General features: G+C 58.8%; 36 protein-coding genes, 1 pseudogene and 1 riboswitch (2 of these 38 running past the window's edge). Of the genes and pseudogenes, 15 read left to right on the top strand and 22 right to left on the bottom strand.

Annotated features, from left to right (window positions below):
* The 6 genes from IPK32_12160 to IPK32_12135 all read right to left on the bottom strand — a co-directional run.
* On the bottom strand, positions 1–95 hold the 5' end (the start) of the coding sequence (locus IPK32_12160; GenBank protein MBK8092704.1) for a DegT/DnrJ/EryC1/StrS family aminotransferase. The gene continues 1036 nt to the left of window position 1, outside the view; 95 of the gene's 1131 nt are visible here — the first part of the coding sequence; it begins with the start codon at positions 93–95; its stop codon lies beyond the left edge, outside the window.
* 89 nt (positions 96–184) lie between these two features.
* Entirely contained in the window at positions 185–718 is a 534-nt protein-coding gene (gene rfbC / locus IPK32_12155) for a dTDP-4-dehydrorhamnose 3,5-epimerase (GenBank protein ID MBK8092703.1), read from the bottom strand.
* A complete protein-coding gene (locus IPK32_12150) occupies positions 715–1944 on the bottom strand; it encodes a methyltransferase domain-containing protein (GenBank protein MBK8092702.1) in 1230 nt (409 codons plus the stop codon). Before IPK32_12150 ends, rfbC begins: the two co-directional genes overlap by 4 nt.
* Before the next feature lie 8 nt (positions 1945–1952).
* Positions 1953–3047, bottom strand: a complete 1095-nt coding sequence (gene rfbG, locus IPK32_12145) for a CDP-glucose 4,6-dehydratase (protein ID MBK8092701.1) — start codon at positions 3045–3047, stop codon at positions 1953–1955.
* Positions 3047–3844 (bottom strand): glucose-1-phosphate cytidylyltransferase, encoded by a 798-nt coding sequence (gene rfbF / locus IPK32_12140; protein ID MBK8092700.1) that lies wholly within the window; start codon positions 3842–3844, stop codon positions 3047–3049. Before rfbF ends, rfbG begins: the two co-directional genes overlap by 1 nt.
* Positions 3845–3853: 9 nt before the next feature.
* Positions 3854–4108: a hypothetical protein gene (locus tag IPK32_12135; GenBank protein ID MBK8092699.1), complete on the bottom strand. Its 255-nt coding sequence runs from the start codon at positions 4106–4108 to the stop codon at positions 3854–3856.
* A gap of 461 nt (positions 4109–4569) precedes the next feature.
* Here IPK32_12135 and IPK32_12130 point away from each other — a divergent pair, with 461 nt between their 5' ends.
* A complete protein-coding gene (locus IPK32_12130) occupies positions 4570–5220 on the top strand; it encodes a hypothetical protein (protein ID MBK8092698.1) in 651 nt (216 codons plus the stop codon).
* A 149-nt stretch (positions 5221–5369) separates the two neighbouring features.
* On the opposite strand, the gene IPK32_12125 is transcribed toward IPK32_12130, so the two are convergent.
* From IPK32_12125 to IPK32_12115, 3 genes are read right to left on the bottom strand one after another with little or no spacing between them, the layout of a single operon-like run.
* Positions 5370–6854, bottom strand: a complete 1485-nt coding sequence (locus IPK32_12125) for an SMP-30/gluconolactonase/LRE family protein (GenBank protein ID MBK8092697.1) — start codon at positions 6852–6854, stop codon at positions 5370–5372.
* Positions 6855–6880: 26 nt separating this feature from the next.
* Positions 6881–7672 (bottom strand): M48 family metallopeptidase, encoded by a 792-nt coding sequence (locus IPK32_12120; GenBank protein MBK8092696.1) that lies wholly within the window; start codon positions 7670–7672, stop codon positions 6881–6883.
* Between the two features lie 49 nt (positions 7673–7721).
* Positions 7722–8387, bottom strand: coding sequence for an AAA family ATPase (locus IPK32_12115; GenBank protein ID MBK8092695.1), 666 nt, complete (start codon positions 8385–8387; stop codon positions 7722–7724).
* Between the two features lie 101 nt (positions 8388–8488).
* Between IPK32_12115 and IPK32_12110 the strand changes: the two genes are divergently transcribed.
* Entirely contained in the window at positions 8489–8908 is a 420-nt protein-coding gene (locus IPK32_12110; GenBank protein MBK8092694.1) for a hypothetical protein, read from the top strand.
* Between the two features lie 74 nt (positions 8909–8982).
* On the top strand, positions 8983–10497 hold the full coding sequence (gene trpE / locus IPK32_12105) for an anthranilate synthase component I (protein MBK8092693.1): 1515 nt from the start codon (positions 8983–8985) through the stop codon (positions 10495–10497).
* 535 nt (positions 10498–11032) lie between these two features.
* Here trpE and IPK32_12100 read toward each other — a convergent pair.
* The 3 genes from IPK32_12100 to IPK32_12090 all read right to left on the bottom strand — a co-directional run bounded on the left by IPK32_12100 (position 11033) and on the right by IPK32_12090 (position 13644).
* Complete coding sequence (locus IPK32_12100) at positions 11033–11926, bottom strand: DUF58 domain-containing protein (protein MBK8092692.1); 894 nt, start codon at positions 11924–11926, stop codon at positions 11033–11035.
* Positions 11927–12045: 119 nt separating this feature from the next.
* Entirely contained in the window at positions 12046–12552 is a 507-nt protein-coding gene (locus IPK32_12095) for a four helix bundle protein (GenBank protein ID MBK8092691.1), read from the bottom strand.
* Positions 12553–12642: 90 nt separating this feature from the next.
* A complete protein-coding gene (locus tag IPK32_12090) occupies positions 12643–13644 on the bottom strand; it encodes a MoxR family ATPase (GenBank protein MBK8092690.1) in 1002 nt (333 codons plus the stop codon).
* Between the two features lie 319 nt (positions 13645–13963).
* On the opposite strand from IPK32_12090, the gene IPK32_12085 reads away from it, so the two are divergent.
* Both IPK32_12085 and IPK32_12080 read left to right on the top strand, forming a co-directional pair.
* On the top strand, positions 13964–27907 hold the full coding sequence (locus IPK32_12085) for a DUF11 domain-containing protein (GenBank protein ID MBK8092689.1): 13944 nt from the start codon (positions 13964–13966) through the stop codon (positions 27905–27907).
* A 53-nt stretch (positions 27908–27960) separates the two neighbouring features.
* The gene (locus tag IPK32_12080; GenBank protein MBK8092688.1) at positions 27961–28653 is read left to right on the top strand and encodes a hypothetical protein; all 693 of its coding nucleotides are present in this window, start codon (positions 27961–27963) and stop codon (positions 28651–28653) included.
* Between the two features lie 15 nt (positions 28654–28668).
* On the opposite strand, the gene mdoH is transcribed toward IPK32_12080, so the two are convergent.
* A complete protein-coding gene (gene mdoH, locus IPK32_12075) occupies positions 28669–30849 on the bottom strand; it encodes a glucans biosynthesis glucosyltransferase MdoH (protein ID MBK8092687.1) in 2181 nt (726 codons plus the stop codon).
* Positions 30846–31445, bottom strand: coding sequence for a hypothetical protein (locus IPK32_12070; protein MBK8092686.1), 600 nt, complete (start codon positions 31443–31445; stop codon positions 30846–30848). Before IPK32_12070 ends, mdoH begins: the two co-directional genes overlap by 4 nt.
* A 153-nt stretch (positions 31446–31598) precedes the next feature.
* Here IPK32_12070 and IPK32_12065 point away from each other — a divergent pair, with 153 nt between their 5' ends.
* Positions 31599–32813, top strand: coding sequence for a M20/M25/M40 family metallo-hydrolase (locus IPK32_12065; protein ID MBK8092685.1), 1215 nt, complete (start codon positions 31599–31601; stop codon positions 32811–32813).
* A 53-nt stretch (positions 32814–32866) separates the two neighbouring features.
* Positions 32867–34255, top strand: coding sequence for a ribosome biogenesis GTPase Der (der, locus tag IPK32_12060; GenBank protein ID MBK8092684.1), 1389 nt, complete (start codon positions 32867–32869; stop codon positions 34253–34255).
* Positions 34256–34421: 166 nt separating this feature from the next.
* On the opposite strand, the gene IPK32_12055 is transcribed toward der, so the two are convergent.
* Entirely contained in the window at positions 34422–36962 is a 2541-nt protein-coding gene (locus tag IPK32_12055) for a tetratricopeptide repeat protein (protein MBK8092683.1), read from the bottom strand.
* A 400-nt stretch (positions 36963–37362) separates the two neighbouring features.
* A pseudogene (locus IPK32_12050) lies at positions 37363–38231 on the bottom strand (M48 family metalloprotease).
* Between the two features lie 113 nt (positions 38232–38344).
* On the opposite strand from IPK32_12050, the gene IPK32_12045 reads away from it, so the two are divergent.
* Entirely contained in the window at positions 38345–41155 is a 2811-nt protein-coding gene (locus IPK32_12045; GenBank protein MBK8092682.1) for a PSD1 domain-containing protein, read from the top strand.
* A 10-nt stretch (positions 41156–41165) separates the two neighbouring features.
* Here IPK32_12045 and IPK32_12040 read toward each other — a convergent pair whose 3' ends face one another.
* From IPK32_12040 to IPK32_12015, 6 genes are all read right to left on the bottom strand, one after another.
* Positions 41166–42215 (bottom strand): VWA domain-containing protein, encoded by a 1050-nt coding sequence (locus tag IPK32_12040; protein ID MBK8092681.1) that lies wholly within the window; start codon positions 42213–42215, stop codon positions 41166–41168.
* Entirely contained in the window at positions 42215–42781 is a 567-nt protein-coding gene (locus tag IPK32_12035; GenBank protein MBK8092680.1) for a hypothetical protein, read from the bottom strand. The genes IPK32_12040 and IPK32_12035 overlap by 1 nt, the downstream gene beginning before the upstream one ends.
* 5 nt (positions 42782–42786) lie before the next feature.
* On the bottom strand, positions 42787–43704 hold the full coding sequence (locus tag IPK32_12030) for a DUF58 domain-containing protein (GenBank protein ID MBK8092679.1): 918 nt from the start codon (positions 43702–43704) through the stop codon (positions 42787–42789).
* An 82-nt stretch (positions 43705–43786) separates the two neighbouring features.
* Positions 43787–44815, bottom strand: coding sequence for a MoxR family ATPase (locus IPK32_12025; protein ID MBK8092678.1), 1029 nt, complete (start codon positions 44813–44815; stop codon positions 43787–43789).
* A 94-nt stretch (positions 44816–44909) separates the two neighbouring features.
* A complete protein-coding gene (locus IPK32_12020) occupies positions 44910–46100 on the bottom strand; it encodes a trans-2-enoyl-CoA reductase family protein (GenBank protein MBK8092677.1) in 1191 nt (396 codons plus the stop codon).
* A gap of 214 nt (positions 46101–46314) precedes the next feature.
* Entirely contained in the window at positions 46315–47301 is a 987-nt protein-coding gene (locus tag IPK32_12015; protein ID MBK8092676.1) for a PhoH family protein, read from the bottom strand.
* 150 nt (positions 47302–47451) lie between these two features.
* Here IPK32_12015 and IPK32_12010 point away from each other — a divergent pair, with 150 nt between their 5' ends.
* From IPK32_12010 to IPK32_11980, 7 genes are all read left to right on the top strand, one after another.
* Complete coding sequence (locus IPK32_12010) at positions 47452–49644, top strand: spermidine synthase (GenBank protein MBK8092675.1); 2193 nt, start codon at positions 47452–47454, stop codon at positions 49642–49644.
* Between the two features lie 83 nt (positions 49645–49727).
* The gene (locus tag IPK32_12005) at positions 49728–50063 is read left to right on the top strand and encodes a hypothetical protein (protein MBK8092674.1); all 336 of its coding nucleotides are present in this window, start codon (positions 49728–49730) and stop codon (positions 50061–50063) included.
* Positions 50060–50905 carry a ferredoxin family protein gene (locus tag IPK32_12000; GenBank protein MBK8092673.1) on the top strand — a complete coding sequence of 282 codons (846 nt, stop codon included), beginning with the start codon at positions 50060–50062 and terminating at the stop codon, positions 50903–50905. The genes IPK32_12005 and IPK32_12000 overlap by 4 nt, the downstream gene beginning before the upstream one ends.
* Before the next feature lie 12 nt (positions 50906–50917).
* Positions 50918–54142, top strand: coding sequence for a multidrug efflux RND transporter permease subunit (locus IPK32_11995; GenBank protein MBK8092672.1), 3225 nt, complete (start codon positions 50918–50920; stop codon positions 54140–54142).
* Positions 54139–55389 carry an MFS transporter gene (locus IPK32_11990; GenBank protein ID MBK8092671.1) on the top strand — a complete coding sequence of 417 codons (1251 nt, stop codon included), beginning with the start codon at positions 54139–54141 and terminating at the stop codon, positions 55387–55389. Before IPK32_11995 ends, IPK32_11990 begins: the two co-directional genes overlap by 4 nt.
* A gap of 48 nt (positions 55390–55437) precedes the next feature.
* Positions 55438–55550: riboswitch (TPP riboswitch) on the top strand.
* A gap of 66 nt (positions 55551–55616) precedes the next feature.
* Entirely contained in the window at positions 55617–57593 is a 1977-nt protein-coding gene (thiC, locus tag IPK32_11985; GenBank protein MBK8092670.1) for a phosphomethylpyrimidine synthase ThiC, read from the top strand.
* A gap of 42 nt (positions 57594–57635) precedes the next feature.
* Positions 57636–57671, top strand: the start of a protein-coding gene (locus tag IPK32_11980) for a four helix bundle protein (protein ID MBK8092669.1). Its footprint extends 522 nt past the window's final position; only the first 36 of its 558 coding nucleotides appear in the window; the start codon lies at positions 57636–57638; its stop codon lies off the right edge, out of view.

The raw sequence follows: 57671 nt of genomic DNA, 5'->3' as shown, positions 1-57671 counted from the left end.
GCTCCCATTCCCAGCCAGCCGAGCCGGAGAGCATCCGTTGCGGCCTCAATCTCTTGCTCTTCGATTAGTGGTTTAAATACGGGAATTCGGTTCATGTTTGTGGCGGCCTTAGTAGCAGAAGATGTTTTGGATTTCAAAGCTGCAATTCTAAAAGTCTAGATTGGATCAACCGATTGCAAAACGTTTATAGGGTGAAGTACGGATAGGATGCGTCCCGTCGTGACAGGATTGCTTGATCTGGCATTGGCCATAGGATGCCGAATGTTGGGTCATCCCAACGCAAACCACGTCCACTTTCAGGGATGTAGCGATTAGAAATAATGTAGTGCAATTCGGTATCAGGCATCAAGGTTTGGTAGCCGTGTGCACAGCCTTTGGGGATGTAGATCGCGCGGCCATTGTCTGCACTGAGTTCCACACTGTGCCAATGTTTGAAGCTCTGGGAGTCTGGGCGTAGGTCTAACACTACATCAAACACAGCACCACGTGTGCAGCGAACCAATTTTACTTCTTCATTTGGCGCTGCTTGGTAATGCATGCCTCGCAGGGTGCCGCGCTTGTGATTGAAAGAGCTGCTGCACTGAGCCAGGGCTGGGTCGAGGCCGTGGGCCTTTAACTCATCTTTACACCATGTGCGTGCGAACCAGCCGCGCTCGTCCTGACGGCGCTCCATTTCGACAATCCATACTCCTTCGATCTGGGTGGGAAGAAAGTTCATGCTACGATGAGTTTTGGCAGCGGAATGACAAACTTGCCGTTAATAGCCCGGAAGTCCTGCTGCTGCAGCATGACTTCTTCGGCGAAATTCCACACGAGGAGCACGGCGTAGTCGGGTGAGCGGGCAGCGAGCTCCTCAGCAGCAACGATGGGGATGTGCAAACCAGGGCTGAGCCGGCCCTGCTTGTAGGTGCTGCGATCTGCGATAAATTCGAGAGTCTGGGCTGCAATACCGATGTAGTTGAGCAGGGTGCTGCCTTTGGCTGAGGCTCCGTAGGCGGCGATGCGTTTACCGCCTCGCTTTTGCTCTTCTAAAAACTGAACCAAATCAGCTTTCACTTGGGCGGCTTGGTCGCTAAAACGTTGATAATAAGAAGCACTGCTGACACCGAGGCGGGTTTCACTGGCGAGTGTTTCTGTGACGCTTGAGCGGATACTTTCTGCTCCGCTCCGGCAAGCGTAAAGCCTTAGCGAGCCACCATGGATGGGTAGGCACTCGGTGTGAAAAACGTCCATTCCGTGACGTTTGAAGAGCGGAATGAGCGGCGTGAGGGTGAAGTAATAGACGTGTTCGTGGTAAATGGTGTCGAACTCGGCTTTTTCGATCATTTCCACGCCATAGGGGAACTCAAACACGCACCAACCGTCTGGCTGAAGTAGTTCGGCCACGCCAGCGACGAAGTCATTGGTGTCTGGGGCGTGGGCGAAGACGTTGTTGCCTAAAATGAGGTCAGCACGGCCTTTTTGCTCACGCACGGCGGAGGCGGTTGATTGGCCAAAAAACTCGCAGTGCGTTTCGACTCCGTTTTCGCGAGCGACTTCGGCGATGTTGGCCGCCGGCTCGAATCCCAGACAGGGGATACCGGCCCCAACGAGGTTTTTCAGTAGGTAGCCGTCGTTGCTGGCGATCTCGACGACGAAACTTTCTTTGCCGAGGTTTTTTTCCTCCCTGTGCTTTTGTACGGCGGCCTTCGAGTGGCGCAACATGGCGTCAGAGAAGGAGGAGAAGTAGATGTAATCGCTGAAGAGATCGACTGGGGGCACTGTTTCCGTGATCTGCATCAGCCAGCAATCGGCACAAACAAAGACGGCGAGCGGAAAGCGCGGCTCTGGTTTGCCGAGGTCCTCCGTGTGCAAGAGGTTGTTCGCCAGCGGCTGAAGGCCGAGGTCGATCACTGGAAAGGAACGGGTGGAGCCACAGGAGCGGCAGCTATGGGCTTGGGGCATGGTTTAAACTAATGGGTCCACGGCAGCCCGGCGGAGCGGGCCTGAGCGGCGTATTTGGTGATTTGATGGCGAGTAAAAGTCAACATGTCAGCGTCTTTTTGCGTGTGGCGCACACGATACCACTCAGCGGTGGCCTGGGTGGCCTGGCTGAAGCCCCAAACGGGACGCCAGCCCAGTAAGCTGGAGGCCTTTGCATGACTCAAGGTCAGCCGATTGGCTTCTGGCACGGCGTTGGGGTCAGGTCTGGCCTCCCAGTGTCCGGGCCAGATATCAAAGAATGCCTTCACGACCTCGCCCACGCTGTGCTCGGAGCCGGGATTTGGGCCAAAATTCAGATTGAGAAGCTCTTTCGACGCTGGCTCGGAAAACAGGAGCTGCCCCGCGTTCAAGTAGCCACTGAGGCACTCCAAAACATGCTGCCAGGGCCTTGTCGCGGCGGGATTTCGCAGGATTACCGGCTGTCCGGCCACCTGCGCACGCACGCAGTCTGGCAGGATGCGGTCCACGGCATAATCCCCGCCACCAATGACATTGCCGGCGCGGACGGTGGCAAGGCGTCCCCTGCCCAGTTCACGCGAAAAAAACGAGGCATGCCAAGCCGCCACGACCATTTCAGTGGCAGCTTTGCTCATCGAATACACGTCATGACCTCCGAGTGGATCATCCTCGGAAAAGGGACGACCGTGGTTCTTGTTCAGATAGCATTTGTCACTCGTGACGATTATGACATGGGCACGGGAGTTTGTGGCCCGCACGGTCTCCAAGAGCGTCGCTGTTCCCCAGGCGTTCACGGAGAAGGTTTCCAAAGGTTCCGCATAGGACAGGCGCACCAGCGGCTGAGCTGCCAAGTGCATGATGAGGTCTGGCTTGGCCGTCTCGATGGCCTTTGTCAGAGTGGTGCGATCCCGCAGATCGGCGATCCATTCGTGTGCTAGTACATCACACGGGATGAAATGCCTCAAATCCTCCTGATGCAGCGGCGCCAGTGCATATCCACTGATCTTTGCTCCCAGGGCGTACAGCCAAAGCGTGAGCCACGAGCCTTTAAAACCGGTGTGCCCGGTCACGAGGACGCGTTTACCTTGATAGACGGAGCTAAACATCACCAGACCTTCCAGGGCGCGTTGCCGCCGTCCCACATTTTGTTGAGGATTTCAAACTCGCGGTAAGTGTCCATGCACTGCCAAAAACCGTCATGGCAGAAGGCTTTTAGCCCACCTGCCTCAGCGATCTTTTGCAGCGGATCACGTTCAAAAACGCAGTCGTCTCCGGCGAGGAATTGACGAACAGATTGATCAAGCACCATGTAACCACCATTGATAAAACCTGCTTCTTGCTCCGGCTTCTCTTGAAAGGACTTCACCGTAAATCCATCAAGTCCTAGTTCTCCAAAGCGGCCCACGGGTCTCACTGCGGTCATGGTAACGAGGGCCTTCTGTGCGTAGTGAAATTGGACAGAGGTGCCGATGTCTGAGTCCGTCACCCCGTCTCCATACGTGAGCAGCAGATCTGGATCTCCGAGATGCTGCATGGCGCGAAGTAAACGTCCACCAGTCATCGTGTGCATGCCAGTCTCCAGCAGGGTGACGGTCCAGTCCTCCTCGTCGTGGGCATTGTGGTAGGTGATCTGCGGGTTGCGCCCCAGTTTGAGCGTCACGTCGCTGCGGTTCCAGAGGTAGTTGCGGAAGTAGTCTTTGATGACTTCACCTTTGTAGCCGAGGCACAGCACGAAGTCTTTGAAGCCGTGGTGAGCATACGTCTTCATGATGTGCCACACGATGGGCTGCCCGCCGATGGGGACCATGGGCTTGGGGCGATATTCCGTCTCCTCGCGAAGGCGGGTTCCGAGTCCTCCACAGAGGATTACGACTTTGAGGTTGTTTGGTATGGAGTCGGTCATAAGTCTTAACTACGAATCTCGTGCTCCGGGGACATGCTCGCGGTACCATTGATACGCCGCCGCGGAAGGGGCTTTGGCTTTCCAGCCAATGCTGTACAGGCGCTGCACGTCGAGGAGGCGCACCGGGACAGAAGGCTGCGGCCATTGAAGATTAAAGAAATGGAAGAAGAACGGCCACAGGTCACTGTAGGAATCACAGGAAGAAACCAGCACAGAAAAAGTGGGCTTAGCAGATGGGCTGGGGGCGGCATTTTCAGACGGCATGATGTTTTGATGTGTCACCACGCCGCCAGCTGGGCAACAAAAAAATCTAGATCCTCATCCAATGCGAAAGTCAATCACTAGCTAGAAACCGGCTTGATGCTGACACCTCCAGCTCCATTACTCAAGATTTTCAATGGCAGTTCTCATCGTAACCTCCAAACCTTACCTGACGCTATCGCCCCCCCCCCCATGCAACTGTCCCACCGTTACCGTAAATTTCGGCCCTCCAGCGGACACTGACCTTTTCCTCCTCCCTTTCCCCATGCGATCCAGCACTGCCAAAAACATCATCCTGGCTTCACCACCATCCAGGTGCGAACGGGGCGCTCCAAGCTCAAAAAGCTGCTTCAACTGCCTCATTTCCGACCGGAAGGTCGAAGCGACCCTGGAGCCAGGGCTCAAGCGAGGCCTCGACCTCAACAAAGGCCTGCAAAACTTCTTTTTATGGTTCCCAGAGGAGTATGAACCCGCTCTCCAGTGGTCCATCCGCAACCTGCTCCTATTTTGAAAACCTGCGCCTACCGGAGGACCAAACCCATGCGCAGGGCGGATGGCAGCCCGGGTGCGAGGTGAGCACCACCAGAGAGCAAAACTGCGGGCGCTACGAGAAGCGCGAAGTCGTCGTCATCCGCGACATGAGCTGGTGGCCCAAGTCATGGAAGTGGACGGGGCTGCAAAGCGTCATCTGTGTGCGGCGCGAGACCATGCGCCAGCGCCACAGCGCGGAGAAACCAACTGTCGAAATGCATTACTATCTCAGCAACTCGAAGGCCGATGCGGCGGATTTGGGAAGGCTCATCCGCAACCATTGGTCGGTGGAACCGGATCGCAGCGGAGATACACTGCCGCAGGCAGCCCGCAGGGCGAGTGTAGCGAGTCAAAATCAGTGCCATCATCTGCTGGACGTGACCTACAACGAGGATCACTGCCAGGTGCGGGACAAAACCGCCGCGCACAGCCTCACTTTGCTGCGCGAAATATCAGCCAAGGTGCTGAAGGCCAGCCCACTAAAAGGTTCCATGAGCAGCAAGCGCAAGCGCAAGCGATGCGCCCTTGACCCAACCTTCCGCTCCGAAGTCACACGTCCCATTTTCCATGGTTTTGGTGCGTAAGCCTTGGGCGAAGAGGTAGAGTTGACGGCGAGCGTGCTCTTGCTTCTTTTTGCTCGATTCGCTGCCTCTGGAGAACAATGCAGACTCCCCAATCGGTCTGAGGGAGTTTACCAACAAGCAAAGGGTGGGGCGGAGCGTTAGGGCGGGACTTAGAGTTTCGGGGCGGTGGGCTTGAGGGGCTTTTGTTGGCCGCTGATCACGCCTTTGGCCTTGGTGGGGCGTTTGTAGATGGTGTCGCCGCAGGCGATGAATAGTTCGCTGAGGTCTTTGCCGCCGAAGCAGACGTCTAGGGGCTGTTTGGGCGTGGGGAGGATGTAGTTGACGCGGCCAGCCTGATCACAGACTTGCACGCCGAGTGCGGTGGCGACGTAGAGGCGGCCTTCGGTGTCCACGCTCATGCCGGAGGCTTCGCAGGTGCCGTCATCTCGGGTTTCGAGCATGTAATAGGGCTGGGCATGCTGGAGGGTGCCGCTGGGGCTGATTTGGGCAGAGTGGATGAAGTGGGCGTTTTTTTGCGAGATGTAGGCGAGTGTTTGATCGGGTGATAAGCAGAGGGATTGACCATTGCCTCCTTCTGGGAGGGCGATTTTGCGTCCGGTGTGGTCCACGGCTCTAGGATGTGGATTGGCTGTGGGAGTGATTTGGCCGCTGAGATCGACTTGGAGGTGATGTGCGGGCTGTTTGAGTGAATTCTCCACTTTTTCCCAGGCGGAGCCGGTGGGGATGATTTCGTAGCCTTTCCACTTCGAATCGTCTTTCGGGTTGGCCTTCACTTCGATGTTCGTCTGCCAGTCGCGCCAGAGCCAGCGCATCACGTCGGGGAAGATTTGGGTGGCGTGTTTGGCGTTGTGGCCGCCTTCGCCCCAGGCGTGGTTCACGTCGTAACCGGCCCAGGTGAGGCTGCGTTCCATCATCTGGTTGGCCATCCACCAGTCGCCGCAGTAGAGGTTGTTGTCGCCGGTGCCGCTTTGGAGGAAGACGCGGAGGGGCTTGGGCTCGACTTTGCGGACGAGGACGGGCAGTTGATCGGCCCCGTGAATGCCGACGTAGGTGCCCACGCCTGTAAAGACGCGACGAAAGCGGTCCGGGCGATGCCACGCGGCCATGAAGGCACAGATGCCGCCGCTGCTGTTGCCGGAGATGGCGGCGTGATTGGGATCGGTGCTCAGTTTGAGGCCGTGCTTGGCCTCGATGGCGGGCAGGAACTCGTCGATGAGGAACTGCGAGTAGGAGGGGTTGACGCTGTCGTATTCGTAGCTGCGATTGAAGCGGGGGAGGGCATTGTCGTTCGCTGCGGGGACGACGCCGGGGCGGATGAAGACGCCGACGAGGGGTGGGATTTCTTTTTTGGCGATGAGATTGTCGAAGACGGTGGGGGCCTGGTAGATGACGCCGTCCTGGAAGACCATGTAGGGCGTGGGCTTTGCCGGATCGAATGCGGCGGGGAGGTAGAGGGTGTATTCACGCTCGGTGCCGGGGAAGACGCTGTCGCTGGCGGCGCGGTAGGTGTCTTTGATGAGGGTGCCTTTGGCGATGCCGGGTTGGGGCTTGGAGTCTGGCCCTGGTGGGTATTCATCTGCCGCTATTAAGGGCTGAGCCAGGGCGAGACTGAGTGCGAGGAGTGGGCGGAGCATGAGCGTGCAAGGGGGGGGGAAGGGGATCAATGATACTCCTGCATGGCGCGGGGCATGAAGGCGCGGAGGCTTTCGATGCGGGTGGAGTCGAGCGGGTGGGTGCTGAGGAAGGCGGGGAGCTGGGCTCCGCTCTTGCTGCGGCTGTGTGCAGCGAAGTTTTGCCAAAGCTGGATGCTCTGCTGCGGGTCGTAGCCGCCACGGGCCATGTAGATGGCTCCCATTTTATCGGCTTCGAGCTCCTGTCCACGGCCGAAGCGCAGGACGCCGAGTCCGACGGCGGCACCTGCGGCGGTGGTGGCGATGTTGGCATCGGGGCCGCCTTCTTGGCCTAGCATGGCTCCGAGGACGGCGACGCCTGCGGCTCCGAGGATGCTGGTGCTCATGCGCTCGCCGCTGTGTCCGGCGACGACGTGGGCTAGCTCATGGCCGAGCACGGCGGCGAGCTGGGCATCATTGTGAGCGACTTTGAAGATGCCGCTGTTGACGCCGACTTTGCCGCCGGGGAGGGCGAAGGCGTTTGGCTGACTGTCATCAAAGAGGACGAATTCCCAGTTGGCATTGCGGAGGGGGACGACACGCTTGAGCCGGGTGGCCACACGATTGACGGCGGCGAGTTGGGTGCTGTTGTAGGAGCGGCGCTTGTCCTTTTTCATCTTTTCGAACTCGGTCAGCCCCATTTGGCTGAGGTGCGTGTTGGGGATGAAATTGAAGGAGCTGCGGCCCATCTCCGGCACGGTGGTGCAGGCGATGAGGATGGTGCTGAGTGCGAGCACCATGGGCAAGGCGAGTGAGCAGAGGCGGGGTGAGACTTTTTTCATGGCGCGGCATCATTGGGAGTATGTGCCGAGGCCTCAACCACAAAAAAAATCAGACTCCGGACCGCCGCGAGGGTGGGGCGGTGCGTCTGGGCTGCGGAGGTGGTTTGCAGTCGAGCTCGCGTACGATGCTGTCGAGCACGGCGAGGCCGTGGGAGATCTTTTTGAAGAAGGATGGATTATGCGGCACGAGAATGAAGCGCGGGTGCTGCGACCAGAGGGCGCGGAGCCGGTGATCGAGCTGCACGGCCTGCTCCAGGGTTTCATTGCGGATGGGATTGCCACTCTGGATGTCCATGCCGCCAGCGGCGGCGCTTTCAAAGAAGATGACGGCGTCATAGCGTGCCAGCTCGGCCGCGAGTGTGCTGCCCATCTCTGCGAAAAAGTCTGCGCTGTCTCCGGGCCAGTAGGCGGCGCCATCGACGGTGCCACGGTCACAGAGGAGCACTTTTTCGGGATAGAGCGCGGCCTGTACGTCCTCGAGATTCCGCTGAACATGGTAGATGGCACGCTGTGCGGCATGCACGGCCATGGGCAGGGTGGAGCGGGGGAAGCCGCCGCTGAAGACCATGGTGGCGGCCTCTGGCACCATGACGACGCGGTCGCCGATCTCGCGGCGGAAGAGGTCTGCGGCAGTCGTTTTGCCGCCACCGGGGCCGCCGGTGAGCACGATGCGGCAGTGAGCCTGTGCGGGTGATTTAGCAGCTTGGCGTTTCATGCTGATAGCATCGCTCGCTGGCGAGGTAGGCGTCAAGCGGTGGCGTCATTTTGCACAAAAGCGGAATAGCTTCACAGTGCGGTATCGCTATGCTCAGGTGCATGAACCGACTCCTGCCCTTTGTTCTTCTTTTGCCCGCCTGCGCTGTCATTCCTGGTGCTGCGGATGCAGAACGCGAAACGTTCTTTCTCAGTGAGGTGAAGCCGATTTTGCAGCAGAACTGCCTGAGCTGCCACAATGGTGCACTGCGTCCGCCTGCGATGAATCTATCGAGCAAGGCTACCGCCTTTGCTCGCAGTGCGAGTGGCCGTGACTACATCCAGCCGGATGATCCTGATTGCAGTCTGCTGATCAGTGCGGTGCAGCGTGGAGGCAGCCATCCGAAAATGATGCCACGGAGAGAAATGAGCCTGACGGAGGACCAGATCGGCACGCTGCGTGAGTGGATCGAGGATGGTGCGTATTGGCCTGAGGGGCCAAAGGGCATGCTCACGCCCCAAGTGGGCGCGGAGAGCCGATAAGTGGCACGGAGCCGCATTCTGCTGCGGCTTCTGCTTTGATCTTCAGGCATTTCGCATCCAGAATCGGCCCGCTCATGCCCCAGCTCCATCTTCAGCCCGATTTTCCCACCTTCCAGTCACTCGCGGAAAAGGGATCGCTCGTACCAGTGGTGGCAGAGTTGACGGCGGATTATGAAACGCCGCTCTCCGCCTTCCAAAAGATCCATGATGGCCGCTGCGGCTTCCTGCTGGAGTCTGCGGAGCTGACGCAGCACTCTGGGCGCTATTCGCTGCTGGGTAGCTCACCGCGCATCATCTTCACCGCGAGGGGTAAGGAGATCGAGATCGAGGAGCGTGGCCAGAAGCGCACATTCACGACGGAGGGTGATCCGCTGACCGAGCTGGAGATGCTGATGAAGGCCTTCCGTCCGCATGATGCGCTGCCGCTGCCGGTTTTCCACGGTGGAGCAGTAGGCTACCTGGCCTACGACATGGTGCGTTTTTTTGAGCCGACGCTGCCTGCGCCGAAAAAGGATGAGCTAGGCCTGCCGGACATGGTTTTCATGATCACGGATACGGTGCTGGTCTTTGACCACCGCACGCGGCGGCTCTCGATCATCGCCAATGTGCATACGGATGAGCACGCGACGCTGGAGGCTGCCTACGAATGGGCGAAGGAGCAGATTTCGGAGGTGATGACCCGCTTGGAAAAGCCCCTGGCGGCCAAACCGCTCCAGGCCTTTGCGCCAGTGTCCAATGAGCAACTGCCTGCGCCTGCGGGGAACACCACCCGTGAGGAATACGAGGCGATGGTGCTCAAAATGAAGGAGTACATCGCTGCGGGCGATATTTTCCAGGGAGTGCCCTCACAGCGCTTCGAGACGGCGTATCACGGCAGCACGATCGACCTCTTCCGGGCTCTGCGGCATGTGAATCCTAGCCCGTACATGTTCTGCATGGACTTCCCGCAGGGCTTTGCGCTCGTCGGTAGCTCGCCGGAGGTGCACGTGAAGTGCATGGATGGCCGGATCGACATCCACCCCATCGCTGGCACACGCTGGCGTGGCAAAACCAAGGCCGAAGACGATGCGCTGGCCGATGAACTGCTCCATGACCCGAAAGAACGTGCAGAGCACATCATGCTGGTCGATCTGGCCCGCAACGATGTGGGCCGCGTGGCAGACTATGGCAGCGTGAGAGTCAGCGACCTAATGGTGATCGAGCGTTACTCGCATGTCATGCACATCGTCTCCAATGTGGATGGCCGCCTGCGCCCCGAGAAGTCCGCATACGATGTGATGCGTGCCACTTTCCCGGCAGGGACGGTCAGCGGATCGCCGAAGGTGCGAGCTATGGAAATCATCAATGAGTGCGAAAAGAGCAAACGCTGTGCCTACGCAGGTGCGGTGGGCTACTTCGGCTTTGATGGGAATCTGGACTCCTGCATCGCGCTGCGCACCTGTGTGGTGAAGGATGGGAAAGCCTACGTGCAGGCTGGTGCCGGTGTGGTGGCAGATTCTGATCCTGCCTATGAGTACCGTGAGACGGTGAACAAGGCTACGGGAATGCTGCGAGCCATCGAGTGGGCAAAGCAACTGGGTGAAAAGTAAGCGCGAAAAGTTTCCGGCAGATTTGAACAACCTATTCGCAGACTTTTCACAGAGTCATGCACAATGAGTTCGGTCTTGGTTAGGCTGTCGTTGGTTTTTGCTGGCTTGGTTGGCCAAAAAAAGAACCCTCCGGTGTTACCACCGGAGGGTTCCATAGCGATCCAGCAACCAACAACGAATGAGGACCGTTGGCACAAAATTTGTAGCTGAGGAGAGCTGCAAACCGTGGTCCCGAGGTTACCCTCAAGGACGCCGGGAGATTAAAAGTTTTGGCCGATCAGTCAACCTGCTGCCCCTTCTTTTGCAAAAAGAACTGTTTGAGTCTCATTTTTGATAGCTAAATGGTGGCATTTTTCTCAATCTTTTAGCAAAAGGAGTCTTGACATGGTTTTGGGACTCCGGGCGGGGCTGACATGTTGGGTCTATAATTACTAGATAAGTCGAAAAAGGGCCCCAAATGGCAAAAAGTGCCTATTTTTGCCAATTTTCGGCCTACCGGAATCGGGGGGCAGCATGCGCCTAGTCGGGCGCTGACTCAGCGCATGCGCAGGGCGAGGTAGTTCCGCAGTGCCATGGAGTGCGATTCGTCCGTGGGGAGGCTGAGGTAGTCGATCTGGTGTTTGCTAAAGCCTTCTTTGAGATCGGTTGCGAAGCGTTTCTGCACCTCGATGTAGCGCTGTCGGACCGTGGCGGGATCGAGGAGGAGGAAGTCCTCGTCGTTTTCCAGGTTCTCAAAGCGTGCCCAGTTGCCAAAGGGGAAGTCGATCTCGTCGCGGTCCCAGAGCTGGAGGGCGATGACTTCGTGGCCTTTTTTGCGCAGGATGCCGACAGACTTCAAAATGGCGGCGGGATCGTCAAAGAAGTCGCTGATGAGGATGACGAGGCCGCGGCGCTTCAGGCGCTGGGCGAGGGATTCGATGACAGGAGCGAGGCTGGTGTCCTTGCCGGGCTCCGTTTTGATCATCGTTTCCAAAAGGACATGGAGATGGGTGATCTTGGTGTGGCAGGGGATGAGATCACGCACTTTGCTATCAAAGGTGATGAGTCCGACGGCATCCTGCTGACTCATGAGCAGGTAGGCGAGCGAGGCGGCGAGCTTGCGTGCGTAGTCGAACTTTAGGACGCCTTTGCTACCACGGTAATTCATGCTGCCGCTGGCATCGAGAACGATGGTGGCGCGGAGATTGGTCTCTTCATCGTATTCACGGATGTAAAAGCGGTCGCTACGGCCAAAGACCTTCCAGTCGAGCCGGCGAATCTCATCCCCCTGGACGTAGGGCCGATGCTGGCGGAACTCGACACTGAATCCTTTGTGCGGCGAGGCGTGGTGGCCCGTGGTGAAGCCCTCGACGACGGTGCGTGCGAAGAGCTGCAGGTGTTGCAGACTCGTGATGTCTTCGGCGTGGAGGATGTCGGAGAGGGTGGCCACGGGGTGGGGAGGGGGCGGTAAGGGAAGGCGGAGCGGGAGGTGTTGGCGGAGGGAAGTGCTTAGTGCTTAGTTTTGTGGCGGGAGGCGGACTGAGCACTTTGGCGCTGTGAAAGGTGAAGTCATAACGAATCGACTCCCTCGGAGAGAAGATCTTCAAAGACATCGGGGACCTCGTTAGGGAGAAGGCAGAACTCGACGGAGGGTTCACAGACTTTGGAGGAGAGGGGATCGGGGCAGAATTCGGCGGCGCGTTCGGTCATGGCGGCGAGCATGCGTCCGATTTCGAGGGAGAGTCGGAAAAGCGGACGTGCCGTGGAGGAATCGAGATAGCCATCATCGACGGAACAGATGATCCAGTGTTGGGTTTCGTTGTTCTCGCTTTCGGCGTCGCTGAGTTTGCTTTGGAAATGCTTGATGTAGTCGCGTTTGCCCCATGCTTCGGCGATTTGGGCACCTATGGATCTCGCGGCACGACGGAACTGATCTGTTAGAGAGTATTTTTCTTCCGCCGGAAAGCATTTGGACGCCTTGAAGACGCGTCCCTGTAAATCCCGTGCTTTTTGATAAACACGAAGCTCCCAGAACGCCTTCGCAAACGTCAGCTTGATGTCGTGGGGCGGGCTCATCATCGATTTCAGCGCATGAGATTCAACTGAGCACTAAGAACTGAGCACTGAGCCACTCATGCTCACGCTCGCTCCCAGGCTCTCCGTGGGTCACAAAACCCGCGCCTCCGACTTCTTCGTCGTCTTGATGATTTCGGCGATGATCTGATCGACGGTGATGCCTTCGGCCTCGGCGTGGAAGGTGGGGACGAGGCGGTGGCGGAGGGCAGGGGCGGCCAGGGCCTCGATGTCGTCGATGGTGACATGGGTGCGGCCTTGGAGGAGAGCGCGGACTTTGCCTGCGAGGACGAGCATCTGGCTGGCGCGGGGGCCAGCGCCCCAGCCGAGCATGGATTTGACGTACTCGGAGGCTCCGGGCTCGTTCGGACGGGTGGCACGGACGAGGTCGAGGACGAAGTCGATGACGTGATCCGGCACGGGCACTTTGCGGGCGAGCTGCTGGGCGGCCTGGAGGTCCTCTGCGGTGATGACGGCGTCGATTTCTTGGCTCTCGGTGCCGGTGGTGCGGGCGATGATGTTGCGCTCGTCGTCACGGGTGGGGTAATCGACTTTGATGAGGAAGAGGAAGCGGTCTTTCTGGGCTTCTGGGAGCGGATAGGTGCCTTCTTGTTCGATGGGATTCTGCGTAGCGAGGACGAAGAAGGGCTTTGGTAGCTCGAAGGTCTCCTGGCCTACAGTGACATGCTTTTCCTGCATGGCTTCGAGGAGGGCAGCCTGCGTCTTGGGAGGGGTGCGGTTGATCTCATCCGCGAGGACGATCTGGCTGAAAATGGGGCCGCGCTGGAATACGAGCTTTCTGCGGCCCGTCTCCGCATCTTCCTGGATGATCTCGGTGCCGGTGATGTCTGCGGGCATCAAATCAGGCGTGAACTGGATGCGGCGGAAGCTCAGGTGCATGGCGTCAGCAAGCGATTTGACCAGCAAAGTCTTCGCTAGGCCGGGCACGCCTTCGAGGAGACTGTGACCACCAGCGGCGATGGCGATGAAGACCTGCTCGATGACGGCCTCCTGCCCGACGATGCGCCTTGAGAGAGCGGTTTTTAGCTTTTTGAAGTTTTCGACGAGGGCGGAGGCGTTGGCGGTATCGGACATAAAGAGGATGGAATGCAGCAGATTCCGAAAAGTGGACAATTTACGATCCATGAAGACGAAGTCGCTGAACCGAGTCTTTCGACAGAGCTAAAGCTCAAAATGGGGAGGTCATGGAATGGAAAGGCCACATTCTCACGCAAACCAAAATTATTTAGAGTTCAAAAATATTTTTAAATAATAAAAAATATAAAATTTGCAAAGAATGTAAAATATATATGATGGAATCGTGATGAACAGCATGAAAAACAATACCGACCATAAACAAATGAGAGCTCTGGATATTATAAATACTTGTTTTTATTGGCCAAAAAGAGCTCGAATGGCTGTAAGGTCGTCCGCCACACTGTTTATGATGGCGGTAGCACTACTGGCCAATAATCTGCTTTTCGCTGCCCCCAATATCAATAATAACGCCGGTACTTGGACGGACTTGTACAATGACAACCTGGGCGTTTCCGCCGTCCAGCAGACGGTCGTGGATGGTGCTTCTGGTATTGTAAAGCTGGTGTCGGGACAGACAGCGGGCGATTTCACGACAGTTCGGGTGAAACCAACGAGTTTTGATGCCTGGGGCTCGCTGACGTTGGATGGCACTTGGGCTGCCGCATCGGATGTGACGGTGACGCTGCTGGATGCCACCGATACGGTGATCCCTGGGTTTAATGCACTTCCTTATACAGGGCCGATCAGTCTCTCGAGTTTGAGCGCAACGACTTATCCTGAGATCAAAGTGAAGGTGGGGCTGACGAAGAGCACGCTCGCTCCGGTGGTGACGAGCCTCCAGGCGACCTGGAATCCGATATCATTGCTTCTTTTGGACAAAAAGGCACCTGCGACGGTGCAGGCTGGCCAAGTGGTCAGTTATCGCATCCGTTACTCGACGAGCTTTGTAGAGGCTCGTGACCTCGTGGTGTGGGACACGCTGCCGAATACTGCGTCCAACACGATCACCTATCCAGCGAGCTATGGGCAAAATGATAACGTGACCTTTGTCTCGGCGACAGGTGGCGGGGTTTATACCGCGACAGCCTTGACGGTGAAGGGGGTGTCGATCCCTGCGAATTCGGTGTACTGGGACTTGGGGACTAAAAAGGAGGGGACGACCGACACACTGACTTTTTCGGTGAAAACGCGGAATGGCACACTCAATGGCACGACCGTGAGTAATCAGGCGCTGGCCGATGCGGCGAATGCGGCCGCAGTGACGAGCCAGGTGGTCGTGACGACCGTGACAGCGCTGCCAGCACCCCTTTTGGAAAAACGGGCAGGTGCAGGGATTTACACGGTCCGTGGTGAGACGCTCACTCGGGTCAATAGCGAGAACTACTTCAGCATCCGCGCAGAGAACTCATACACAGGTGAGGGGCGTGAAACGATGTACGATACCGTGATTTATGACAAGCTGACGGACCTGGTTGGTAAAATCGATCCAGATCTGGGTGGTGCAGGTGTGCCAGTGAAGAACATCTCCAATGGCGGCACTTACGTGGCCAGTTACACGCCTCCCGCAGGTGGTGCGGCCTTCCCTGCGGTGGTGTGGAATGTGGGCACGATGGAGCCTGGGGCAGTTTTTACGGCCAGTTTCGGTGTGCGGCTGCTCGATTCGCCTCCGCTGGCGTCCACAGGACAGTATATCAACTCAGCCTATATCGACTCGGTCCGCACACGTGCGCCCGTGCGCACACTGACACCTTTGCAAAAGGATCTGTTGGTGAAATGGCCGCTGCATGAGACCCCAACCGGTTCTTTTGCGAAGGGGGATAATCTGCGTGGTACTTTCCAAATCAAGGCGGCCCGCGATGACGATCAGTTCCTCAATGACCTTGTTCCCTGGAGCCCAACGAATCCGTATCTCTATGTCAAACCGGGCGGTGTGCTGCCCTTTGGCCTCCTTGTGAGTAATAATGGCCTTTCGGCGATGAATGATCTTGTTTTCCTCGATAAGATTCCTGCTGGCACCACCTTTAAAAGTGCTTGGTTCACCGATCCATGGTTCCAGGCGAACGCGAAAGTCTTTTACTCCACCACGGACACGGCCAATGCGGATACGCCACCCGCGTATGATTATACGGCAGCTCCTGCGGATTTGGATGCATCCGGCAACACGTATTGGGAAAACTACGCGACAAATCCACCCTCGAACGTGGCAGATGTGCGCTGGGTCGCCTTTTACATCCCAGCAGTGAATTCGGTCTTCTTTGACAGTAGTTCTCCAGGCTGGGTCAGCGGAGCACCGCAGACCGGGGTGGCCTATTATGATGTGACCGTTTCCTCCGCTTTCCTGGACCCAGATCCATGCACGGATGGCTTCATCAGCAATCGGGCGCTTTTCCGGGCATATCGCTACACTCCACTCAATGGCGGCACTCCGTTGACCACCACACTTTCTGGACAGGATGACGAAACCACTCGGGTGAGTATCGATAAGGCTATCTTGGCCGTGGATGGCCGTGGCACCGTGTCCACTCCTGTCATGACTGATCCTGGCAATCTCACATACACCGTGAAAGTAAAGAATACGGGTGAGGCTATCGCTGGTGGCGTGCAGGTGGAGCTGCGCTGGCCGCAGACGGATGTGAATGGCGTGCTGCAATACCTGCCCTTCGTGAGTGTGACACCCTCTGCTGTGACGACGTTTGATCCCGCGAACGGACGTGTCGTGGTGAATATGGGCAATCTCGCTCCAGGGGCGATCTCGACGGCAGCCATCACCGTTTTGGTGCCAGAGGGCGTGTCCTACGGTGAGCAGTTGACCTTTAATTCCACCATCTCAGCCGCGCCTGCTGCATGCCCGATCGCTCCCGTGATCGATCAGGCCAGTGCTGTGGCCGAGATGCTCCCACTGCTGCGTGTGGTGAAGGATGATGTGCTCGACCTCATTCCAGGTGCTTCAGAGCTCGATTACACACTGACAGTTTATAATGAGGGTGATTCACCTTCTCATGGCACCTATGTGGTCGATCGTGTCCCTGCGGAGATGGTCTTTGTGCGTGCTTATGGACCCCAGGGCGAGCAGTTGCTCTTCTCTGCGGATGACAATCTGCCGCCGGGCTACCTCACGCCATCCGCGCCTGTGAGTGCGGCCACCATCGCCACAAAATTCACGCCAGGCATCCTGAACAACAATGGCACGCCTTCTGATCCCTCGGATGATGTTTGGACCAGCCCCTTTGGTGAGCAGACCCGCTGGGTGGCTTGGCAGATGGATGATGCATCGCTTACTCCTCCTGCCTTTATCACAGGCACGGCCCGTTCTGTCAGCTTCCGCGTGCGCAATGATTTGGACGGACCTGGTAGTGGCACTGCTGGCTCTGCAGTGGGCACTGTGATCTTCAATTCTGGTGCGGTTTTCTCTGAGGAGTTGCTCCAGGCCATCGGCAACGAAGTCGTCACGACCATCAATGACTCACCAGCCATCCTGGTCCAAAAAACGGGGCCGTCTGCGGTCAATACCGGTGTTTCCTTTGCCTGGACGATCCAATATTACAACAACTCCGGCACGACGGATGATGTCGTGAGCATCGTGGACACTCTGCCTGCGGGAGTGACCTTCCAAAGTGCCACACACACTTGGAATGCCGCCGCACTGGCCAATGGAGCACCTCCAGCCAATAACGGCCTCGCGGTGCCATCCAGTGTCGTCTCGAATCCAGACGGCACCACGACGGTGACCTTTGATATCGCAGGCACCACAGGGTATCGCGGAAATGGAGATGACCTCGCACCTTCAGAAGGCGGCACGCTCGTCATTCAGGCGCAGGTGAATGCCGGCATCACGAGCGGGGCGAACCTGCTCAATCACGTGTCCGCCACAGCCACCACGGGCACGGACACCAGCACCTCCTCCGATGACCATCTCGTCATCGTGCGTAATGCAGAGCTGCGTATGGTGAAGACCAGCAGTCAGCCAAATCCTATCGCAGGAGATGAGGTGACCTACAATCTCGTCATTAGCAATGTCTCCGCCATCCCGGCAGAGGGTGTCGTGCTCACCGACGTGCTTTCCCCAGACATGACCTACGTCACTGGCTCCTTCCTGGTGCTCACACCTGGATACACAGCGGGGGCACCAGTTCTCTCTTCTGGCTCGCTCTCCTGGAGCATCGCCAATGGCAATGCCATCACCAAATCCCCCCTTGCCGCAGGCACGCTGCCAGCGAACTCGGGCAACATCGTCCTACAGTATCGTGCCACTGTGAATGCTGGAGTGCCTGCAGGCACTGCGCTGCCGAATACGGCCACCGTAACCACCACCACACCCGAAGACGGTACCTATCCGAATACCGACACCGAAACGATCACCACACCGCATCCTGATCCTGCTATCCTGAAGTCCGGCGTGGCCTTCACTTCCCCTGGTGACCGCTTTAATTGGGAAATCCGTTATTGGAACAATCTGCGTCAATCCGCCAACAACGTGTACGTCATCGACACCCTGCCGGACTACAATGCCAATGGCGAAGCGGATCTGACCTACGTCACCAGCAATGCTCCAGCTGGAGTCACGGCCTACTTCCATGCAGCCGCTAGCGGCAGTGTTCCCGCCTTCAATCCGCTCAGTCCTACCACTGGCGGCTGGAGTGCCGCTCCTACCACGCCGGTCAATCACATCGCTTGGTTGGTTGGCACCTTGGCTGGTGAGGCAGGTCCGTTCACGATCACCGTCACTACCGATGCCATCGCTCCGAATGGGGGTGCCCCGGCGCTGCTCCCGGCAGGCGTGAACTTGCAGAATCTGGCCAGCATCCACACGACTGACACCGATCAGGTGCCAGAAAACAGTAGCGATGACCATGTGACTCGCACACCCGGCAATGACGTGTCTTTGACCAAGACCGCCTCCGCTGAGGGAAGCACGCCAGGCATCGCTCCAGGCAAGCCGCTCACCTACACCCTGCGGGTGGAAAATTCGGGCACGCAGACCGCTTATGGCATCGAAATCCTCGATACACTACCTACCGGTGTCACCTTGGGCTCACCGGAGGATAATTTCCTCGAGCTCGCACTCGATGAAAATGGCACCAGCACAGCCCCGCTCGATGCCTTGGGAAATCCGATCACAGGTAGTGTCCCAGTGACTCGTGTCGTCAGTGGAAATACCGTGCGCTGGTATCTCGGCACCAACAATGCCTCTGACACACTCTATTTCCGCAAAGTGGGTCTTCCTTCCGGCGCTGGCCAGACCTTTGAGGTGTATGTCACCATCAATGCAAACGTCGCAGACAGCACCACTTTGGTGAACAGCGCCACTGTCACCCTGCGCAATCAGAGCGACACTGATCCTGCGGAGGCGGTGACCACCAATAATACCGATGACTCCCGCGTCACCGTCTTCCTACCCGACCTCACAGTGTCCAAGAGCGTGAAAAACGTCTCTGATGCGAGCGAGCAATGGACGGAGGCAGGTCGTGTGCTGGAATACACCCTCGAGTACGACAATGCGGGCAACATGACCGCACAGGATGTGACTCTTTCCGAAATCATCCCTGCTGGCACCACCTTTGTGCCAGGTAGCATCGTTGGAGCTGAGGACGCGAGTAATGTGGTGCTCCAGGACTTTGACCAAGATGGCCGCATCGACGCTTTTGACATCCAGTGGGCTTCTCTGCCTGCTCCAGCCTTCTTCGCGGGTGAGGATTTGAAATGCTATGGCCTCAGCGCAGCCAGTGCGGTGAAGATCAGCTCCACCGTGGGTGGTTTTAGCGGCACACTGCCAAATTTAGGCCGCTTCGGCAATGACGTGGCAGTCATCGGCGACGTCGATGCGGATGGTGTCACCGACCTCGCGGTTGGAAGTTACCTCTACGATGGCGGTGCCGGTGCCATGGGGGCGGTTTGGATCGTTTTCCGCAATGCAGACGGTACCGTGAAAGGCCAATCTCTCATCACGGACAATGTAGGCGGCATGCCCGCGAGCGTGATCCTGCCTGGTAGCCAGTTCGGCTCCGGCGTGACCGCCTTGGGTGACTTTAATGGTGACGGCACGCCCGACATCGCTGTCGGCTCGTCCGGTTTCAACACCGAAGGTGCCTTGTACGTGCTCTTCCTGAAACCCGATGGCACCGTGGATAGCTACGAACGCATTAGTAACAACTCCGGCGGCATCAACGCCACCTGGATCAGCACGAATGACGGCCTGGGCACCTCCCTGGAGCTCGTTGGTGACGTCAATAACGACGGAGCACCGGATCTCATCGTGGGCTCACCGGGCTATGATGGTGCATTGGGCAATGAGGGCAATGCCTTCCTCCTTTTCATGAATCCTGATCGTAGCGGCAAGGCCTTGGAATATGCCAAAATCAATGGGGAAAGTATGGGTGTGCCAAGTATGGCTAATGACGCTCTTGCGACCTCGGTGACGGGTATCGGCGATATCAATGCCGACGGTGTGCCAGACGTGGCGATCGGCGCCGTGCGTGATACCACGCGTGGTAGTGCTGTTTACATCGTGACTCTGAAAAATACGGGCGAACCGCTCGCCACGACCGTCATCGACGGCACGGCATCCGTATTTGAGGGGAAAGTAGCCCGTGCCTCCCGTTTCGGTATCGGATTGAGTGGCGGCGTTGATTTTAATACCGATGGCATCGCAGACCTCGTCGTCGGTGCCTACGGGGATGACGGTGCGCCTACGGGCACGCGTCCCTTCGCTGGTGCTGCCTATATCCTGTTTATGAACCGTGACTCCAGTGTCGCAGGCATGAACAAATTCAGCGCAGCCACGCAGACGGCACTCTCGGGCCTCGATTCTTCGGACAACTTCGGTATCGGGCTCGCCGCAGCGCAGGACCTCAGTGGGGATGGCGTGCCTGACATCATCGGTGGTGCTCCCCAGGATGATGATGGTGGATCGAATCGCGGTGCCATCTGGCAGCTGAATCTCCAGACAGGCAGCCTGCCATGCACGCTGAATGGTACCTATGTGCAGGCCGGTCAGCTTTACTCGCCGCCCGCCAATGCAGAGGCGCTGGATACACCTGTGAAGCTCGCTGCCTCACACGCAGCCTTCGCGGGTCTCCTTGAGGATAATGAAGAATTCGGCAGCTCTGTCTCTGGCATCGGTGACATTAATAACGATGGCTTTCAGGACATCGCCATCGGCTCATGGAAACGTGCTGTGGCAGGTGTCCAGGTCGGTGCAGTCTATATCGTGCGCATGGGTGCTGGTCGCAGCGTGATCGGCGTCAATCGCATCACGACAGGCGAAAGTGGTTTTACTCCAACTTTGTTGCTCAACGACCGATTTGGCAGCGCTGTGGCGGGATTGGGCGACATCAGTGGCGACGGCACGCATGCCATCGCAGTCGGTTCTTACAATGATGATGACGGTGGAGCGAACTCGAACCGTGGAGCAGTCTGGATCGTCTATCTCAATGCCAACGGCACCGTCAATCGCACCCAGAAGATCAGTAGCACAGCGGGTGGCTTCAGTGGCCCATTGGTGAATTCTGATAACTTCGGTTGGGCTCTCGCGGCAGTGCCTGATGTGGATGGCGACAGCGTGCCAGAGCTTCTGAGCACCGCATATGGTGATGATACTGGTGGTGCAGATCGTGGCGCGGTCTATCTGCTGCGCCTGAATTCCAACGGCACCGTGAAGAGCCATCAAAAGATCGCTCACGGCGTCGGTGGCTTCCCCATCGGCCAAATCGATAACGGAGATCGCCTGGGCAGCGGTGTGGCAGTGGTCGGTGACCTCGATGGTGATGATGTGAATGATTTCGTCCTCGGTGCGGAGCAAGACGACGATGGCGCTAGCAACCGTGGCGCTGTCTATGTGTGCTTCATGAACTCTGATGGGACCGTGCGTGCTATCCAGAAAATCAGCTCAACCGTCGGTGGATTCACAGGAGTGCTCGATGCGAGTGATTTCTTCGGCACAGCCGTCACGGCGGCAGGTGATGTGAATGGAGACGGTGTGCCAGATCTCGTAGTCGGTGCCAAAAACGACGACGACGTGCCTGAAGGTGGCTCTGGTAGCAATCGCGGTGCCGTGTGGCTGCTCACGCTCAATGCCAATGGCACCACACAGGCTTGGAGAAAGACCAGCGCTGCCACGAGCAGCATGTCTGCGGAACTCGCCGTGGGTGATCTCTATGGTCAGGCAGTGGGTAGCCTCGGTGATCTCGATGGCGATGGCTTCATCGACATCGGCGCTGCTGCTAGCCTCAATGACACGGGTGGTGTGAATCGTGGTGCCGTCTGGATCGCCTCGCTCACGCCCGTTGGCCATTATTTGACCGGTACGTATGAGAAGCTCGTCAATGTGGACTGCCTCGTCGGCTGGCGTGACCTCATCGTCGATCAGACGGTGCCAGATGGCACCGCCATCGAGTGGTCCATCCTCACAGCGGATGGCTCACACGTTCTTTTTGGCCCCAATAACATGTCTTCTGGTCTCATTTCTGTGGGCTCTATCGACCCCAAGAATACGGAAGTGCTCGTTCGCGCGGTGCTTACTTCAGAGAGCCGCCTGCTCTCGCCGCAGATCCATGGCTGGAAGCTCACCTACTACGCGTGTGAGAAAAAACAGATCAAATTCCGCGTCACAGTCGATGATCCTGCTCCTGCGGGCCAGACCGCTGTCGATAACACCGTCTCCATCAGCACCTCCACGCCTGAGTCGAGCTATACGAATAACGTCGCAGATGATAGCATCCTGCTGCGCCTCACTGACGTGGAGGTGACCAAGACTGCCTCCCGCGTGTCCGCACGTCCTGGCGACACCGTCTTCTTCACGCTCCAATGGACGGTGAATGGGCCGCAGGAGGCGCTTGGAGTCACTGTGAAGGATACCTTGCCCGCTGGATTTACTTTCATCAACTCCACACCTGCTCAGACCAGCAGTGATGGCCAAGTTTTCACCTGGGAACTCGGCAATCAGGGGGCTAGCCAGACCGGCACCATCATCGTGGAGACCACGGTGGATTCTGGCACGCTGCCAGATACCTACACCAACGTCGTCCGCGTCACTAATGACCGCCAGGAGACCGATACGACCAATAATGAAGACAGCGTGCCTGTTGTTGTTGTTGCCCTCACAGATCCGCTCTTTGCCAATGTGTGGACCAGCAAGTCTGGCCCCGCTACGGCACCTCTAGGTGGCCTGCTAAACTACACCATCACCTACGGCAGTAATGGCGGTGGTGACGCAGACAACGTGGTCATCACCGACCTCCTACCTGCTGGTCTCACATTCGCCAGCGCCGTGCCTACGCCTACCAGTGTCTCTGGTCAGACCGTGACGTGGAATATGGGCACTCTAGCCGATGGTGCCACTGGCTCCATCACGCTCACTGCCCAGGTCGGTACGAACTACCTCACGCTGCATAACCAATCAGTGATCAATTACGCAGCTATCAGCACCACTAGCACGGAGGTCAGTCTCGCTGATAACGCGGATGACCACCCCGTCACTCTGCTCGGTGCTCCTGCTGCCATCGGTGGACGTGTCTGGTTCGATGCAGATGCAGATCAGACTCTCGATAGCACGGAGTCCGGCCTAGCGAATGTGCTCCTCACGCTGACCGGCACGGATGTCTTTGGCAATCCAGTCACCGCCACTCAGTACACCGGCTCTGACGGCACCTACACCTTCACCGGCCTCACGCCTGGCACCTACCAGATCGTCGAAACACAGCCCGCAGGTCATAAATCCACTGTGGACCTGCTCGGCACGGTCGCCAGCGTCGCTCGCGGCACCAATAGTGATCCGCTTGATGACCAATTCACTTCGATCACGCTCAACTCTGGTGATCGCGGTGAGAACTACAACTTTGGCGAAGTCACTCCAGCCTCTGTCGGCGATAAAGTATGGATCGATCACAATGGCGATGGTGTGCAGGACGCTACGGAGCCCGGAATTGGCGGAGTCCTCGTTTTCATCGACTCGGATAATGATGGCATTTACGATGTCGGCGAGCCCAGCGCCACTACGACGGCGGATGGACTCTATCACATCGAAAATCTGCTTCCGAGCACCTACACGGTCATGGTGGATGCCAGCACACTCCCCGCTGGTGTCACACAGACTGGCGATCCAGACACCACCATCAATCACAAGACAACGGTGACACTGTCACACGGCCAAGACTTGCTCACTGCCGACTTCGGCTACCAGGGCAATGCAAGCCTCGGCGACTACGTCTGGAACGATCTCGACGCTGATGGCGTGCAGGATGCTACTGAGCTGCCTATCAGCGGCGTGGTCGTCTTCCTTGATTTGGACAACGATGGCATCAAAGACGCCAACGAGCCGGCGGATACGACCGATAGCGCTGGCCTTTACGGCTTCACGGGCCTCATCCCAGGCACCTACACCGTCATGGTGGACTCCAGCACACTACCCGCGGGTGTGACCCAAACGGGTGACCCTGACGCAACTGCGGATCACAAAACCAGCATCACGCTGGCTGCTGGTGACAACACGCTCACGGCTGACTTCGGCTACAAAGGAGACGCAAGTCTCGGTGACTACGTCTGGAATGATGCGGATGGTGATGGTGTGCAAGACGCCACCGAGCTGCCTATCAGCGGCGTGGTTGTCTTCCTCGATCTGGACAATGATGGCATCAAAGACGCCAACGAACCTGCGGACACGACCGATAGTGCTGGCCTGTACGGCTTCACGGGCCTCATTCCTGGCACCTACACCGTCATGGTTGACGCCAGCACACTCCCCGCTGGTGTGACTCAAACTGGTGACCCCGATGCTTCCGTGGATCACAAGGCCAGCATCACACTCGCTGCTGGTGACAACACGCTCACCGCTGACTTCGGCTACCAGGGCAATGCAAGCCTCGGTGATTACGTCTGGAACGACTTCGACGCTGATGGCGTGCAGGATGCTACTGAGCTGCCAATCAGCGGCGTGGTTGTCTTCCTTGATCTGGACAATGATGGCATCAAAGACGCCAATGAGCCTGCGGACACGACCGATAGCGCTGGCCTTTACAGCTTCACGAACCTCATCCCTGGCACCTACACGGTCATGGTGGACTCCAGCACCCTTCCAGCTGGCGTGACGCAAACGGGTGATCCTGATGCTACTGTCGATCATAAGACCAGCATCACACTGGCTGCTGGTGACAACACGCTCACCGCTGACTTTGGCTACCAGGGCAATGCAAGCCTCGGCGACTACGTCTGGAGCGATGCGGATGCCGACGGCGTGCAGGATGCCGCCGAGCTGGCCCTTCCGAATGTGCGTCTTTTCCTCGATCTCGATGGAGATGGCTCACTTGATTCCAATGAGCCCACGCAGGTCACAGACAGTATGGGCCATTATAGCTTCACGGGCCTCATTCCTGGAAGTTACACCGTCAAAGTGGATGCCTCTACGCTGCCTTTGGGCGCTGCCCAGAGCGCAGATCCAGATGCGACTCTCGATAACATGACCACGTTGGCTCTTGCTGCGGGTGATGATGTGCTTACTGCGGATTTTGGCTATCAGTCTCCTCCGTATCGACTCAGTGGTCAGGTGCGCCTCGATTCCGATGGTGACGGAGACCTCGGAGATAGTGATGGTGGCATCGCAGGTGTCGTGATCCGACTCTACAATGACCCCAATGGCGATGGCGATCCTGCTGATGGCACGCTGTTGGCCATCGCCGTCACCGATGCTAGTGGTCACTACGACTTCAGTGGTCTGCCAGCGGGCTCCTATGTCGTCACCGAGAGCAATCCGGCCAATGCCGTCAGCTCGGCGGATGTGACGGGTGCCAATGATGATCGCGTCAGTGCCACGATCACTAACGCCGACATCACGGGGCGCGATTTCCTCGATAAATCCATCGTGCTGCATGCCATTCGCGGGACCGTCTTGGATGACGGCACTCCAGATGATGGTGCCTTCGGGGCAGGGGACACACCCATCGCTGGGGCCGTAATTCAGCTCTTCAAAGACCTGAATACAGACGGTATCGCACAGTCTGGTGAACTCATCGCCACCACCGCTACTCTGCTGGATGGCAGCTACGCCTTTATCAATCTGCCAGATGCGTCCGACTACCTCATCATCGAGACAAATCCCGCTGGATTCATCTCTGAAAATGATGTGGCAGGTTCCGCCACCGATGACCTCATCACGACCAGCATCGCTGGCGCGGATAGCACCGGGAATGACTTCCTCGATGACACAGGTGTCGTCCATAGCATTAGCGGCACCGTGCGTGATGACTACGATCTCGATGGAAGCTTCTCGGACAATGATCAGCCCGTTTCCGGCGTCACGGTCACTCTCTATGCCGACATCAATGGCAACGGTGTTTATGATCCGCAGACTGATACACGCGTCGGATCGACGGTGACGAACAGCCTGGGTCAGTATCTCTTCACAGGCTTGGGCGATGGCTCATACCTGGTCGTCGAAACGGATCCCGTGGCCTCTACCAGCACAGCAGACGTCCAATCTGCCAATGATAACTTGATCCCAGTGACCCTCGCAGGCGTGGATAGCTCACAAAATGACTTCCTTGATGCGGTCGATCCGGCTGGATATATTTACTCCTCCGTCACAGGTCAGATTATCGGCGGTGGAACCATTACCGTCACTGGACCTGGGGGCGTCACCATCACGCAGGATGGTTCCAGTGGCCAGTATAGCTGGATCACAGATGGCACTCCAGGCACCTACACCATGACATATGCGCCGCCTCTCGGTTACATCATTGACCCCACACGCCCAGTGACCGGTGCCAGCCTCGATCCTACCGGTCAGCCAGATCCATATGCGCTCGGTTCTTCGGAAAACGCACTCAATCCAGGTTACCTCACCACCTCTACGGCTGTCGGAAATCCCTATTACTTCACCTTCGATCTAGCCAGTGGCGATCCCTTCGTCATCAATAACAACATCCCGCTCGTCGAGGTGAAGCCTAGCAGCTTTGCAGCCTGGCAGTATGCCAATCCGCTCGGTGGCCAAAATGGCCCCAATGACGATCCTGATGGTGATGGTGTGCCGAACCTCGCTGAATTCGCCTTCTGCTACAATCCGTCCAGTGGAATCCACCGGGGCTGCCCATTTGAGCTCGAAGTGCAGTCGGGCGGCAGCGTCAATGCGCTCCTGCGTCGTCTCCAGACCTCCAGTGGGCTCACTTACACACTGCAATCGCTCACAGACCTCTCCCTCAGCCCTGGAGGCTGGACGGATGTCACGACGCTGGTGCCGACGCTCGTCAGCAATGGCGACGGTACACAGACGGCCACTTACACCGCTGTGGATGCGCTACCTGCCCTCAGCAGTGGCCAGGGCTTCCTACGTGTGAAAATCACCGATACCGCCAGTGGCGCGAGCGTCGTCACAGACGTCAGCGGCTTCACGAAGCAATTGCTCGGTCTCGGCTGTGTCTCCAGCTCGATGCCATATCTGCCATGCCCGCATGCCACAGGCAGCATCGACAGTGTGGCAGGCAGCACGCTCGTCTGCTCCACGTCCGCAGGCACTGGAAGCTACATCACTGCGCTAGCCGCAGGTAAGCAGCACTACATCGAAATCACCAGCGGTGAGAATGAAGGACACCGCTATGAGATCGACGAGGCCGCTACCACCGCCACCTCACTTGCTATCGACCTAGCTAGCGCACTCAATACACAGGCTACACTGCCTGCGACGCTCGCCACAGATACCTGGGAGCTGCGCACACATCACACCATCAATGAGCTCTATCCGCCCGCTGCCTTTACCAGCACGAATAATCCCAACACGGCAGATCGCATCCTCATCCCCAATGGCGCAGCCTTCACCACCTACTGGCTCTATACCAATAGTGGATCACCCAAATGGGTACTCACCTCCGATGCCACACGCGTCGATCAGGGTGGTGTCATCCTGCCGCCATGCGCTGGCTACTTTGTGCATCCGAAGACGGTGCAAGTCAGCCGCACCTACGCAGGCCGCGTGCGTGCCAATGACTTCATTTGCCCGCTGCCCATTGGTTCTTCCATGATTGCAAGTGGATGGCCGCTCGACCAGGGACCCAACAGCCGCGCCATGACCACAATCGCGAACGCCTTTGTCAGCTCCAGTAGCCCCACCAACGCAGATAAAATCCTGACTTGGCAAGGTGACTCTGTCAGTGACGCCACCGCCTACGACACTTATGCTTACCTCACAACCAGCAGCGGAGGCCGCTGGGTCAAGACGCAAAATGCCGGCCTCACTGACCAAGGCAACACGCCCTTCCTCAAGTCCCTCCGTGCCGTCTTCGTGAAGGTCACCACAGCGCATCCGACCTGGATCATGCCGCTGCCCTGGACACCGTGACATATCTCTATCCAATAGCCAAAAACAACACCCCAACACACCACTCTACAGTTATGAAACGCACCCTCCGACATCTGCTCCTGCTGCTCGGTCTAGCCACACTCCTACCCCATGCCGCATCGGCGCGGACGATCATCTGGGGCTCCGCCGTCGGTGATACCCTCATCGACAGCACGGGCGCTCCCCTTGATGGTGGCTTCACCTTTGAGCTCGGCACCTTCGGCTCCGGCTTTGTGCCCACTCAGTTTAATACCACGGACTGGTATACAAACTGGAAGGTCTTTGATCGCTCCGTCACGGGTGTCACCTGGGATCCCGCCCTGCCAGATCAGTTCCTCGCGTCCGAGGCCACACTGAATACGGACTATACCAGCAGCTCGCCTTTTTCCACGGCCACCTTCGCCACCGGGGAACGCGCCTACATCTGGGTCTATGATAGCCAACTCAGCGCTAGCACCTCCGAATGGGCACTCATCAGCGGCTCTGCGACTGGACCCGCCACCGACACCGCATGGTTCATACCTACGCCTACGACGTCGCATGATCCTGACACACTGGACTGGCGCTTCGACACCTCCTCATCCCTCATCTATGGCGGGCTCAATAACGCCCAGGGCCCAGGTGAATATACATTCGCTCCTGGCGCCTTCGTCATTCAGACACACGCCGCCCCAGAGCCAGGTGCAGCCCTTCTTTGCGGACTCGCATTCATGCTTCATCTCACGCGGACTCGTCAGCGCCGGTGAGCTTTTGGCTGGGTGTCATTCCTTTCTCGTGGAGAATGCCGTGCTCGTGGGAGTCACGGCATTTCTCGCTAAAAGATGCGTGAAGGGATGCGTTGCGGCGAGATTGTACTGCTTGATCGCTAGCGACCAGAAGGGAGCTAGATCATGCTCCGTGGCGGACCAGAGGCGGTAGTGCAGATTGGTGACGCTCTCCGTGTCATTGATCAGAGCGCTGCTCTCACGGGGAGTGAGAGCCTGCGGCCCTTGCTGGAGCAGCTTGTCAGCGATCTCACTGAGGTACTCGCGTGAGTCATGCGTATTTTTGCGGCGGCGCAGCAGGGAGATGTGCAGACCATTGACATAGGGATCTAGGCAGACCTGCATGAGGCCGTAGTTACGCTCGATCTCCGGCGGGAGCTTGAGGCGGCCTTTGACCTCTGCGAGGTTGGTTTCCAGCTCACGCAGCACTGCTGGCGGCTCGATCTCCTCCGCACTGGTGAATAGGCCGATGGAGCGGCCGCTCTTCCCACTACTGAGCCAGATGGCGAGTGGGATGGCGAGCACTAGCGAAAAGCAAATCGGACTGAACCACAGGAAAAACTGCCAACCGATGTTCCACGCGATCACACCCCACACCACTCCGAGCAGCGTCACCCCGCCGAAGGTGAGGATGATCTCCCGCCAGTCCACACCATCGAGTTTTCGCTTCTGCGCCACCCATTTGACTCCCTGGCCTGTGATGATCTTGAAAACAAATACCGAGTGAAACCACATCATCACAGGTGCCAGCATGGTGAAGATCACCGTGTCCGTCATGCTGCTGACAAAGGCCATGAAGCGCTGCTGCGCTGTCTTATACACACGGGCACTGACCATCTCATCGAGCACGATCAGCAGCTTCGGTAGGAAAATAAGCGTGATCGTGAGCCCGAGAAGCAGGATGCCTGCTCGCTCCGTGGGGCCGCTCTGCTCCATATTACCCGGCATCGCAGCCAAGATGGTCGAGAAGATCAGAAAAAGCAGCCAAAGCGGTGAGCTCACATAACTGAGCACCCCATGTGCGAAATTCAGCCGACTCATGAAATGCCAACCACGGGCAAACAGCAGCCAGAAGTGCTGCATGTTCCCCTGGCACCAGCGGCGGTCGCGCTTCAGCGTGTCGATCAGGGTGGGCGGGCCTTCCTCATAGCTGCCGCGCACGGTATTGAGCATGCGCACGGCATAGCCCGCTTTTCGCATCAGGGCCGCCTCCACAAAGTCATGGGACAGAATGTGTCCGCCGAAGGGCACCGTCGCTGGTAGCGGAGGCAGAGCACAATGCTGGATAAAGGGCTCCAGTCGGATAATGGCGTTATGACCCCAGAAGTTCGCCTCGCCATTTTGCCAGTAATTGATGCCTGCCATGAAGGCCGGGCCGTACAGCGATTGGCTGAACTGCATCAGTCGCCCCAGCAGCGTCTCGCTGGCGATCTGCTTCGGGAAAGTCTGGAGAATGCCGATACCGGGATTCTTCTCCATGATACGGGTCATGGCCACCATCAGCGCCCCCGACATCAGGCTATCCGCATCGAAGACGATCATGTAGCGATAGCGCTTCCCCCAGCGGCGGCAGAAGTCGGAAACATTGCCCGATTTGCGATTGATCGGCTTGCGGCGGCGGCGGTAAAAGATCTTCCCGAAGGCCCCCAGTTGGCGACTGAGCTCCAGCCATGCGGTCTGCTCCTCGATCCACTTATTCGTCTGGTCACTGTCACTTAGGACGAAGAAATCGAAGTTCTCGATGTGCCCCGTCTTTTGCAGCGATTCATAAGTCACTCGCAGGCCCTCCCAGACACGAGAAACATCCTCATTATAGACCGGGATGATGATCGCTACATTCGCACCAGGCGCGGTCGAGACATCTTCATCCGCAATACTCGCCCAGAGGTTCGTCGGGTCCCCATGCGGTGTGTTTTGACGCCAAACACCGATCACCGCAGTCCAGAAACCCGAATTGAGCTGGTAATACAGCGGGATAAAGCACGCCAGCAGACCCACCGCAGACCAGCGGAAGCCATAAGCACGCAGGTAGCGCAGCATCAGCCAGGTGCCCAGCAGCGTGCCCAGGCACACCAGGGTGAGAAAGGTCACACGCCGTGCACGCGCCAGTGTGCGCGGCACCAGCCCAGCGAGTGGTGTATTCTTCGGTGGTAGTGGCATCGTCGCAGTCTCGCTCATTGCATTAGTTTGTAAGCATAAGCGAAAACCAGGGCCACAAAGGCCGCCAGTAGGACATACCGCATCCACGGCTGACTGGCGATCTGCTCAAAAGTCCCCTCCGCCACATGTGTCAGCCCCAGATCCATGTCACGCGGCGTCATCTTCGAGACCTGGAGACTCGGGCCACTCGTGCGCACCGCCTGCCTCATCGCCTCACGCATCGCTGGAGGCATGATTTTCGTATCCATAAAGTGCAACGGCCATTTTTCCGGTCCATCACAGATATAGAAGCCCAATCTGCCCCCCGCCTCGATCTGCGGTGCCGTGAACTGCATCTCCTCGTAAATGCGGCCCAGCCAGTCGTGCATCATTTTACGAGCCTCCTCGATCGCGTGCGCCACCGGCTTGCGAGAGGGGTCCTTGGCATGTGCCGTAGCCGCACGACTCAGTGACTCCAGCACCAACTGCGTGCGGCGGATTCGATTATGCAGGCGGTAAGCACGGAAATAGTCCGCCAGTCGTGCATACGCCTCATTCCACTCCTGGTCGGTGCCTGTGGCGGGTGCGAATTGAATGTGAACGGCCTCCATACTGCGGGGAAAGTAGCGGCGCACTCACGGAGTCGCCGCCACACATGCTGGGCATGTAGAGCAACAACTGGGCCAGTCAATGGGATAGGCTCATCTTCGCGCTTTGTTTTGCTGCGAATTAAAAAATTCGGCTTGTGAGCACACACAGACACGGAACCGGTGTCAGAAGCCTCCGACATGAATTCCCCCGCCTTCCTCGCCACCGCTCAAAAACACCTCCCCGCCGCCCTAGAGCACCTCCGGGCACTCGTCGCCATCAACAGCTTCACCACCAATGCCGAAGGCGTGGACGAAGTCGCACGGCTCACGGCCCAAATGTTTGCCCCACTCGGATTCGATGCCGAAATGGTCAAATGCCACATCAGCGGCACCGGCCACCATCTCTACCTACGGCGGCGCGGGGCAGGGGGGCAGCCCATCGTCCTCGTCACCCACAGCGACACCGTCTTCCCACCCGAGGAAGAAAAGCTCAATGACTTCCACTGGCAGGAAAAAGCAGGCGAAGACCGCATCCACGGCCCCGGCGTCGTCGATAACAAAGGCGGCACCGTCCTCATCTGGCTCATCCTCCAGGTGCTACGAGAAGCCGCCCCCCAGGTCTTCGAGCACACCCATTGGCTCATCGCCGCCAATGCGGCGGAGGAAGTCACCGGCGACGACTTCGGACACGCCACCCTCCGCCAATGTGGCGGCAAAGCGCAGGCCGTGCTCGTCTTTGAAGGCGGCCCCGTCGATGACAGCGGCTGGCACATCGTCACCTCACGCAAAGGGCGCAGCACCTGGAAGCTCCACGCCGCCGGCCGCGCCGCACACGCAGGTAGCCAGCATGCCGATGGCATCAATGCCATCGACGCCCTCGCCCTCGCACTCCCACACATCGCTGCACAGACCTGCCCAGAGCACCAGCGCACCGTAAACATCGGCTACATCCACGGCGGCACCGTCGTCAATCGCGTCCCGCATGAAGCCGATGCCGAGTGGGAGTGCCGTGCCGTCACCCCCGCCGCCCTAGCCTCCGCTGACCGCTTTTTTGCCGATCTCAGCACCAAAGCAGCCAATGGAGCCATCCTCACCTCTCAGCGCACCGGCCACACCTCACCCTGGCCCGGCGGAGACGACGTCATGGCCCTCTTCCAGCACTGGAGCCACGCCGCCACCGAGCTCGGCCTCCGCGCCGTCTCCGTCCCCCGTGGCGGATTGAGCGATGCCAATCACCTCTGGCACCTCGCCCCCACCCTGGATGGCCTCGGCCCCTGGGGTGGCAATGCCCACTGCTCCGAACGCAGCCCCGATGGCTCCAAAGAGCCCGAATGGGTCTCCCGCAGCTCATTTGTCCCAAAAGCAGCCATGAACGCCCTCGCCCTCTGCTCCCTCCTACCCACTCAGAGCTGAGTCATCTCCCCTTGGCCCTTGCTTTTGATGCGGCTCTGGTGTTTGCGGAGGACATGCCTAGTGCTCTGAAAACTGTCGCCATCGTCGGACGCCCCAATGTGGGGAAATCCGCCCTATTCAACCGCCTCGCCGGTAAGAACATCTCCATCGTCCACGATCAGGCCGGAGTCACCCGTGACCGCATCATCGCCCAGTGCCGCAAAGGCCCCGCATGGTTCGAAATCATGGACACCGGCGGCATCGGAGCCAATACAGACGACGTCCTCACCGGCCAAGTGCAGACAGAAGCTGCCATCGCCCTCGAAGTCGCCGAGCTCCTCCTCTTCGTCGTCGATGTCGTCGATGGCGTGAATCCCATCGACCAGACACTCGCCCGCGAGCTCCGCCGCACCAGCAAGCCCGTCATCCTCGTCTGCAACAAGGCAGACTCCCCCGCTCGCAAACTCAACGCCTCCGAATTCGCCCGACTAGGCTTTGAAAACACCGTCGAAGTCAGCGCCGCCCACGGCAAAGGCATCGACGACCTCATCGCCCTCATCGCAGAAAAGCTCGAGCTCAAAGAATCCACCGAAACCGCCGATGCCATCACCGGCGGTAATATCCGACCCCTCAAGCTCGCCATCGTCGGCAGGCCCAACGCAGGCAAATCCTCCCTCGTCAACGCCATCCTCGGCGAAGACCGCGCCATCGTCAGCCCCGTCGCCGGCACCACCCGTGACGCACTCGACATCGAAGCCGCTTACAACGGCAAACACTACCAGCTCATCGACACCGCCGGCATCCGCCGCCGCGCCAAAGTCGATACCTTTGTCGAAGTCAGCAGTATCGACCGCAGCATCCAGAGCATCAAGCGGGCCGACCTCTGCCTCCTCGTCATCGACTGTGCCGATGGAGCCAAAATGCAGGACCGCAAAATCGCCCAGCTCATCCTCGAAGAGCGAAAGCCCTGCATCCTCGTCATGAACAAATGGGACCTCTTCCACCCCAGCGGAAAGCAAAAAGACCGCATCGAGCACCTAGAGGAGATCATGCGCCGTGAGTTTTTCTTCCTCAGCTACGCCCCGATGATCGCCATCTCCGCGAAAAACAAAGACCACATCGGCAAACTTTTCGTCCAGATCGAAAAAGTCCGTCAGGGAGCCCAAAACCGCATCGGCACCGGAGCCCTCAACCGCCTCCTCGGCAACGCCATCGAAAACACCCCAGGAGCCCTCGGTCGCAGCACCCACTCCTTCAAGCTCCTCTACGCCACCCAGACCAACGACACCACCGAGAGCGCCATCCCCGTCCCACAGTTCGTCCTCTTCGCCAACCGTGCCGACAAGCTCACCGAGAGCTACACCCGCTACCTCGAAAGCGTCATCCGCGACGAATGGCCCTGCCCCGGCGTCCCCTTCCGCATGAGCGTCCGCAGCAAAGGCCCCAAACGCGATCGGAAATAGCCCGCTCTTCGTTCGTCGGGGGATTTCAAAGCCTTTTGGCCTGCGATTGCCACCTGCTTGGAATGCTTTGCAAAAGCGGGCAGCTCAAACCGGCCAAAGTTCCATCCTTCTTCCACTCAGCATGCGGGCGTTCCAGTCCTGAATACGGATCACTCGATCTTCCCGCTCACTCCGCAGCCCACCCGCGCAGCATTTCCAGTGCCTCCCGATTTCGCGGAGCACTCGCTAGGGAGTCCAGGAGGTGCCGCTTTGCCTTCGTCGCGTCCTTTTCTCTCCAAAGCTGTGCTAGCCGGAAATGTGTCCGCGCGGCACTTCCGGGATCGAGCACCAAAACGCGTTCCCACGCGGCGATCGCGGTAGGTTCATCCTTCAGCGCGGAGCTAGCCTCTGCTAGGGCCAATTGCGGCGTGATGAGGAAGGGATTCACCGCCAGCGAGCGCAGGGACTGCGTGCGCACCTCACTCCAGCGCTGGTCTGCACGATCCAGCTCGATGAGCCGCAAAAAGGCACTTTGCGCATCGGATGACTTCGCGGCGATTTGGCGCAAAACAGCCGCTTCCTCGTCCTCACGCTTCATTTGGCGAAAAGCCAGCGCCTTGAGCTCATAGCCACTTCCGCTGCCAAAATCCTCTGGCAGCAGTTGGACGATGATTTCGGCCATTTTGAGCACTTCAGGCCAGTTTTTTTGCTCCACTAGGCTCTTCGTGTGCTGGCGGATCGCGGGCAGGTTTTTCGGATGCTGCTTCAAAAAGGTCTCAAAAGCCCCTTCATCGAAAGGATTCAGATCTTTCTGCTCTGGCACCTGCCACTCCGCCAGGGCACCGAACTGCCGCGCCCGGCTGGTGATGAACTCCGTGAAACCTGCCTCTATCTGCTCCAAGTCCGCCGTGTGCGCTGCGATGGCATCATTGATGCGCTGCCCCTCTGCTAGGGAAAGCAGGATGCGCTGGAATTTTTCCTTCCCGTACTTTTCCAGCAGATACTCCACCACCTGACTGGACTCAAAATAGGCAAACATCAGGTCATCATGCTCCTTGGCATTCATGAAGGCGCTGCTCAGTCGCGACACGGGTGTCAGCTTCTCTTCATCCAGCGCCATCTCGCGGAAGCGTGCATCCATGCGCATGCCCCAGGCCGGATCACGCTGCCGCTCCTCATACACACTGATGCCTTCACTCAGCCAGCGCGGCATGCGGTTCTTGGTCACACTCAGCGTGATCACGTGGCAGAACTCATGCCACAGCGTGCTTTCCCAGTTACTCCGCCCCTGCGCCAGACTACCGGGGCTATTCATCGTCACCACCGTGCCAAAGCAGACGCCCAGCATGCCCTGACCACCCAGCGCACCAAAAGTGCGAATCGCGAAGTCCTGCTGCTCGCCGAAAAACTCCACGAGCACCGGTTTATCCATCTTCAGGCCATATTTCGGTGCCAGCACCGCCTTTGCCTCACGCAGCAGCACCAGCGCACGCTCACCGTAGATGGGCCAGTCACGCTTCGGCATCTTCAAAATGAAGTCCTCATGCGCCATTGTCACGTAGCCGTTCATCTGCTTCTCCAGTAGGCCCAAATTATGCGCCTGGATGTTGTAACCATCCTCCGTGCGGATCGCTGCGGCCAGCTTCCATGCCGCAGGCTCATCCCCGAGTCGCAGTAGGTCATGGCAAAGCTGCACCTTCGCCGGCAGGTAGCTCGCATCCAGCTCCAGCGCCTTGCGCTGATGCGCCGCGCTCTCTGCGAAGCGGTAAGCACGCGATAGGCACTTCCCCAGCAGGTGATCGACCTCTGGATTGCTGCTCCAGCGCCGTAGTGCCTCCGCGCGGGCTTCCTCCACCTTTTTCCCATCCGCATGAAACAGATGCGCCACCACCGCCCGCAGCGTCCAGGCACGCGGATGATGCTCATCGGCGTCCAGCACCGTCTGCACCGCCTTTTCAGCCTCCAGGAATTTCTCTGCCCGCAGCAGCATCTCCGCCCGCATGAGGTGGGAGCCCTTGTGATTCGGATTCAGCGCCAGCGCCTTCTCCAAGTTCTCTCCAGCCTTCACACGATCACTTTCCAGAAAAGCCCGCGCTAATCCGAAACGCAGCTCCGCCGTCTCGCCCACGGCCTTGAGTCCCGCGCGGAAGACATCCGCCGCACGCTTCGCATCCTCTTTATCTAGAGCGAGATTCCCCTCCGCCAGCCAAACAGCCTCCAGCTTCGCATCCTTCGATTGTGCCGCTTTGAAATACTGTGTGATGACCTTTTGCGCATCCGCACCCAGGACCAATGCTGCACGGCCCAGCGCCACCATTTCAGAGGCCGTGCGCTCCTTCACCGCCTTTGATTTGGCCGCTGCATTCACCTGTTGGAGTGCATCGGCCATCACCTCGCTCTTTCCGAGCTGCCGCGCCAGCTCATGGCGCAGCATCAGCAGCTCCAAGTGCCCAGGAAAGGCCTTCAGCGCCGCCTCGGACTCTTGCAGAGCCGTTTCATGCTGTCCCAGCTCTGGCAGCGCCCGCAGGCGCAGCAGTCGCCACTCGGCAGCCTTCAGTCCGCGCTGCACCGCCGCCTCACCGATGCGTGCCACCAGTTCGAAATCGCCCTCCGCCAATAATTTCGTCACCGGCCCCAGATTCCGTTCCTCGAACATCTTCTCCAAATCAAGCTGCTGGGCAGCCAGCGTAGTAGCAAAACAGAACGTGAGAAGAAAACAGCGCATCATGCCCACCCTTAACGCCACCACCCCGCGCCACCTCTCCAGTAAAACGAGCTAGTGATCGAATAGCGAAGAGCAGGTTTGTTTTCCTTGCTCTTTAATCTGCATAGAAGTGAAACCAAAAAGCAAAGATGCATACACCTACCACATAGATCGCCAACCCACCGAGAACTGCCCAATTAATGCGGCTACGCTTTGAAGTTACCAAGTGGCAAAATAGAAGCAGCAAACTGATGGCCAACGTAATGACTGCAAATAGAAATGTGCTTTCGTATCTGTTTCCTAATTTGGATAGGAGAAGGGCGGCGATATTTGAGGCTACAAATAGTGCAGTGAGCAATAATAAACGCATAGCATTCAAAGCCTTAAACCTCGTGCCCGACTCGAACAGTTGCAGGTCTCCCCGCTACTTCAGCAGTGATCTCTCTTTGGCGATGGCTTCTTTGATTTTGTCCATCCGGTTCTCGGGGGTGGGGTGGGTGCTCATGAAGTCGCTGCCACCGCGACCGCCACCTGCTTCGGCGAGGATTTCCATGACGCCGATGAGTTCCTCCGGCTGATAGCCTGCCTGGAGCATGAAGCGCACGCCGAGGGCATCGGATTCCAGCTCGTCATCGCGGCTGAATTTGGTGGTCTTCACTGCGTGAGCATCTGACCGATCATCTGGCCCGTGTTGGCACCGCCTTGAGTATCGGAGAGCAGAATGGCTACGCCTTGACCGATGCCGGACCACTTCTGGGAATGTGCCATTTGCTCATTGGAGTGACGGCCGACGACGTGGCCCATCTCATGGCCTAGCACACCGGCGAGTTGGTCTTCGTTTTTGAGTTTCCGAAACAGAGCCTCGGTGATGAAAATCTGGCCGCCGGGCAGCGCAAAGGCATTGATCGTCTGCGGATCGGCCAGGAGGTGAAATTTGTATTGGTAGGGCGTCTCGCGTGCAGCGGTGGACTCGATCAATTTACGCCCCACGGACTCCACCAGGGCCCGCGCCTGTGGATCGGAGGAGAGTCCCCCCATCTCACGCACCATGCCGGGTGCAGACTGGAGACCCATGGCTACCTCTTCCTCCGGCGTGGCGATGGCGAGGAGCTGCGTGCGGCCTGTGAACTCATTTTGGTATTCCGTGGTGCTCATGCGGTTGTAAACCACGGCTCCGATGATGAAAAGGATGCCGATGACGATGCGGGGATTGCAGCCCGCGCCAGGGCGGCTCTGCTGGCCATAGGCAGAGAGGATGGACTGACCGGTGAGGAGGCGAAAAAGCTTTTTCATGTGGCGGCCCTTATAGGACAGCCCGCGCTGCCATGCCAAGTGCGAATATGGGTAGGCTTACACGTCTTTAATTGCCGTGGAAAACTGGTCGCAGGTCCGCCGTTACCTGCTTCATGATCTACCGCCTTGTCATTTTTGCACTCCTTACGGCCACGGCGCTGCATGCGGAGGATGGGGAGCAGCTTTTTGTCCGCCGTGTGTGGCCGCTTTTTCAGGAGCGATGCCTGGCCTGTCACGGTCAGGATGAGGCGAAGATCAAAGGCGGCTACGACATGCGCACGCCTGAATCCGCCACCAAGGGCGGTGAGAGCGATGCGAAGGCCATCCTACCCGGCAAGCCGGAGCAAAGCCCGCTCTATCTGGCCATCACTCGCCAGCATGAGGACTACGAGCCCATGCCGCCGAAGGAGGCTGATCGCCTCCAGCCAGACCAGATCGCCTGGATCAAGACCTGGATCACGAGCGGTGCTCCGTGGCCGGATGCAGCACGCCGCAGCGCCGTGACGAAAGCGATGGCGGCGCAATGGAGCGCTGAGGATGGCATCGCGGTGCGACTGACGGGTGCTCTCTCGCCTGAGTGGGCGAATCGCCGCTACAAGGCGGAGTCTCTCTGGGCCTACCAGCCGGTGCAGCGGCCCGATTTCACTCCGCGAGCAGATGAGCACCCGATTGATGCCCTGCTGGCGGTGAAAAATCCTGCGCCACCTGCCGATGCACGCACTTTCATCCGCCGCGCTAGTTTTGACCTCACGGGACTGCCGCCGACGCCGGATGAAATAGCCGCTTTCGAGTTCGAACACGCCCGTGATGCCGCTTTGGCCATGCGCCAGCTCATTGAGCGACTGCTGGCGAGTCCCCATTATGGCGAGCGTATGGCGCGGCATTGGCTGGATGTGGTGCGCTATGCGGATAGCAGCGGATTCGCCAATGACTACGAGCGTGGCAATGCCTGGCGCTACCGTGACTACGTCGTTCGCAGCTTCAATGCGGACAAGGCGTATGATCTTTTCATCCAGGAGCAGATCGCGGGGGATGAGCTGCGGCCAGATGATCCTGAGATGCTCACCGCTGTCGGTTTTCTGCGCATGGGCCCCTGGGAGCTCACGGGCATGGAGGTGGCGAAAGTGGCCCGCCAGCGCTTTCTCGATGATGTGACGAACTCCGTCGGCGAGACCTTCCTGGCGCACTCGCTGCAATGTGCCCGCTGCCACGATCACAAGTTCGATCCCATCCCCACGCATGATTATTATGCCATGCAGGCCTGTTTTGCGACGACGCAGCTCGCTGAGCGGCCTGCGCCGTTTTTAAAGGCAGAAAACACGCTCGGCTTTGAGGAGAAAAAACATCTCGAAACACGCCGCAGCGAGCATTTGGCCGTTTTGCAGCGCCTGGATGAAAAATTGCTCCGCAATGCCCAAAAGTGGCTCGCGGACAAAAAACTCGATTCTGCGAAATGGGACGCCGCCGTCGCCCAAGCTCGGAAAAGCGGCAGCAAGAACGCCAAGCGCAGTTACCCCGATGTTTTCGGTGCCGCCCGCCAGATCCTCACGAAGCAAGGCCTGCCAGAGGACCAATTTCCGCCGAAGCTGGTGGGATTCGAGCCCGCCGACTTCGGCAATGAACGTGTGGCCCGCAAAGGCCTGGAGCGCCTGCGCTGGGAGATGGAGCGCTACGAGCCCTTTGCCTTCAGTGTCTATAATGGGCTCACTCCGCAGATGGTCAGTGTCTATCAGCCCATGCGCATGCCCATGCAGCGCATGACAGAGGGCGAGCTGGAGCAGACGGCCATCCTCGGTGGTGGTGATCCGTTTTCTCCGACTACACGAGTGAAGCCGGGCGTGCTGAGCATTCTGAATCAAAGCGCGGGCTTTCAGATCCAGGAAACTATCGAAGGCCGCCGCAGTGCATTGGCGAAATGGATCGCTAGCCCCACCAATCCGCTCACCACACGCACCATCGTGAATCGACTGTGGCTCTGGCACTTCGGGCAGGCGCTAGCGGGGAATCCGAACAACTTCGGCAGCACGGGAAAGCGGCCCACGCATCCGGCGCTGCTCGATTTTCTCGCCAGCACGCTGGTGGAGAAAAAATGGAGCATCAAAGACATGCACCGCCTGATCATGACCAGCTCCGCCTATCAGCGTAGCGCCCACTTTTCCGCCCCAGCGGAGCCTTCTAGCCGTGAGGAGTCGGAAAAGAGCTACGCGGTCTTTAAACCCCGCCGCCTGATGGCTGAGGAGCTGCGTGATGCCATGCTGTGCATCACTGGGGAGCTCAATCGCACGCTCGGCGGCATCCCGAACCGCCCAGAGATCAATCTGGAGGTCGCCATGCAGCCACGGCAGGTCATGGGCACCTTTGCCTCTGCCTGGGTGCCGAATGCGCTGCCTTCTCAGCGACATCGCCGCAGTCTCTACGCTCTGAAAGTGCGTGGTCTGCGTGATCCATTCATGGAGGTCTTTAATGAGCCTGCTCCCGATTTCTCCTGTGAGGCACGCGAGGTCTCGACCGTCACGCCTCAGGTCTTCAGCCTGTTCAATAGCCAAGCCAGTTATGATCGAGCACTCGCACTGGCGCATCGCGTAATGGAGGAGCGTGGCGCAGAGCCGATCAGCCGAGTATTCCAGCTCGCTTTCGGGCGGAAGCCCTCTGCTGCTGAAAAATCCAACTGTGAGGCCCATTGGCGTGAGATGGAGGCCCAACAAGCCAGTCTCCACTTTTCTAAAAACACGCCGCCGCTCGAAGTGCGGCGTGATGCCGTGGAGGAGAACACTGGGGAGAAATTTTGCTTCCAGGAAAAGCTACCTGGATATGCCGATTTTGTCCCCGATCTCCAGCCTGTCGATTGCGATGCGAAAACGCGTGCTTTGGCAGATGTCTGCCTCGTGCTCCTCAACTCCAACGAGTTTTCCTATCTTTACTGAAGTGCTCCGATCATGCGGGCAGCGTCTCTGGGGCCGTCTGCATGAAAATGGCCGATAGCAAGAGGGCGAGGAGCAAGCAGGCCGCTGCTGCATAGAGCGGGTAATGAAACAGCTCTTCTGATTCGGTGAACTTGCGGCGCTCGATCTTCACTTTTTCGAGCTTGTCGATGGTTTTAAAGACGGTTTCCAGCGTGTCGAGATTTTGAGCCATGTAGAACTCTCCATTGCCGATACGGGCGACTTCCATCAGCGTCTCTTCATCGAAGGTCTGCTGGCCGACTGGGGTGTAGGTGCCGCGGATCGGGTCTGGAATGACGTGAGAGCCCGGTGTGCCGATGGCGATGGTGTAAATCTTCATGCCCAGAGTAGCCGCGAGTTTCGCAGCATCCTGCGGGCTGAGATTGCCCGAGTTGTTGGCCCCATCTGTGAGGAGCACGATGATCTTGGTGCGAGTTTTTTCCTTTTTGAGGCGATGCGCCGCTGCCGCGATGCCGCTGCCGATGGCGGTGCCCATGCTGACGCGTTTGACCTGGAGGCGGTCGATGTTGTTGATGAGCCAGTTGCGATCCAGTGTGAGCGGGCAGGGGAGGTAAGTCTCGCCAGAAAAGGCTACCATGCCGATGCGATCCGTTTTGCGGCCATTGATGAAGTCTGCGATGACGCGTTTCGCGGCGGTGAGCCGGTTTGCGGGCCTGCCGCCGATGATGAAGTCCTCGATGAGCATCGAGTCCGAGACATCGACGGATAGCATGATGGAGATGCCATCGCTTTTCTCCTCCTCGGTGGATAGGAGCTTCTGCGGACGTGCGAGGGCCAGTGCGGCACAGGCGATGCTGGCGAGCACGAGGCTGAACCACGTCCAGCGCATGCCTGAGCGTGATGGACGACCAATGCCACGCAGTAATGCCGTGGTAGGGAAGCGAATCACCGGTGCACGCCCACGTCCACCACGCAGGAGGGCCAAAAACGGCAGCAGTGCGAGCAGCAACAGCCACCAAGGCCGCGCAAACTGGAAGTCCGGCACGCCAGGAATCATGAGAGCAGCGAGTGGCAGATTCATCACGGGCGTTCCTCCTCGACTTTGGCAATGGCTTGATCGATCAGCGAGAGTGATTGCTCTGAAGTAGCAGGCGAGGGCATGAAGGAGAGCTCATCACACCACCGTGCCACTGGGGCAAAGCGCTCACGCCACACGCCTTCTGCGAGGGGTATGGGCTGATCGCTGGCAAAGTTGCGCAGGCCACTAAAGAGCTCTGGCGTCGTGCGAGTGAGTGCAGGCACCGCATGACACTCTGCCAAATAACGACGCAGAATCAGCGAGACGCGGTGGCTGATTTCTGAGGGCTCGATTTGCGTGACTCGTGCCCGCAGATCGGCTAGGGCACGCAGGCATGAAGCGTGGGGTTTTCGCGGGACGATGACGGCGAGGGGCTTTGGGCGCAGCAGCAGCCAGATAATGAGTGCTAGCAGGATAAATGCGGCGGTGCCTGCGGCCCACATGATCCACCAGGGAGGCGGGAGCGGCACGATTTTGGCCTCTGGCAGCTCTGGGTATGGCAAAGGTGGCACACCGGGCATTTGCGGCATCTGTGCGAGTGCCTGGCTAGCGATGAAAAGGAATGCCAAAGCCTTCATCCGCGCTTCCTCCTCTTTCTGGACCGGAAATAAGCTTTCAAGGCGGGCACGTAGTCTAGATCCGTGCGCACAGGGATGCGCTCGACGCCACTGCGGCGCAACAGTTGGTTGAGATACTCCTCATGCTTGCTGATGCGCTCTTGGTAATGGCGGCGCACGGCTGGATCACTGGTGTTGACGAGCATCCGCTCGCCTGTCTCTGGGTCTTCGAGCACGACTCGGCCCACATCGGGCAATTCACGTTCGCGTGGGTCGGTGATCTGCGCGGCGACGACGTCATGCTTTGCCGCAGCGGCTTTGAGCGTCTTTTCCCAGGCATCATTGGGTGTGATAAAGTCGGAAACCACGATCACCAATGCACGGTGTGAGATGCGCTGAAGCGCTAGCTCCAGTGCGACACGCATGTCTGTGCCGCTGTGAGCTGGTTCACAGTTCAAAATGTCTCGCAGGATGCGCAGCGCATGTGGGGAGCCTTTTCGAGCTGGTACGTATTGCTCTATCTGATCCGAAAACAGGGTCATACCCACTTTATCCTGATTCTGCACGGCGCTGAAGGCGAAAACGGCGGCGATCTCTGCCGCACGCTCGCGCTTGCTGTCCTCCTGGCTGCCGTAATCGCTGCTGCCACTGACATCGACGCAGAGCATGACGGTGAGCTCGCGCTCCTCGATGTATTTCCGTACAAAGGGCTCGTTCATGCGAGCGGTGACATTCCAGTCGAGGAATCGCACATCATCCCCGGCCTGATACTCGCGAAAATCATCGAACTCGATGCCCTGGCCTTTGAAACGTGAGTGATACTGCCCACCGAGCACCTCCTTCACCATGCCCCGCGTGAGCAACTCGATGCGTCGCACACGCTTGAGGATGCGTGTGAGGCGTTCATCTTGTTCCTTTGTGGCAGTGGCGGGCATGACTTAGGTGTTGGGCGACTGGTAGGTGTCTTCGATGTCGAACTCCCACTTTTAGGAGGTGGCGAGTTCGATCCGCACCTACTCACGGCACTGGAAGCTTATCGAGCAGGGTTTTGATCACATCCTCGCTGGTGACGCCTTCGGCCTCTGCTTCGTAACTGAGGAGGATACGGTGGCGGAGGATGTCTGGGGCTAGGTCTTTGATGTCCTGCGGGGTGACGTAGTTGCGCCCCTGGAGGAAGGCGTGCGCTTTGGCGGCGAGGGCCAGATTGATCGTGCCACGCGGTGAGGCACCACAGCGGATGAGGAGCTTCAGATGCGGGGCGAGGTGCTCCGGCTGGCGTGTGGCATGGATGATCGCGACGATGTAATCACGGATTTTTTCGTCCAAGTAGAGTCCATTGACGATGGTACGGCTCTTCACGATGTCGCCCACCTCGGTAATCTGGTTCACATTGAGCTTGGGCGCGGAGGTCGCCATCGCATCGAGCACCTGCCGCTCCTCCGATGGGCTGGGATAGGTGACACGTACTTTGAAGAGGAAGCGGTCGAGCTGGGCCTCTGGCAGTGTGTAGGTGCCCTCTTGGTCGATGGGGTTTTGCGTGGCCAGGACCATGAAGGGATCGCTGAGCTTGTGGGTGTGCTCGCCGATGGTGACTTGGCGCTCCTGCATGGCCTCCAGCAGCGCGGACTGCACTTTGGCGGGAGCGCGGTTGATTTCGTCTGCGAGCACCAGATTGGAGAAAATCGGCCCTAAGCGCGGCGTGAAGGTGCCGTCCTTCGGGTGATAGACCATGGTGCCGATCACATCGGCAGGGAGCAGATCCGGTGTGAACTGAATGCGCTGGAATTTCGCGCTCAGCGCACCAGCGAGGGTGCGGACGGCGAGGGTTTTGGCCAATCCGGGCACGCCTTCGAGCAGGACGTGACCATTGGTCAATAAGGCCACGAGCAGGCGGTCCACCAGCGCAGTCTGTCCGACGAGTACGCGGGCGATTTCATCCCGGAGTGGGGCCACCCAGGCGGAGGCTTTGGCGATGGCCTCTGCATCTGGTAAGGACGACGGGGCGGGAGAAGGCGGCGGCGTGGAGGGGGATTCGGTGTCGGACATGAAGAAGTGCGTACTGGTCAACGGGCCTAGCAGCGGCGTCAACTACGGCCTTCCCAGGCACAATAAAACGAATGCGGGGCAGTTTGCGGTGATCTTAGCCCAATGAGGGCACTTTCACGCCCACATCGACGTCTGCGTCGTAGTCCACACCGTCGAGTCCGAAGCCGAAAAGCCGCAAAAAGCTGCTCTGATAGCCTGCGAAGTCGCCGAACTCGGCGAAGTTCTCGGTGTTGACGATTTTCCAGCGGTCATCGACGAGTTTTTGCACGGCGGGGGCCATTTCCCAGTCATCCACGCGGATGCGTCCTGCCTCATCTGGCTGCGGGCTGCCGCTGTAAAGCCGATCGCGGAAAAGGCGGTCCATTTGCTCAATGCAGTCTTCATGGGTGCCATCGGCCTTCATGACCTTGTAGAGCAGGGAAATGTACAATGGCACCACCGGGATGGCGCTGCTGGCCTGTGTGACGAGGGCTTTATTGACGGAAACCCAGGCTTTTCCGCCGAGTGGGGCCAATTTGGCATCCAGCGCACGCTGGGCACGCTCGAGGTCCTCTTTGGCGCGGCCGATGGTGCCATTCTTATAGATGGGCCATGTCAGCTCGGGCCCGATGTAGCTGTAGGCCACGGTTTTCACGCCCTGGGCCAGTACACCGGCTTTTTGGAGGTCATCCATCCACATCTCCCAATCCTCGCCACCCATGACGGCGACGGTTTGGGCGATTTCGTCTTCATTGGCGGTTTCCAGCGTGACTTCGTTCACGACGCCCGTGCCGGTGTTGAGGTTTTTATTCGTGTAGGTGCCGCCGATGGGCTTCAGTACGGATTTAAAGACCTCGCCGGTCTTCGGGTGCGTGCGGCGTGGGCTCGCGAGACTGTAAATGACGCAATCGACCTGTCCCAAGTCCGCTTTGATCGCGGCGATGACCTCTGCCTTCATCGCATCGGAGAAGGCATCGCCATTGAAGGAGCGAGCGTAGAGGCCGGCTGCCTTTGCTTCGTGCTCAAAGGCGGCGCTGTTGTACCAGCCTGCGGTGCCGCAGCGGTCTGCCTCGGCTGGTTTTTCGAAAAAGACGCCGATGGTGGCCGCACCGGAGCCAAAGGCCGCCGCGATGCGGGATGCGAGTCCGTATCCCGTGGAGGAGCCGATGACGAGCACCTTCTTTGGCCCGCCCTCAAGGTGACCGCCTGCTTTGACGACTGCGATTTGGTCAGCGACATGCTTCGCGCAGCCAGTCGGGTGCGCTGTCGTGCAGATGAATCCACGGATTTTCGGAGTGACGATCATAGGTAAAGGGAAGTTGGGGGAAACCGTGGGCTCTTAACCGCCCGCACTGCGTAGGCAACCTCTTTTCCCCATCCGGGCTGGTTGAAGTCGCACTGAGTATACGGGTGTTGGGCTGTTTTCGTGTCTCTCTTGCCAAAGTGCTGAGTTCTCAGTGCTGAGTTCTCAGTTGGTTGTTGTTTCGCTGAGGACTAAGCGCCTATGGCACGAAAGTGACTCAGCGAGTGGCTCCGGCCTGGGACTCTGCTTTGCGAGCGGCGTCGTAGGCTTCGATGATGCGCTGCACCACGGGTAGGCGCACGACATCCTTGGTCAGGAAATGGATGAAGCGGATGCCTTCGACACTTTGGAGCACCTGCACGGCCTCATGCAGACCAGAGCGCATGCCACGGCGTAGGTCTGTCTGGGAGGGATCACCGGTGATGGCGCAGCGTGAGCCCTCACCCAGGCGAGTGAGTAGCATGAGCATCTGCTCGGTCGTGGTGTTCTGGGCTTCATCGAGGATGATGAAGGCATTTTTCAGCGTGCGACCGCGCATGTAGGCGAGTGGGGCGATTTCGATGGCTCCGCGCTCGATGAGCCGCTCGGCCTCCTCCGGCTCCAGCATGTCATAGAGTGCGTCGTAGAGCGGGCGCAGGTAGGGGAAGATTTTTTCCTTCAGATCACCGGGCAGGAAGCCCAGTGCCTCACCAGCCTCCACGGCGGGTCGGGTCAAAACGAGGCGCTGCACCACTTTTTCCCGCAGAAGATGCAGACCCTGCGCCATGGCGAGGTAGGTCTTGCCGGTGCCAGCGGGGCCGATTCCGAAAACGACCTCACATTCCCGCATGGCATGCAGGTAGGCGATCTGGCCGCGTGTTTTGGCCAGCACGGGGGGCTTTTTACCACCTGCGAGCAGCTTCAGGCTCATGAGTGCCTCTGCGGGGGCGTCCCCGGTGTCACGCTGCACACTCTCGGTCACAAGGCGGACCATGGCGGGCGTGATGTCGCCCCCTTGGCGCCGGACTTTTTCGAGTTGGCTAAAAACGGCACGTGTGGCGTCGATGTGGGATTCCTCAGTGGACTCGATCTTTACCCAGGCATCACGGCTGGTGAGTTGCACGCCGAGTGTGTCCGCGATGTGACGCAGGCTAGCACGGTCATCATGGCCGAGGAGCTTCTGGAGAAACTGCGGCGTCTCGTAAGTGAGTGTGGCGGAGGGCATGGGGCGTGAATGACGTGTGAAGACCTCCCATCATTAGAGGGGAGTGCAGAAAAAAGAAGCGCGGAGTGCTGCGTGAGTCAGGCTTGCGCCTGGGATGAGCATGGAGCACCAGAATCGGCACGGGCCAAGCGTACGGCCATTTTTTCACACATGCGACCACCTTTCCCCTCCACTCTGCTGCACGGTGTTTTTGTGCTCTCAGGAGTCTCCGCCCTGATTTACCAGCTCGTATGGCAGCGGGCATTGCTGATGATTTACGGCAGCAATTCCGAATCGGTGGCGATGGTTGTCGCGGCGTTTTTGAGTGGGCTCGGCATCGGCAGTCTGGTGGGTGGCTGGGTGTCCAAGTGGCCGCGTGTGCCGCTGGTGGCGCTGTTTGGTGCTGCGGAGCTGGGAGTGGGGGCGTATGGGCTCATTTCGTTGAAGTTGTTTGATGCCGTGGGAAGTCGCACGGCGGAATGGGGGCAGCTCGGCACGGGGTTGGCCGCTTTTGCACTGGTCTTCCTGCCCACCTTGCTCATGGGGGCTACGCTGCCGCTGCTAGTGGCCCATCAGGTGCGTGAAACGGCGCATGTGGGTGCGAGCGTGAGCCGCCTCTATTTCGTGAATACGCTGGGAGCAGCGCTGGGGGCCTTCATCGCGGCGCGGTGGCTGCTGGGAGGCCTGGGCATGGCGGGCACGGTGCGCACGGCGGCAGTGCTGAATGCCAGTGCGGCAGCTTTGATCTTCCTGGGGAGTCGAATGGGGCAGGGGAGCTCTGCTCCGGCGCAATCCCACGATGCAGCGCATGCGACGGCGACGGCATCTGCTGCGATGGAAGGGCGGACGGAGGTGCCATTCCGCACGGCACTGCTTTGGTCGGCGATTTCTGGGTTTCTGACGCTCTCGTGGGAGATCGTGTGGTCGCGTGTTTTTAACTTCGCCAGTGCCTCATTGGCCACGGCCTTTGGCATGCTGTTGGCGTGCTATCTACTCGGTCTAGCGCTCGGCTCGCTGTGGAGTGGGCGGTTGCTCAAAAGCAGCGTGGCCCTGCGTGCGAGCCTGGGGCGCTGGGTCCTGCTCTCTGGGCTGGCCAGCTTCGCCGTGGCACCGCTCACAGCTCTATGTGCGGTGCATCTGGCGTGGTGGTGGGGCTACGCCTTTGTCATTGTCGCGGGGACTCTGCTGGGAGTGACTTTCCCATTGCTCTGCCATGCCGCCGTGCCTGCGGATGCTCAAAGCGGCAGCCGCTTGTCCTTCCTGTATTTGGCGAACATCATCGGCTCTGGCCTGGGTAGCTTGCTCACGGGATTTGGTTTGCTGGAATGGATGCCGCTCACGCTGCTGATGCTGGCGCTCGCCGTAGCGGGTGCCATTTGGGCGAGGTGGATCGCTGGGGGCAGTCTGGGCAGAGTGGAGGCATCCTACATCGCGCTACCGCTGCTGCTGGGACTGGTGGGCGGGCAGTTTTATGAGCGCTTGCAGTTCAAACATGACTTTTCACCGCAGAATCGCTTCACGCAGGTGGTGGAGTCACGGCACGGCGTCGTGGCACTCGCTCAGGATGGCCGCATTCACGGCAATGGCGTGTATGATGGCGGATTGAAGACCAAACTGGGCTCTGAGGCGGAGGACTGGCTCGTGCGCCCCTACTTTCTCTCTGCTGTGCGGGACAAGATCGAAAAAGTGCTCGTCATCGGCGTGGCTGGCGGTGCCTGGACACAGATCATGGTCAATCATCCGCAGGTGCAGCAAGTCACCGCCGTCGAGATCAGCCACGCCTACATGGACATCCTGCGCACACGGCCAGAGGTACGGGGACTGCTCACGCATCCGAAGCTCCGCCTCGTCATCGACGATGGACGGCGCTGGCTGCGGCAGCACCCAGAGGAGCGATTCGACGCCATCGTGATGAATACCACCTATCACTGGCGTGAGTTCGCCGGGGCACTGCTCTCACGCGAGTTCCTCACGCTCGTCAGCCAGCATTTGGAGCCGCAGGGCATCGCTCTGTGGAACTGCACCGGCTCTGAGCGTGCCGCACGCACGGCGCTGGATGTCTTCCCCCACACGATGATGGTGATGAATTTCTGCCTCGTCAGCCATGCTCCACTCCAGCCGGATCGAGCACGCTGGGAGCGGACACTAGCCGCCTACCGCATCGAGGGCGAGCCGGTCTTTGATCTGACCACCATCCAGGGCCACGAGGCGTTGGCTGGCGTGCTACGCTTCATCGACCGCGAGAAACTCCCCGCGCATCCCGACTGGTGGTGCTGGTGTGGCCGTGCAGAGATGGAGCGGGCCTATTCCGCCTTTGAAAGCATCACGGATGACAATCTGGGGCACGAATACCTCATGTGGTGAGGCAGTGAAAATCGGCAGATAGGATAAAAGACCTCTTCGCCCGGGTTGCGCAGACGTTTCACCCGCTCAAACTCACACCCCGCGTGTCCTCCCCCTCCACCATTCTCTATTGCCGCTGCGCCTACGCCCAGGTCGTGCCCTCCGGCGTGAAAAACGACGTGTTGCGTCAGCTTTGCGAAAGTGACGCCACCTTTGAAACCGTGTCCGATCTCTGTGAGATGGCTGCGCATCGTGATCCGCGCCTCCAGGCCATCGCGGCATGCCCAGGGCTGCGCATCGCGGCCTGTTACCCCCGCGCGGTCAAAGGTCTCTTCCAGCAAGCTGGCGCACCTCTCCAAGAAGATGCCAGCATTCTCAATATGCGCACGGAAACGGCTGAAACCATCACCACCCAGCTCCTCGCTGACTCCAATCCATGATCACACACACGCACCGCCCACTCCGCGTCATTCTATATGAAGGCAATGGTGCCATCCCGCTGCCGCCAGAGTCCCGCGCTACCGTGATGGGCGCACTGCTCGACAAAGGCTACACCGTCACGCGTAGCGGTCGCTCCGCGAGCGCCGTGCCGCATGATGAGCGCAGCCTGCTGGTGCTAGGTGTCTTTGAAGGGAAAACTCCCGCGCTCGAAGATGCTGCTGGGCATATCACCATCGACACGCGTGACATCTCCGGCCTAGCTGCCGCAGACATCGTCTCCCTGGTGGAAAAATCACGCGGCACCACGCCCATGAATGAGCCCGGCAAGTGGAAGCCCTGGTTCCCCGTCATCGACTACTCCCGCTGCACGAACTGCATGCAGTGCCTGAGCTTCTGCCTCTTTGATGTCTATGGTGTCAGTGAGGATCACAAAATCCAGGTGCAGAACAACGACAACTGCAAGACCAACTGCCCCGCCTGCTCACGCGTCTGCCCAGAGGTCGCCATCATGTTCCCCAAGTATCAGGCCGGCCCCATCAATGGTGATGAGATCAATGAAAACGAAGCTCGGCGGGAGAAGATCAAAGTCGATATTTCCTCCCTGCTCGGTGGTGACATCTACTCCACGCTCAAAGACCGCAGCGCTGCTGCAAAGTCACGCTTTGGCAAAGAACGCAGCCCGGATAAAGCACTCGATGAGCGCAAAAAATGCCTCACGAAACTAGTGGGCGATGGCTTCATCCCTGCGGATGTCCTCGCGAGCCTCCCCAGCACGGAAGAAATCCTCAAGAAGGCCGAAATCGCCAAAGCCAAAGCCGCTGCCGCTCTCGCCGCGCAGTAAAGGCCCCTATACATGAACTTTTCTCGTTTCTTCATCACACGCCCCATTTTCGCGGGAGTGCTCTCCCTGCTCATTTTCATCCTGGGGGTCATTTCGCTCTTCAAGCTGCCCATTTCCGAGTACCCAGAGGTGGCACCACCGACGGTGATCGTCACTGCGACTTACCCAGGAGCGAACCCGAAGACCATCGCTGAAACCGTGGCCTCACCACTGGAGCAGGCGGTCAATGGCATTGAAAACATGCTCTTCATGTCATCCCAAACCACCGCCAACGGGGTGATGACCATGACAGTGACATTCAAGATCGGGACCAATCTCGACCTAGCTCAGGTGCAGGTGCAAAACCGTGTCTCACAGGTGCTGCCGAAGCTGCCGGAGGAGGTGCGGCGCTTTGGTGTGGCGACCGTGAAGTCATCCCCAGACATGACGCTCGTGGTGCATCTGCTTTCACCGAATGATCGCTATGATGAGATCTACCTGCGAAACTACGCCACACTGAATGTGAAGGATGAGCTCACGCGGCTCTCCGGTGTCGGACAGGTGCAGATTTTCGGCGGTGGTGAGTATGCGATGCGTATCTGGCTAGATCCCGATAAATGCTCTGCCCGCGGCCTGACGGCAGGTGATGTGGTCAATGCCATCCGTGAGCAGAATATCCAAGTCGCCGCAGGCACCATCGGCCAGCAACCGGTCAAAAATGCGCCTTTTGAGCTCACTGTGAACGCAAAAGGCCGATTGATCACCGAAGAGGAGTTCGAGCACATCATCGTCAAAACCGGCCCACACGGTGAAAAGCTGCTCCTGCGTGATGTGGCGCGTGCAGAGCTGGGGAGTGGCGAGTACGCACTGCGCAGCCTCATCAACAATAAAAGAGCTGTCGGGATGGGCGTGTTTCAGCTCCCAGGCTCCAATGCCCTCGCTGTGTCACAAGCCGTGCGAACACGCATGGCAGAGCTGAAGACGAAATTCCCCGAAGGGGTCGATTTTGTCATCGCATACGACCCCACGGTCTTTGTGCAAAAATCCATCGACGCCGTCATTCATACGCTGATCGAGGCCATCCTGCTCGTGGTGCTTGTGGTGGTGGTGTTTTTGCAGACCTGGCGTGCCTCCATCATCCCGCTAGCGGCGGTGCCAGTGTCACTCATCGGCACCTTTGCCGTGATGCATGCGCTGGGCTTCTCGATCAATAATCTGAGCCTCTTCGGCCTCGTGCTGGCCATCGGGATCGTGGTGGATGATGCCATCGTGGTGGTCGAAAATGTCGAGCGCAACATCCGCAATGGATTGAAGCCCGTGGAGGCAACCAAACAGGCCATGAGCGAGGTCACGGGGCCCATCATCGCTACGGCGCTGGTGCTCTGCGCCGTCTTCATCCCCACAGCTTTCATCAGCGGCCTCAGCGGACAGTTTTATAAACAATTCGCCGTCACCATCGCCATCTCCACGGTCATCTCGGCCTTCAATTCACTCACCCTTTCGCCTGCGCTCTCCGCTTTGCTGCTGAAAGGCCACCATGACAAAAAAGACATCCTCACCAAGCTCATGGACCTGCTGCTTGGCTGGTTTTTCCGGCCTTTTAACCGCTTTTTCGAGTGGTCGTCGAATCTGTATGTCGGCATCGTGAAACGGGCGATCCGCTTCAGCATCATCGCGCTGATGATTTACGGCGGGCTCGTGTGGGCGACGTGGAAGGGCTTTCAAATCGTGCCAGAGGGCTTTGTGCCTGGGCAGGATAAGCAGTACCTCGTCGGCTTTGCGCAGTTGCCAGAGGGCTCCTCGCTCGACCGCACGGATGTCGTGATGCGCCGCATGTCCGAGATCGCTCTCCAGCACCCCGGAGTGAAGGACGCCATCGCTTTCCCTGGACTCAGCATTCATGGCTTTAGCGTCAGTCCGAATAGCGGAATCGTCTTTGTCGGCTTGAAGGATTTTAAAGATCGCAAGACGCCAGACTTGGGCGGCGAAGCCATCGCCCAGGCTCTCAATGGCCAATTCATGGCCATCCAGGATGCGATGGTGCTCGTACTGAATCCACCGCCCGTGAATGGCATCGGCACCACGGGTGGCTTCAAGATGATGATCGAAGACCGTGGCAACCATGGCTACGCAGAGCTTTACCGAGTGACGCAGATGCTAGCTGGTGCTGCGATGGGCAGTGGCAAGCTGATGCCCGTGTACTCCGGCTACACCGTCAATGTGCCGCAGCTCGAAGCAGATGTGGATCGCGAGAAAGCGAAGGTGCAGGGGGTGCCGCTGGCAAATCTCTATGAGACGCTGCAAATCAACTTGGGCAGTCTTTACGTGAACGACTTCAACCGCTTTGGTCGCACTTACCAAGTCGTGGCCCAGGCAGAGCAGCAATTCCGTGATGATCCCAGCGACATCACACGCCTGAAGACACGCAACGCCGCAGGCGAGATGGTGCCCATCGGCTCTCTGGTGAAAGTGAATGAAAGCTACGGCCCTGCCCGAGTGACACACTACAATGGATACCTCGCCGCTGATCTCAATGGCACCGCGCTGCCACCGATGAGCACAGGGCAGGGGGAGGAGCTCATCGCCAGCATGGCCAAAGAGATGCTGCCACCTGGATTTGAGTTCGAGTGGACGGATCTGACCTTCCAAAAGATCATCGCGGGGAATACCGCCATCTACATTTACCCGCTGTGCATCCTGCTCGTCTTCATGGTGCTGGCGGCTCAGTATGAGAGCCTACGTCTGCCTCTGGCGATCATTTTGATCGTGCCGCTATGCCTGCTCTTTGCGCTGGGTGGCGTGATGTTCTTTGGCGGGCACGCCAATGGCTGGCAGCAGATGTTGGCGCTGCTTCGGAGCGGCGTGATGCCGCAGGGCGGGGATAACAACATCTTCACGCAGATCGGCTTCATCGTGCTGATCGGGCTCGCCTGCAAAAATGCCATCCTCATCGTGGAATTCGCCAAAGAGAAGAACGATCACGGCCTCAGCCCCACTCAGGCCGCGCTGGAATCCTGCCGCCTGCGTCTGCGGCCCATTTTGATGACCAGTATCGCCTTCATCGCCGGAGTGTATCCGCTGGTGGTGAGCACGGGAGCAGGGGCGGAAATGCGCCGCGCCATGGGCACGGCGGTGTTTGCCGGGATGATCGGTGTGACCTTCCTGGGCCTCTTCCTCACGCCAGTGTTCTATGTGCTGGTGATGATCGGGAAGAAGCGCAAAGCGAATCTCGAAACACCCACTAGCGACCACTCATGAATACGCAGAAAAACTGGCAGCGAGGATTTTGGAGCCTCATGGTCACTCAGTTTCAGGGGGCCTTCTCCGATACCGTGCTGCGCTGGGTGGTCATCTACCTGCTCATCGCACGTCATCCGCCGAAGAATGAGCTCGAGGCACTGGTGAGTGACTCCGCCACATGGTTCGCGATCCCCTTTCTCCTGCTCTCCATGTTCGGTGGCTGGATGGCAGACCGATTTAGCAAACGCCGCGTCATGATCGGGGTGAAGCTCATGGAGCTGCTCATCATGGGCTTTGCCATGTTCGCACTGACCTCCGGCCGTATCGGGCTGCAATTGGTCTCCATCTGCCTCATGGGTGTGCATAGTGCCTTCTTTGCCGCATCGAAATACGGCTCGCTGCCCGAGCTGGTGCCAGCAGAGCGGCTGTCCTGGGCCAATGGCATCATCGAGATGCTCACCTTCCTCGCCACGATCTTTGGCACACTGGCCGCCGCATGGATGGCATCGCACTTCGCGGCATCTCCTGTCTGGGTCGGTGTGATTTTGCTCGGACTGGCGATTCTGGGCTGGTTCGCGAGTCTAGGCATCACCGCCGTGCCTGCTGCGGCACCGCAGAAGCCGCTCAATCTCAATTTCCTCGGCGAGCTGTGGCGGGAATTCTCCTGGATGAAGGGCGATCGTGACCTCTGGCGGGCGAATCTGGGCAATACGGGCTTTTTCTTCATCGCAGCACTCTTGCAGATGAACATCGTACTCTACGCGGAGCAGGTGCTAAAGCTCGATTCCATGCAGAATAGCACACTCCAGGTCGCCCTCGCCATCGGCATGGGCGTAGGCAGTGCCCTGGCTGGAAAACTCAGCGGTGATCACGTCGAATACGGCCTCATCCCCATCGGCGCGGGCCTCATGGCCGCCATGGGAGTGGTGCTAGGCATGCCTGGCGTCAGCAATATGGCCTTCAGCGTCGCTTTGGCCCTACTGGGGCTGGGTGGCGGCCTTTTCATCGTGCCCGTGGCTGCTGTGCTCCAGCACCGCCCACCCGCTGAGCGCAAAGGCAGCGTGCAGGGTGCCGCAGGCTGGCTCGCTTGGGTCGGCATCGCCGGTGCATCCGTCCTGCAAAAAGAGCTCACCACAGGTCTCGGCTGGTCGCCAGGGCATGTCTTTTGGTTTTGCTCCGTCTGTGCCGCCATCGCCGGAATCTATGTCGCACTCACTCGCCCCCGCGCTCTGCCCCAGATGATCCAGCGCTGGCGTGGAGTATGAGAGCACCAAATTGCCTTTGACGAATGCCCTGCCGCCCCGACTATCGGCACCATACGACAGGGGCGTCCCACCGCAGGGGCTGAGACTGGATTTTGCCATCCAGAACCCTCCGAACCTGATTGCGGGTCATGCCGCCGAAGGGAGCTCGCTCGGAGGTCTATCTCAGTTCCGGCCACAGGCCGCCCCAACGAAGAACTCAGAACCAGGAACCCAGAACTTTCCCCCCCATGATCGCCGACCCCAAAACCTCCTTCGAACCCCATTCCTCCGAGCAGCTCCCCGCCTCCACCCGCGTCTGGGTCGAAGGCCACATCCATAAGGACGTCCGCGTCCCCATGCGTGAGATCACGCTCAGCCCCACGAAAGCCTTCAACGGCCGCATCGAGTCCAATGAACCCGTCCGCGTCTATGACTGCTCCGGCCCCTGGGGCGATCCGAACTACAAAGGCACTGTTGAAACCGGCCTGCCCGCCCTCCGCAAAGCCTGGATCGAAGCCCGCAACGACACCGAAGCCTACGAAGGCCGCGCCATCGAGCCCCGCGACAACGGCTACCTCACCGCCAACCACGCCGAATACGCCGCCGCCAAGCGCGAAGGCCTCCTCAGCCCCCTGAAGGCCCCTATCAACGCCCAGCGCCAGCCTTTGAAGGCGAAACCCGGCAAAGTGGTGACGCAGCTCGCCTACGCCAAAGCCGGCATCATCACCCCTGAGATGGAGTTCATCGCCATCCGCGAGAACATGAAGCGGGCGCAGATCGCGGACATGGCGAACGACATCGTCCGCAACGACCTCGACAAACAGCACGTCGGCTCGGCCCAATCGGCCCCATCCGACCTATACGTCCCATCCATCTTCCGCCGCTTTCCCCAAAGGATTCCCAAAGAAATCACGCCAGCCTTCGTGAGAGATGAAGTCGCCGCCGGCCGCGCCATCATCCCCGCGAACATCAATCACCCGGAACTCGAGCCGATGATCATCGGCCGGAATTTCCTCGTCAAAATCAACGCCAACATCGGCAACAGCGCCGTCGCCTCCAGCATCGAGGAAGAGGTGGAGAAAATGCGCTGGGCCACCAAGTGGGGCGCGGACACCGTCATGGACCTCTCCACCGGCAAGAACATCCACGCCACCCGTGAATGGATCCTGCGCAACTCGCCCGTGCCCATCGGCACCGTGCCCATCTATCAGGCGCTCGAAAAAGTGAACGGCAAAGCCGAAGACCTCACCTGGGAACTCTTCCGCGACACCCTCATCGAGCAGGCCGAGCAGGGCGTCGATTACTTCACCATCCACGCCGGCGTCCTCCTCCGCTTCGTCCCCATGACCGCCTCCCGCATGACCGGCATCGTGAGCCGCGGCGGCAGCATCATGGCCAAGTGGTGCCTCGCCCATCACAAAGAAAACTTCCTCTACACCCACTGGGACGACATCTGCGACATCATGGCCGCCTACGACGTCTCCTTCTCCATCGGCGACGGCCTCCGCCCCGGCTCCATCGCCGACGCCAATGACAAAGCCCAGTTCGGCGAACTCGAAGTCCAGGGCGAGCTCACCAAACGCGCCTGGGCCAAAGGCGTCCAGGTCATGAACGAAGGCCCCGGCCACGTCCCCATGCACATGATCGAGGAAAACATGGCCAAACAACTTGAATGGTGTCACGAGGCCCCCTTCTACACCCTCGGGCCCCTCACCACCGACATCGCCCCCGGCTACGACCACATCACCAGCGGCATCGGCGCCGCCATGATCGGCTGGTATGGCTGCGCCATGCTCTGCTACGTCACCCCCAAGGAACACCTCGGCCTCCCCAACAAAGAAGACGTCAAAGCCGGCGTCATCACCTACAAACTCGCCGCCCACGCCGCCGACCTCGCCAAAGGCCACCCCGGCGCCCAATACCGCGACAACGCCCTCAGCAAAGCCCGCTTCGAGTTCCGCTGGGAAGACCAGTTCAATCTCAGCCTCGACCCCGTCACCGCCCGCGAATACCACGACGAAACCCTCCCCCAAGACGGAGCCAAATCCGCCCACTTCTGCTCCATGTGCGGCCCCCACTTCTGCTCCATGAAGATCACCGAAGACGTCCGCAAATACGCCGCCGAACAAGCCATCTCCGAGGAAGAAGCCCTCGCCAAAGGCATGGCGGAGAAGTCCCGTGAATTCGTCCAAAGCGGTGCCGAAGTCTATACCTCCGCAAAATAGGCCATATAGGCCCCATAAGTCCTATCCCAAGAAGCCCCCGCCATGCCCCCTGATTCCCCAGAACCAGAAGGCTTTCTT

It is taken from the genome of Verrucomicrobiaceae bacterium, assembly GCA_016713035.1.
GTDB lineage: Bacteria > Verrucomicrobiota > Verrucomicrobiia > Verrucomicrobiales > Verrucomicrobiaceae > Prosthecobacter.
Note: the sequence above shows the minus strand (reverse complement) of the source record. Positions and strands in the feature narration are given on the sequence as shown.

Excerpts from the sequence above, each read along its gene's own strand:
- rfbC (MBK8092703.1), bottom strand. The coding sequence starts at position 718 with ATGAACTTTCTTCCCACCCAGATCGAAGGAGTATGGATTGTCGAAATG.
- IPK32_12150 (MBK8092702.1), bottom strand. The coding sequence starts at position 1,944 with ATGCCCCAAGCCCATAGCTGCCGCTCCTGTGGCTCCACCCGTTCCTTT.
- rfbG (MBK8092701.1), bottom strand. The coding sequence starts at position 3,047 with ATGTTTAGCTCCGTCTATCAAGGTAAACGCGTCCTCGTGACCGGGCAC.
- rfbF (MBK8092700.1), bottom strand. The coding sequence starts at position 3,844 with ATGACCGACTCCATACCAAACAACCTCAAAGTCGTAATCCTCTGTGGA.
- IPK32_12135 (MBK8092699.1), bottom strand. The coding sequence starts at position 4,108 with ATGCCGTCTGAAAATGCCGCCCCCAGCCCATCTGCTAAGCCCACTTTT.
- IPK32_12130 (MBK8092698.1), top strand. The coding sequence starts at position 4,570 with ATGAACCCGCTCTCCAGTGGTCCATCCGCAACCTGCTCCTATTTTGAA.
- IPK32_12125 (MBK8092697.1), bottom strand. The coding sequence starts at position 6,854 with ATGCTCCGCCCACTCCTCGCACTCAGTCTCGCCCTGGCTCAGCCCTTA.
- IPK32_12120 (MBK8092696.1), bottom strand. The coding sequence starts at position 7,672 with ATGAAAAAAGTCTCACCCCGCCTCTGCTCACTCGCCTTGCCCATGGTG.
- IPK32_12115 (MBK8092695.1), bottom strand. The coding sequence starts at position 8,387 with ATGAAACGCCAAGCTGCTAAATCACCCGCACAGGCTCACTGCCGCATC.
- IPK32_12110 (MBK8092694.1), top strand. The coding sequence starts at position 8,489 with ATGAACCGACTCCTGCCCTTTGTTCTTCTTTTGCCCGCCTGCGCTGTC.
- trpE (MBK8092693.1), top strand. The coding sequence starts at position 8,983 with ATGCCCCAGCTCCATCTTCAGCCCGATTTTCCCACCTTCCAGTCACTC.
- IPK32_12095 (MBK8092691.1), bottom strand. The coding sequence starts at position 12,552 with ATGAGCCCGCCCCACGACATCAAGCTGACGTTTGCGAAGGCGTTCTGG.
- IPK32_12090 (MBK8092690.1), bottom strand. The coding sequence starts at position 13,644 with ATGTCCGATACCGCCAACGCCTCCGCCCTCGTCGAAAACTTCAAAAAG.
- IPK32_12085 (MBK8092689.1), top strand. The coding sequence starts at position 13,964 with ATGGCTGTAAGGTCGTCCGCCACACTGTTTATGATGGCGGTAGCACTA.
- IPK32_12080 (MBK8092688.1), top strand. The coding sequence starts at position 27,961 with ATGAAACGCACCCTCCGACATCTGCTCCTGCTGCTCGGTCTAGCCACA.
- mdoH (MBK8092687.1), bottom strand. The coding sequence starts at position 30,849 with ATGAGCGAGACTGCGACGATGCCACTACCACCGAAGAATACACCACTC.
- IPK32_12065 (MBK8092685.1), top strand. The coding sequence starts at position 31,599 with ATGAATTCCCCCGCCTTCCTCGCCACCGCTCAAAAACACCTCCCCGCC.
- der (MBK8092684.1), top strand. The coding sequence starts at position 32,867 with ATGCCTAGTGCTCTGAAAACTGTCGCCATCGTCGGACGCCCCAATGTG.
- IPK32_12055 (MBK8092683.1), bottom strand. The coding sequence starts at position 36,962 with ATGATGCGCTGTTTTCTTCTCACGTTCTGTTTTGCTACTACGCTGGCT.
- IPK32_12045 (MBK8092682.1), top strand. The coding sequence starts at position 38,345 with ATGATCTACCGCCTTGTCATTTTTGCACTCCTTACGGCCACGGCGCTG.
- IPK32_12040 (MBK8092681.1), bottom strand. The coding sequence starts at position 42,215 with ATGAATCTGCCACTCGCTGCTCTCATGATTCCTGGCGTGCCGGACTTC.
- IPK32_12030 (MBK8092679.1), bottom strand. The coding sequence starts at position 43,704 with ATGCCCGCCACTGCCACAAAGGAACAAGATGAACGCCTCACACGCATC.
- IPK32_12025 (MBK8092678.1), bottom strand. The coding sequence starts at position 44,815 with ATGTCCGACACCGAATCCCCCTCCACGCCGCCGCCTTCTCCCGCCCCG.
- IPK32_12020 (MBK8092677.1), bottom strand. The coding sequence starts at position 46,100 with ATGATCGTCACTCCGAAAATCCGTGGATTCATCTGCACGACAGCGCAC.
- IPK32_12015 (MBK8092676.1), bottom strand. The coding sequence starts at position 47,301 with ATGCCCTCCGCCACACTCACTTACGAGACGCCGCAGTTTCTCCAGAAG.
- IPK32_12010 (MBK8092675.1), top strand. The coding sequence starts at position 47,452 with ATGCGACCACCTTTCCCCTCCACTCTGCTGCACGGTGTTTTTGTGCTC.
- IPK32_12000 (MBK8092673.1), top strand. The coding sequence starts at position 50,060 with ATGATCACACACACGCACCGCCCACTCCGCGTCATTCTATATGAAGGC.
- IPK32_11995 (MBK8092672.1), top strand. The coding sequence starts at position 50,918 with ATGAACTTTTCTCGTTTCTTCATCACACGCCCCATTTTCGCGGGAGTG.
- IPK32_11990 (MBK8092671.1), top strand. The coding sequence starts at position 54,139 with ATGAATACGCAGAAAAACTGGCAGCGAGGATTTTGGAGCCTCATGGTC.
- thiC (MBK8092670.1), top strand. The coding sequence starts at position 55,617 with ATGATCGCCGACCCCAAAACCTCCTTCGAACCCCATTCCTCCGAGCAG.